44 protein-coding genes and 14 pseudogenes (2 of these 58 running past the window's edge) are annotated in these 56829 nt (G+C 62.9%); 35 read left to right on the top strand and 23 right to left on the bottom strand.

The features are described 5' to 3' along the window. The 6 genes from AC5WJ1_RS30000 to AC5WJ1_RS29975 form a co-directional block, all read right to left on the bottom strand. Window positions 1–1681: the 5' portion of an acyl-CoA dehydrogenase family protein gene (locus AC5WJ1_RS30000; RefSeq protein ID WP_494477102.1), read on the bottom strand. Its footprint begins 674 nt before the window's first position; 1681 of the gene's 2355 nt are visible here — the first part of the coding sequence; the start codon lies at window positions 1679–1681; the stop codon falls past the left edge of the window. A gap of 186 nt (window positions 1682–1867) precedes the next feature. Further along, window positions 1868–3523 (bottom strand): acyl-CoA dehydrogenase family protein, encoded by a 1656-nt coding sequence (locus tag AC5WJ1_RS29995; RefSeq protein ID WP_494477101.1) that lies wholly within the window; start codon window positions 3521–3523, stop codon window positions 1868–1870. A gap of 43 nt (window positions 3524–3566) precedes the next feature. Then, entirely contained in the window at window positions 3567–4790 is a 1224-nt protein-coding gene (locus tag AC5WJ1_RS29990; RefSeq protein ID WP_494477100.1) for a CoA transferase, read from the bottom strand. 19 nt (window positions 4791–4809) lie between these two features. Then, window positions 4810–6024: an acetyl-CoA C-acetyltransferase gene (locus AC5WJ1_RS29985; RefSeq protein ID WP_494477099.1), complete on the bottom strand. Its 1215-nt coding sequence runs from the start codon at window positions 6022–6024 to the stop codon at window positions 4810–4812. 203 nt (window positions 6025–6227) lie between these two features. Continuing rightward, a complete protein-coding gene (locus AC5WJ1_RS29980) occupies window positions 6228–6368 on the bottom strand; it encodes a hypothetical protein (RefSeq protein WP_494477098.1) in 141 nt (46 codons plus the stop codon). Window positions 6369–6645: 277 nt separating this feature from the next. Then, window positions 6646–7392: an IclR family transcriptional regulator gene (locus tag AC5WJ1_RS29975; protein ID WP_494477097.1), complete on the bottom strand. Its 747-nt coding sequence runs from the start codon at window positions 7390–7392 to the stop codon at window positions 6646–6648. A 159-nt stretch (window positions 7393–7551) separates the two neighbouring features. On the opposite strand from AC5WJ1_RS29975, the gene AC5WJ1_RS29970 reads away from it, so the two are divergent. The 6 genes from AC5WJ1_RS29970 to AC5WJ1_RS29945 are packed head-to-tail and all read left to right on the top strand — an operon-like array spanning window position 7552 to window position 16151. Continuing rightward, the gene (locus AC5WJ1_RS29970) at window positions 7552–9171 is read left to right on the top strand and encodes an acyl-CoA carboxylase subunit beta (protein ID WP_494477096.1); all 1620 of its coding nucleotides are present in this window, start codon (window positions 7552–7554) and stop codon (window positions 9169–9171) included. Window positions 9172–9224: 53 nt separating this feature from the next. Continuing rightward, window positions 9225–10385, top strand: coding sequence for an acyl-CoA dehydrogenase family protein (locus AC5WJ1_RS29965; protein WP_494477095.1), 1161 nt, complete (start codon window positions 9225–9227; stop codon window positions 10383–10385). Window positions 10386–10419: 34 nt separating this feature from the next. Next, window positions 10420–11265 carry an enoyl-CoA hydratase/isomerase family protein gene (locus tag AC5WJ1_RS29960; protein ID WP_494477094.1) on the top strand — a complete coding sequence of 282 codons (846 nt, stop codon included), beginning with the start codon at window positions 10420–10422 and terminating at the stop codon, window positions 11263–11265. Window positions 11266–11305: 40 nt separating this feature from the next. Continuing rightward, entirely contained in the window at window positions 11306–13309 is a 2004-nt protein-coding gene (locus AC5WJ1_RS29955) for an acetyl/propionyl/methylcrotonyl-CoA carboxylase subunit alpha (RefSeq protein ID WP_494477093.1), read from the top strand. Continuing rightward, window positions 13306–15099 (top strand): acyclic terpene utilization AtuA family protein, encoded by a 1794-nt coding sequence (locus AC5WJ1_RS29950; RefSeq protein WP_494477092.1) that lies wholly within the window; start codon window positions 13306–13308, stop codon window positions 15097–15099. The genes AC5WJ1_RS29955 and AC5WJ1_RS29950 overlap by 4 nt, the downstream gene beginning before the upstream one ends. 56 nt (window positions 15100–15155) lie before the next feature. Then, window positions 15156–16151 carry a tripartite tricarboxylate transporter substrate binding protein gene (locus AC5WJ1_RS29945; RefSeq protein WP_494477091.1) on the top strand — a complete coding sequence of 332 codons (996 nt, stop codon included), beginning with the start codon at window positions 15156–15158 and terminating at the stop codon, window positions 16149–16151. Window positions 16152–16359: 208 nt separating this feature from the next. Here the strand turns inward: AC5WJ1_RS29945 and AC5WJ1_RS29940 are convergent, their stop codons facing one another. Then, entirely contained in the window at window positions 16360–17577 is a 1218-nt protein-coding gene (locus tag AC5WJ1_RS29940) for a CaiB/BaiF CoA transferase family protein (protein WP_494477090.1), read from the bottom strand. A 525-nt stretch (window positions 17578–18102) separates the two neighbouring features. Here AC5WJ1_RS29940 and AC5WJ1_RS29935 point away from each other — a divergent pair. The 4 genes from AC5WJ1_RS29935 (at window position 18103) to AC5WJ1_RS29920 (ending at window position 21731) form a co-directional block, all read left to right on the top strand. Further along, on the top strand, window positions 18103–18315 hold the full coding sequence (locus AC5WJ1_RS29935; RefSeq protein ID WP_494477089.1) for a hypothetical protein: 213 nt from the start codon (window positions 18103–18105) through the stop codon (window positions 18313–18315). Window positions 18316–18335: 20 nt separating this feature from the next. Further along, the gene (locus AC5WJ1_RS29930; RefSeq protein ID WP_494477088.1) at window positions 18336–18776 is read left to right on the top strand and encodes a PaaI family thioesterase; all 441 of its coding nucleotides are present in this window, start codon (window positions 18336–18338) and stop codon (window positions 18774–18776) included. 297 nt (window positions 18777–19073) lie between these two features. Next, window positions 19074–20399 (top strand): MFS transporter, encoded by a 1326-nt coding sequence (locus tag AC5WJ1_RS29925; RefSeq protein WP_494477087.1) that lies wholly within the window; start codon window positions 19074–19076, stop codon window positions 20397–20399. Between the two features lie 153 nt (window positions 20400–20552). Then, window positions 20553–21731 (top strand): acetyl-CoA C-acyltransferase, encoded by a 1179-nt coding sequence (locus AC5WJ1_RS29920; RefSeq protein WP_494477086.1) that lies wholly within the window; start codon window positions 20553–20555, stop codon window positions 21729–21731. A 206-nt stretch (window positions 21732–21937) separates the two neighbouring features. Here the strand turns inward: AC5WJ1_RS29920 and AC5WJ1_RS29915 are convergent. Beyond that, window positions 21938–22244 (bottom strand): annotated as a pseudogene (locus AC5WJ1_RS29915) (IS5/IS1182 family transposase); the annotation flags it as partial. 124 nt (window positions 22245–22368) lie between these two features. On the opposite strand from AC5WJ1_RS29915, the gene AC5WJ1_RS29910 reads away from it, so the two are divergent. After that, window positions 22369–22527, top strand: coding sequence for a hypothetical protein (locus tag AC5WJ1_RS29910; RefSeq protein ID WP_494477085.1), 159 nt, complete (start codon window positions 22369–22371; stop codon window positions 22525–22527). A gap of 153 nt (window positions 22528–22680) precedes the next feature. Here AC5WJ1_RS29910 and AC5WJ1_RS29905 read toward each other — a convergent pair whose 3' ends face one another. After that, the gene (locus AC5WJ1_RS29905; protein ID WP_494477084.1) at window positions 22681–23667 is read right to left on the bottom strand and encodes an IS5 family transposase; all 987 of its coding nucleotides are present in this window, start codon (window positions 23665–23667) and stop codon (window positions 22681–22683) included. 213 nt (window positions 23668–23880) lie between these two features. Between AC5WJ1_RS29905 and AC5WJ1_RS29900 the strand changes: the two genes are divergently transcribed. After that, complete coding sequence (locus tag AC5WJ1_RS29900; protein ID WP_494477083.1) at window positions 23881–24891, top strand: IS110 family RNA-guided transposase; 1011 nt, start codon at window positions 23881–23883, stop codon at window positions 24889–24891. 281 nt (window positions 24892–25172) lie between these two features. Here the strand turns inward: AC5WJ1_RS29900 and AC5WJ1_RS29895 are convergent. The 4 genes and pseudogenes from AC5WJ1_RS29895 to bioF form a co-directional block, all read right to left on the bottom strand. Then, a pseudogene (locus tag AC5WJ1_RS29895) lies at window positions 25173–25268 on the bottom strand (IS6 family transposase); the annotation flags it as partial. 29 nt (window positions 25269–25297) lie between these two features. Further along, a pseudogene (locus tag AC5WJ1_RS29890) lies at window positions 25298–26124 on the bottom strand (tyrosine-type recombinase/integrase); the annotation flags it as partial. 2 nt (window positions 26125–26126) lie between these two features. Further along, window positions 26127–27485 carry a cytochrome P450 gene (locus AC5WJ1_RS29885; RefSeq protein WP_494477082.1) on the bottom strand — a complete coding sequence of 453 codons (1359 nt, stop codon included), beginning with the start codon at window positions 27483–27485 and terminating at the stop codon, window positions 26127–26129. An 85-nt stretch (window positions 27486–27570) separates the two neighbouring features. Next, the gene (gene bioF / locus AC5WJ1_RS29880) at window positions 27571–28794 is read right to left on the bottom strand and encodes an 8-amino-7-oxononanoate synthase (RefSeq protein WP_494477081.1); all 1224 of its coding nucleotides are present in this window, start codon (window positions 28792–28794) and stop codon (window positions 27571–27573) included. A gap of 1024 nt (window positions 28795–29818) precedes the next feature. On the opposite strand from bioF, the gene AC5WJ1_RS29875 reads away from it, so the two are divergent. Both AC5WJ1_RS29875 and AC5WJ1_RS29870 read left to right on the top strand, forming a co-directional pair. Continuing rightward, window positions 29819–30832 (top strand): IS110 family RNA-guided transposase, encoded by a 1014-nt coding sequence (locus AC5WJ1_RS29875; protein WP_435385428.1) that lies wholly within the window; start codon window positions 29819–29821, stop codon window positions 30830–30832. 605 nt (window positions 30833–31437) lie between these two features. Then, a pseudogene (locus tag AC5WJ1_RS29870) lies at window positions 31438–31595 on the top strand (transposase domain-containing protein); the annotation flags it as partial. Between the two features lie 105 nt (window positions 31596–31700). On the opposite strand, the gene panP reads toward AC5WJ1_RS29870, so the two are convergent. Further along, window positions 31701–33353 carry a pyridoxal-dependent aspartate 1-decarboxylase PanP gene (gene panP / locus AC5WJ1_RS29865; protein ID WP_494477080.1) on the bottom strand — a complete coding sequence of 551 codons (1653 nt, stop codon included), beginning with the start codon at window positions 33351–33353 and terminating at the stop codon, window positions 31701–31703. Between the two features lie 199 nt (window positions 33354–33552). Between panP and AC5WJ1_RS29860 the strand changes: the two genes are divergently transcribed. Together AC5WJ1_RS29860 and AC5WJ1_RS29855 are read left to right on the top strand one after the other, a co-directional pair. Continuing rightward, entirely contained in the window at window positions 33553–34209 is a 657-nt protein-coding gene (locus tag AC5WJ1_RS29860) for a hypothetical protein (RefSeq protein ID WP_494477079.1), read from the top strand. A 24-nt stretch (window positions 34210–34233) separates the two neighbouring features. Next, window positions 34234–35369, top strand: a protein-coding gene (locus tag AC5WJ1_RS29855; RefSeq protein ID WP_494477078.1) for an IS3 family transposase whose coding sequence is annotated in 2 segments (ribosomal slippage) — window positions 34234–34498 and window positions 34498–35369 — 1137 coding nt in all. Because the reading frame shifts where the segments join, the coding sequence is not laid out codon by codon here. A gap of 61 nt (window positions 35370–35430) precedes the next feature. Here the strand turns inward: AC5WJ1_RS29855 and AC5WJ1_RS29850 are convergent. The 4 genes and pseudogenes from AC5WJ1_RS29850 to AC5WJ1_RS29835 all read right to left on the bottom strand — a co-directional run. Then, window positions 35431–35818: pseudogene (locus tag AC5WJ1_RS29850) on the bottom strand (transposase family protein); the annotation flags it as partial. Between the two features lie 473 nt (window positions 35819–36291). Continuing rightward, window positions 36292–37305 (bottom strand): IS110 family RNA-guided transposase, encoded by a 1014-nt coding sequence (locus AC5WJ1_RS29845; protein ID WP_435385428.1) that lies wholly within the window; start codon window positions 37303–37305, stop codon window positions 36292–36294. 313 nt (window positions 37306–37618) lie between these two features. Then, window positions 37619–38596, bottom strand: coding sequence for a Bug family tripartite tricarboxylate transporter substrate binding protein (locus AC5WJ1_RS29840; protein ID WP_494477077.1), 978 nt, complete (start codon window positions 38594–38596; stop codon window positions 37619–37621). A 122-nt stretch (window positions 38597–38718) separates the two neighbouring features. Beyond that, on the bottom strand, window positions 38719–39966 hold the full coding sequence (locus tag AC5WJ1_RS29835; protein ID WP_494477076.1) for a CaiB/BaiF CoA transferase family protein: 1248 nt from the start codon (window positions 39964–39966) through the stop codon (window positions 38719–38721). A 423-nt stretch (window positions 39967–40389) separates the two neighbouring features. Between AC5WJ1_RS29835 and AC5WJ1_RS29830 the strand changes: the two are divergent. From AC5WJ1_RS29830 to AC5WJ1_RS29820, 3 genes and pseudogenes are all read left to right on the top strand, one after another. Then, window positions 40390–40782: pseudogene (locus tag AC5WJ1_RS29830) on the top strand (IS6 family transposase); the annotation flags it as partial. A 37-nt stretch (window positions 40783–40819) separates the two neighbouring features. After that, window positions 40820–41552: pseudogene (locus tag AC5WJ1_RS29825) on the top strand (IS6 family transposase). A gap of 73 nt (window positions 41553–41625) precedes the next feature. Then, a complete protein-coding gene (locus AC5WJ1_RS29820; RefSeq protein ID WP_494477075.1) occupies window positions 41626–42357 on the top strand; it encodes an IS6 family transposase in 732 nt (243 codons plus the stop codon). On the opposite strand, the gene AC5WJ1_RS29815 is transcribed toward AC5WJ1_RS29820, so the two are convergent. Then, a complete protein-coding gene (locus tag AC5WJ1_RS29815; protein ID WP_494477074.1) occupies window positions 42276–42722 on the bottom strand; it encodes a DUF7696 family protein in 447 nt (148 codons plus the stop codon). The two genes, AC5WJ1_RS29820 and AC5WJ1_RS29815, sit on opposite strands and share 82 nt — an antisense overlap. A 102-nt stretch (window positions 42723–42824) precedes the next feature. Here AC5WJ1_RS29815 and AC5WJ1_RS29810 point away from each other — a divergent pair. The 9 genes and pseudogenes from AC5WJ1_RS29810 to AC5WJ1_RS29770 all read left to right on the top strand — a co-directional run. Further along, window positions 42825–43523: pseudogene (locus AC5WJ1_RS29810) on the top strand (ISAs1 family transposase); the annotation flags it as partial. 77 nt (window positions 43524–43600) lie between these two features. Further along, entirely contained in the window at window positions 43601–43882 is a 282-nt protein-coding gene (locus tag AC5WJ1_RS29805; RefSeq protein WP_494477073.1) for an ISAs1 family transposase, read from the top strand. Window positions 43883–44273: 391 nt separating this feature from the next. After that, window positions 44274–44645, top strand: a complete 372-nt coding sequence (gene bamE, locus AC5WJ1_RS29800) for an outer membrane protein assembly factor BamE domain-containing protein (RefSeq protein ID WP_494477072.1) — start codon at window positions 44274–44276, stop codon at window positions 44643–44645. Window positions 44646–45108: 463 nt separating this feature from the next. Next, window positions 45109–45549: pseudogene (locus AC5WJ1_RS29795) on the top strand (IS6 family transposase); the annotation flags it as partial. A 316-nt stretch (window positions 45550–45865) separates the two neighbouring features. Next, window positions 45866–46954 carry an alginate lyase family protein gene (locus AC5WJ1_RS29790; protein WP_494477071.1) on the top strand — a complete coding sequence of 363 codons (1089 nt, stop codon included), beginning with the start codon at window positions 45866–45868 and terminating at the stop codon, window positions 46952–46954. Window positions 46955–47640: 686 nt separating this feature from the next. Next, window positions 47641–48078, top strand: a complete 438-nt coding sequence (locus AC5WJ1_RS29785) for a hypothetical protein (protein WP_494477398.1) — start codon at window positions 47641–47643, stop codon at window positions 48076–48078. A gap of 98 nt (window positions 48079–48176) precedes the next feature. Further along, window positions 48177–48569 (top strand): hypothetical protein, encoded by a 393-nt coding sequence (locus AC5WJ1_RS29780; RefSeq protein ID WP_494477070.1) that lies wholly within the window; start codon window positions 48177–48179, stop codon window positions 48567–48569. Window positions 48570–48710: 141 nt separating this feature from the next. Further along, on the top strand, window positions 48711–49187 hold the full coding sequence (locus AC5WJ1_RS29775; protein ID WP_494477069.1) for a hypothetical protein: 477 nt from the start codon (window positions 48711–48713) through the stop codon (window positions 49185–49187). Between the two features lie 125 nt (window positions 49188–49312). Continuing rightward, window positions 49313–49465, top strand: a pseudogene (locus AC5WJ1_RS29770) (IS110 family RNA-guided transposase); the annotation flags it as partial. 45 nt (window positions 49466–49510) lie between these two features. On the opposite strand, the pseudogene AC5WJ1_RS29765 reads toward AC5WJ1_RS29770, so the two are convergent. Beyond that, window positions 49511–49757, bottom strand: a pseudogene (locus AC5WJ1_RS29765) (transposase); the annotation flags it as partial. 77 nt (window positions 49758–49834) lie between these two features. Between AC5WJ1_RS29765 and AC5WJ1_RS29760 the strand changes: the two are divergent. The 4 genes and pseudogenes from AC5WJ1_RS29760 to AC5WJ1_RS29745 all read left to right on the top strand — a co-directional run. Next, window positions 49835–50077 (top strand): annotated as a pseudogene (locus AC5WJ1_RS29760) (IS6 family transposase); the annotation flags it as partial. Between the two features lie 37 nt (window positions 50078–50114). Then, window positions 50115–50308: pseudogene (locus AC5WJ1_RS29755) on the top strand (IS110 family transposase); the annotation flags it as partial. A gap of 84 nt (window positions 50309–50392) precedes the next feature. Further along, window positions 50393–51406, top strand: a complete 1014-nt coding sequence (locus AC5WJ1_RS29750; RefSeq protein WP_435385428.1) for an IS110 family RNA-guided transposase — start codon at window positions 50393–50395, stop codon at window positions 51404–51406. A 473-nt stretch (window positions 51407–51879) separates the two neighbouring features. Beyond that, window positions 51880–52617 (top strand): IS6 family transposase, encoded by a 738-nt coding sequence (locus AC5WJ1_RS29745; RefSeq protein WP_494477068.1) that lies wholly within the window; start codon window positions 51880–51882, stop codon window positions 52615–52617. A 28-nt stretch (window positions 52618–52645) separates the two neighbouring features. Here the strand turns inward: AC5WJ1_RS29745 and AC5WJ1_RS29740 are convergent, their stop codons facing one another. The 3 genes from AC5WJ1_RS29740 to AC5WJ1_RS29730 form a co-directional block, all read right to left on the bottom strand. Beyond that, window positions 52646–53485, bottom strand: a complete 840-nt coding sequence (locus AC5WJ1_RS29740; protein WP_494477397.1) for an IS5 family transposase — start codon at window positions 53483–53485, stop codon at window positions 52646–52648. A 236-nt stretch (window positions 53486–53721) separates the two neighbouring features. Then, window positions 53722–54591, bottom strand: coding sequence for a hypothetical protein (locus tag AC5WJ1_RS29735; RefSeq protein WP_494477067.1), 870 nt, complete (start codon window positions 54589–54591; stop codon window positions 53722–53724). Window positions 54592–54714: 123 nt separating this feature from the next. Continuing rightward, entirely contained in the window at window positions 54715–55407 is a 693-nt protein-coding gene (locus AC5WJ1_RS29730) for an IS6 family transposase (RefSeq protein WP_494477066.1), read from the bottom strand. 68 nt (window positions 55408–55475) lie between these two features. Between AC5WJ1_RS29730 and AC5WJ1_RS29725 the strand changes: the two are divergent. The 3 genes and pseudogenes from AC5WJ1_RS29725 to AC5WJ1_RS29715 all read left to right on the top strand — a co-directional run. Beyond that, window positions 55476–55868 (top strand): annotated as a pseudogene (locus AC5WJ1_RS29725) (IS6 family transposase); the annotation flags it as partial. A 184-nt stretch (window positions 55869–56052) separates the two neighbouring features. Then, entirely contained in the window at window positions 56053–56541 is a 489-nt protein-coding gene (locus tag AC5WJ1_RS29720; protein WP_494477065.1) for a MarR family winged helix-turn-helix transcriptional regulator, read from the top strand. Then, a protein-coding gene (locus AC5WJ1_RS29715; protein ID WP_494477064.1) for an MFS transporter crosses the window boundary here: on the top strand, window positions 56538–56829 show its beginning. 1292 nt of this gene lie beyond the right edge of the window; the window shows 292 of its 1584 coding nt (coding positions 1–292); the start codon lies at window positions 56538–56540; the stop codon falls past the right edge of the window. Before AC5WJ1_RS29720 ends, AC5WJ1_RS29715 begins: the two co-directional genes overlap by 4 nt.

The raw sequence follows: 56829 nt of genomic DNA, 5'->3' as shown, positions 1-56829 counted from the left end.
GCGTGGTCCAGATCTTCTGGCCATTGACGACAAAATGATCGCCATCCAGCGTGGCCTCGGTGCGCAAGCTGGCAAGGTCCGAGCCCGCATTCGGCTCAGAATAGCCCTGGCACCAGATGTTCTCGCCACTGAGGATGCGCGGCAGGAACTTGTGCTGTTGCGCGGGCGTGCCGTAGTGCATCAGGATTGGCCCGACCATCAGAATGCCCTGGTCTGGCGCACGCGCCACGCCGTACGACTCGAACTCCTCGAACCACGCGATCAACTTGGCCGGAGGCAGCCCCATCCCGCCATGCGCGACCGGCCATGCCGGGGCGATCCAGCCCTGCCGGGACAGGCAGTGGTACCAGTCGCCGATCTCGTCCCAATGGACGCGCCGCGGCATGTGGCGCAGATGATCGGGGTAATGGTGAACCAGGAAGGCCCGTAGCATCGCACGGAACTGGTCGTCCGGCATCGCCTCCCAGTCGGCTGCGCTTGGGAACTCGCCAGTCCAGTCCGCCACCGTGCTGTCCTCAGTGGTGGCACCTGCCAGTTCGAGCCAGCGCTCCTGCAGGGCACGTTCGGTTCCGAAGCGCGGCATCAGCGCGAGAATCCGCTTTAAGTACAGGCCGACGTCGCACTCGTCGGTAATGCCCATGGCACCATGCAGATGCACCGCGGCGAGCGCCGCATCCATCGCGGCGCGACAAGCGCGCAGCTTGGCTCGCAACGCTCCCGCCTCGAGCAGGCTGGTCTTGCCATCCTCGGCTTGCGGCGACACGGCCTCCTCAAGGCACGCGCGCGCAAGCTCGACTTGCGTGCGCACGTCGACGCAGCGGTGTTGCAACACCTGGAAGCTGCCGATGGCCCGCCCGAACTGCCGCCGCTGCGTCAGATGCTCCAGCGTCAGTTCCTGCAAGCGCTCCGCAGCGCCCACCAGCTCCGCCGCATACAGGATGCGCCCAACCTGCACCGCGTGGGTGAGCAACGCTTGCACGTTCTCACCCTCTGCCATCACGGCCTGATCCTGCACCGTACCGCCGCTGAAGCTCAGGCGCGCGCGACAGCGGCCGTCCGCTTCGAGCTTCGGCTCGATTGCAAGATTTTCATCTTCGGCGCTTACGTGCAGCAGCACCGGCTGGCGTTGTTCGTTGACGGCCGCGATAAGCCAGCCGTCCGCGGGAGCGGCCGGCACCACATAGGGAGCGGTGCCGGACAGGCGCCGAGTACCATCGGCGCCGCGCTCAATCCTGCAACAGTCAGCGCCGCCGTCGATCCCTTCCTGCAGGTCCAGTGCCATGCCGATGATGTGCTCTCCGGACAAGACGGAAGCGAGCAGTGCTTGCGCTGCCGCAGTCTGCGCATTGGCAAGCAGCGTCGGCACCACGCCCGCAGTCGAAGTGAACGGCTCCGGTGCCAGCCAGCGGCCAACCTTGCGCGCCACCGCCGCGGCCGCGCGAAGCCCGAGGCCTAGCCCATCCTGTGCGGCAGGAACGAGTATTGCTGGCCATCCCAGTTCGGCGAATGCCTGCCAATCGTCTCTGCCGAACTCCGCTTGAGGCAGCGAGTCTTGCTCAGAGGCGCGCCTATGCCGGGGTACGGCCAGTCCGCCCCGATCCTTGAAAAACTTTTCGGCTGAGTCTTCGATCGCTGCAAGCAGTTCCTCAAGTTCAGCCCGGGAGTCTTGTGTGGTTTCCATCGAATGTGACGCGCACGGTGCGCTCTGCGTAGTTGTGATTTCTGCACGGCTGCGCCGTCTTGCGGTGCTGCCATTCTCAGGAGTCTGCGGCCTCCGGTGTTCGAAGCCAGGCAACTGATTGCGATCAAGGTGACCAGGTAAATGACCCTGTCTCCTTGATCGATAGATCGCACTGCCCGGCGCCGATTATCGGACGCCTTCTTCCCGCGCCAGCAGTCCACGGCCGATGACCTGGGCCTGGATTTCCGCCGCGCCTTCGAAGATATTCAGGATGCGCGCATCGCACAGGATGCGGCTCATCTCGAATTCAAGCGCATAGCCGTTGCCGCCGTGGATCTGCACGCCGGCATCGGCATTGCTCCACGCCACGCGGGCTGCCAGCAGCTTGGCCATGCCGGCTTCGATGTCGCAGCGGTGTCCCTTGTCCTTCTCGGATGCAGCGAAGTAAGTGATCTGGCGCGCTATTGCGGTCTCGGCGATCATCATGGCGAGCTTGTCGCCGACGCGGGGGAACTCCACGATGGGCTTGCGAAACTGCTTGCGGTCGCTGGCGTAGCGCCAGGCGAGCTCGAACGCGCGCCACGCGACACCGACCGCACGCGCCGCCGTCTGGATGCGTGCGCCCTCGAAGGTTTGCATCAGCTGGCGGAAACCCTGACCCCGCTTGCCGCCCAGCAACCCGCCTTCGGGCACGCGGAAGCCGTCAAAGCCGATTTCGTACTCCTTCATGCCGCGGTAGCCGAGCACGTGAATTTCACCGCCAACCATGCCGGCTGCCGGAAACGGCTGCTGGTCGTTGCCGCGCGGCTTTGGCGCGAGGAACATGCTGAGGCCCGCATGGCCCTCCACGTCCGGCTCGGACCGCGCCAGCACTGTCATCAGGTCGCTGCGCGATGCGTGCGTGATCCACGTCTTGTTGCCGTCGATGCGCCAGCCATCATCGCAAGGCGACGCCCGGGTACGCAACGATGCAAGATCCGAGCCGGCATCGGGCTCGGTAAAGACCGCGGTCGGCAACACCTCGCCCGAGGCGATTTTGGGCAACCAATCATCCTTCTGCGCGGGCGTGCCGGCGCTGGAGATCAGTTCACCTGCGATCTCCGAGCGCGTGCCCAGCGAACCGGCCGCAATCCAGCCCCGGCTCAGCTCCTCGGTGACGATGCACATGGCCAGCTTGCCCAGGCCCATGCCACCGAACTCCGGGTCGATACAAACGCCAAATGCGCCAAGGTTGCCCAGTTGGGCCACCAATGCATCCGGGATCAGTTCATCGGCCAGATGCCAGGCGTGCGCATGCGGCACGATCTCGTTCTCGGTGAAGCGGCGGAACTGGTCGCGGATGACGTCCATATCGTCGTCGAACACCGTATCGGAAATCACCGAGCCTTGCCGGTACTCCTCAATGAGTGCCGCCCGCGCATCCGGGCCACCGTGGGCGACGAACCAGCGCACGCTGTCGTGCGCGGCCAGTTGCGCGGCCTGCGCCTCAAGTCCCAGCTCATGGGGCCGGAAGATCTCGCTTTGCGACATCGGGATGCCGCCTGCAAGCTGGTTCAGGTATTCAGCGACGCCGACGCATACCGCCAGTTCGTCGGCCCGCCCAAGCGTGTCCTGCTCCGCCAGGCGTAGCGCCCAGTGCGCAGCCCGGACCACTGCCTCAGCCGTGGTTGCCATCCACGCCAGACCGTGGACAGCGCGTTGGTGGCGTTCCAGCAGGCCGGCATCGACACGGCCATCGGTCTTGCAGAGCTGGGCCACCTCACCCGAGACGGCGGCAGCGTAGGTCCGCACCGCCGGCGCAATGGCCTGGGCGTGTGCAGCGAAATCAGAGTGTATTGGCATGATGTTCAGAAGGGCAGCCGGGACAGCGCCGCGAAAGAGTTGACTACCGTGCAGGGCCGGAGATGACGCCAGCGTCATGCAGCTCACCGATCCGCGCAGAGGACAGCGACAGCACCTCGGCCAGCACCTCGTCGGTGTGCTCGCCCAGGTAGGGCGCGCGCGGCACCGCGTGGCGGGGAATTCCCTGGAAGCTTGCCATGGCGCCTGGTGCCGGATAGCGATGTCCGCTTGGATGGTCGAGCGTGGTGAAGAGCTCGCTGTCGGTGGAAAAGTGCGGGTCCTCGGACAGGGCGCTGCGCAGCGTCCGGTACGGCGCCCAGCACACGGCATTGGCTTCGAAGATCGCTTTCACGGCGGCCAATGGACGGGCAGCGATGGCCTGCTCAAACAGCGGGAACAGTGCGTTGCGATGCTGGAAGCGCTCGCCTTCATCCCTGGCGAATGACACGCCAAGCGAGGCCTCCAGCGCCGCAACTGTATCGCCCAGCTGCAGCGCCGCCACCAGCCCGGACCATTGTCGTGCCGTAATGGCTACCACCATCACGCGCTGCCCGTCGGCCGTGGTGAAATCCCGGCCGAAGGCACCGAACAGGTCGTTGCCCTGGCGGGGGCGATCTCCGTCAGTGAGCACCTCGGCGATCTGGCCCATGTGGCCAACCGATGCCAGGGCGACATCCGACAGGGGCACCAGTACTTCCTGGCCTTGGCCGGTCTCGCGCCGGAACCGCTCCGCGGCCAGCAGCGCAAACGCCGCATAAGAGCCGGTGAGCAGATCCCACGCGGGCAGGACATGGTTGACCGGATCGGCGCCATTGGCCGCGGAGCCGGTCATATAGGGGAGTCCAAGGGCCGCATTGACCGTGTAGTCCAGCGCTTGCGATCCGTCATTCCAGCCCATGACGCGTACGGTTATCAGGTCGGCACGGCGCTGGCGCAGGGCTTCATGAGACAGGAAGCCGTCCTTCGGGAAATTGGTGACGAACAGGCCCGATCCGGCTCCTTGCGCGGTAATGATATCGACCGCCAGGCTACGGCCCTGTGGCCGGGACAGATCGATGGCGATTGATTTCTTCCCCTTGTTCAGTCCTTCCCAATAGAAGCTGTCGCCACGGTCCGACACTGGCCAGCGGCGGAAGTCAGGCCCGCCGCCGACGGGATCGATGCGCACGACTTCCGCCCCGAGTTGCAGCAGGTGCAAGGCGCTGGAAGGTGCGGCAATGAAGGATGCGCATTCCACCACGCGCATGCCGTTCAGGATCTGGTACATATGCCGTGCCCCCGCCGCGTCAGCCGACTCGCTCGAACACCGCGGCAAGCCCCTGGCCGCCGCCGATACACATAGTTTCCAGGCCATATCGCGCCTGGCGCCGGCGCAACTCACGCAGCATGGTGGTCAGGATGCGAACGCCGGTGGCGCCGACCGGGTGGCCGAGCGAAATGCCGGAGCCGTTCACGTTCAGGCGATCGAAGTCGGACTGCTTGAGATCCCAGGCCGTGGTGCAGGCCAGCACCTGCGCGGCGAATGCCTCGTTGACCTCCAGCAGGTCGATGTCCTTGAGCCCAAGGCCGGCGCGGCGCAGCGCCAGGTCGGTGGCGGGCACCGGGCCGATGCCCATGCGCTCCGGCTCCACACCCGCCACAGCCCAACTCACCAGCCGTCCGAATGGACGCAGTCCGAGCGCTTCGGCTTTGTCGGGTGTGGTCACGATGCATGCTGCCGCGCCATCGTTCTGCCCGCTGGCATTGCCTGCCGTCACGGTAGATTCCGGATCGACCTTCAGCCGTACTGCTCGCAGGGCGGCCAGGCTTTCTCTGGTCACATCAGCGCGCGGGTGCTCGTCCTGGTCGACGACCTTGGCACCGCCCTTTGCCTTGACCGAAACCGGCACGATCTCTTCCTGGAAGCGCCCGGATTGCTGGGCCGCGATCGCGTTCGCGTGCGACTTCACGGCTAGTTCGTCCTGGGCTTCGCGGCTGATGCCGTGCTCGCGGCGCAGGTTTTCCGCGGTCTCCAGCATGCCGCCTTCCACCGGGTGGTGCCTGCCGCCGGAGGTGATGCGGCCGCGCGCAATGCGGTCCCACAGCGGCGACGAGTCGCCACGCAGGCCGCCCCAACGGGCCCCCAGCACGTAGTGCTCGGCCTGGCTCATGCTCTCCGCACCGCCGGCGATCACCAGGTCGGCCGCACCGGTCTGCACCCGCATGGCGGCGTCGATGACCGCCTGCAGGCCGGAGCCGCAACGCCGGTCCAGTTGAAGGCCCGGCACGCGAATGCCCAGGCCGGCATCGAGGCCGGCCACCCGCCCGATCGCAGGCGCCTCACCGTTGGGATAGCACTGGCCGAAGATCACGTCGTCGATATGCGCAGGATCCAGCGCCGTACGGCGCACCAGTTCGCGGATCACGGTCTCGGCCAGATCAGCGGCAGGAATATCGCGGAACACGCCACCGTAGCGGCCCACTGGCGTGCGCAACGGCTCACAGATCACTGCTTCTCTCATGACAACCTCATTTCATTTTGGTGGGAATGGAACGGATGGCCGTGCCTGTCGTCAGGACTTTGCCTCTGTTCAGGGTTCTTCCAGCTATCGAACTCCGCGGTGGCCCTGACGGAACGCGGCCAGACAGGCGAAGTGGGTCGGGTCGGCCGCCTGCACAGCACCGAACTGCGCGAATGCCGGGAGGTAGATGGCCTGCTTGCTGGCTAGCACGCCAGGTGACGCAGCGCCACACCGCCGATACGGCTGGTATCGCGCGAGGCGCCGACAATGGCCATCGAGGCGGATTCAAGCAGCTGCGACAGGGCGGCGCGCGTCGGGGCGCTCGCCGTAGCGGAACGGGTCATCGTCGTCTCCATGCTTCCGGTACCGGAAGCATGGAGCCATTCAAGCCCATCGCGAGGGCAGTGACAAGCGTGCAAGCCTCAGCTGTGCACATTGTGCAGTTCGACCTCGGGTAGCCGATGCGGGCCGCATGAAGATTGCGCCGGAGGTGACGGACCGGTCGCCCGGCCGACGCCCGGATGCGTGTTAAGCGCAATCCTGCCATCGCCGCAGCCTTGCGGCAGCGGACAGCAGGCTTAGAACCCATTTCATAATGAAATGGGTTCTTAAGGCGGTGGATCAGGTTTCACGAAAAAACATCGCGCCCAAGATGCCACCTATCTCGTGCCGACGTGCCACCGACATCCTGGACGTGGTGGAGACAATGCTGATGGCCGCTTCCGCACCCATCGCCAGCGGTAACGCATAACCCACGCCGGCTATCCCCTCGGCGCCCGCCAGGGAGTAACCGAGCTTGCGGCAGCGCTCGACCCCGCGCATCAGCCTCAGCAGGCTCAGGCCGCCGGCCTCGTATTCGGCGCGGTGCCGTGCATAGTGCGCGCGCACCGCCTCGTTGTCGAACTTCGCCAGCAGGGCCATGCTGGCGGTGCCCTGGCCTAGCAGGCGGGACGTGCCGGGCAGCGTGTGGAAGGACTTGATGCGGTGGCCACCTTCTTCTGCATGCAGGCAATGCCCGTGGTCGCCGAGGCGTACGATTAGGAAGGTGGTATCGCCGGTGAGCCGCGCCAGCGCCTTCATCTTGGTAATCAGCCCGCTGTTGCGCGGCGCTTCATTCATTGCACGCAGACCCAGCGCCATGGCGGCGGTGCCCAGGCGATAGCGCTTACTGGCGGATTCGCGCTCGATATATTCTGCGGACTCGAGAAAGCGCGCCATGCGGTGCGCGGTGGTCCGGTCGATGTCTGCCTTTGCGGCAAGCTCTGGCAGGGTCAACCCGACGTCCTGGTGCTCGGCCACCAGCTGGAGGAGAGTGAAGGCGCGGGACAGGCTCTGTACGCCGAAGGGGGCGGCGGGCTTGGTGGGCATGGAAAGGGGCGTCGGGACAACTTCGGAATCCGGGACGGGTCACATCGTTCCCCGGGAGGGCATTGGCTGTTCACATTGTGCACGAACTGCACGATTGCAATTGTCCCGCGCGGCGCCATGGTTTGCAATACGTCCATCACGGAACCCCGAGCATGCGCTATGACTCCCATCGATTCCCGTATTGACCTGTCCTCCGATGCCTTTGCCAGCCAGCGCGCCGGCATGCAGGCCCTGATCGACCGCCTGCATGGCCTGGAGCAGCGCGCGGCGGCCGCCTCCGAGCGCGCACGGCCTTCTTTTGCCAAACGCGGGGCATTGCTGCCGCGCGAGCGCATCGGCCGCTTGCTGGATCCGGGCGCGCCATTCCTGCCGATTGCGACGCTCGCAGGCTTCGGCATGGACGACCCGGACCATGAGACCTCGATTCCCGGCGGTTCGCTGGTGGCCGGCATCGGCTTCGTCTGCGGCGTGCGCTGCATGGTGCTGGCCACCGATTCCGGCATCGACGCCGGCGCCATGACCGAAGCCGGCAACATGAAGCTGGTGCGCTGCCAGGAGATCGCGCTGGAGAACCGGCTGCCGTTCATCCACCTGGTGGAATCGGCCGGCTCCAACCTGCGCAAGTACCGCGTCGACAAGTTCGTGCGCGGCGGCGCGCTGTTCTACAACTTGGCACGCCTGTCCGCGGCCGGGCTGCCGGTGATCACCGTGGTGCACGGCTCGTCCACTGCGGGCGGCGCCTACATGCCCGGCCTGTCCGATTACGTGGTGATGGTACGCAATCGCGCACGCGCCTTCCTGGCCGGCCCGCCGTTGCTGAAGGCTGCCACCGGCGAAATCGCCACGGATGAGGAACTCGGCGGCGCCGACTTGCACGCCACCACCAGCGGGCTGGCCGAGTACCTGGCCGAAGACGATGAACACGCCATTGCCACCGCGCGCGACATTGTCGCCAGCCTGGACTGGCCCAAAGTGGCGCCGCCGCCGGCGCAGCCGGCGCGCCCGCCGCGGCTGGATCCGTCTGAACTGGACGGCGTGATGACGCTGGACATGAAGCGCCCGGTCGACATGCGCGAGGTTATCGCCCGCATCGTTGACGACTCCGCCTGGCTGCCGTTCAAGCCCGACTACGGCCCTGGCACCGTGTGCGGCCACGCGCGCATTGAAGGCAACACGGTCGCCTTCATTACCAACAACGGCCCGATCGATCCCGCCGGCGCCACCAAGGCCGCGCAGTTCATCCAGTTGTGCAACCAGTCGGACACGCCGATCGTGTTCCTGCAGAACACCACCGGCTTTATCGTCGGGCGCGCTTCGGAAGAGGCCGGCATGATCAAGCACGGTTCGAAGTTGATCCAGGCGCTGTCGAACTCGAAAGTACCTCGGATCACCCTTTATTGCGGTTCCTCATTCGGGGCGGGGAATTTCGGCATGTGCGGAAGAGGATTCCGACCGCGCTTCTGCTTCTCTTGGCCGAACGCGCGTACCGCCGTGATGGGCGGCGAGCAGGCCGCCATGACGCTTGAGATCGTGGCGCGCCAGCAGGCCGCACGCAAGGGCGTACCGGTTGACGAGGCACAGCTCAAGGACCAGACCGCCGAGATCGTTGCCAACTTCGAGCGCCAGGCCAGCGCTTTCGTCACCAGCGGACTGCTGCTGGATGACGGTGTGATCGACCCGCGCGATACCCGTGCCGTGCTGGCCTTTGTGCTGGCCACCGCGCGAGAGGCCAGCCTGCGCGAGACAAATCCGATCCAGTTCGGCGTGGGCCGCTTCTAAGCGGCACGCCATCCAGACCAAGTCCTAAGCGAAAAGAACCTCAGGAGACCACCATGCTCTACACCGAAGACCACCGCAACATCATGGAAAGCATTCGCCGCTTCGTTGCGGCGGAGATCGATCCCTTCGTGGACAAGTGGGAAGCCGCCGAGATCTTTCCGGCGCACGAGCTGTTCAAGAAAATGGGCGACCTCGGCTTCCTGGGCATCACCAAGCCGGTGGAATACGGCGGCCTGGGCCTCAATTTCTCCTATGCCGTCGCCGCCGCCGAGGCGCTGGGCTATGCGCGTGCCCAGGGCATCGGCATGGGCGTGGGCGTGCAGACCGACATGGCCACGCCGGCGCTGACCGCCTTCGGCTCGGACGAACTCAAGCGCAATTACCTGGCCCCGGCCATCGCCGGCGACATGGTGTGTTCGATTGGCGTGTCCGAAGCCGGCGCCGGCTCCGACGTGGCTTCGCTCAAGACCCGCGCCGTGCGCGATGGCGACGACTACGTCATCACCGGCTCAAAGATGTGGATCACCAACGGCACGCAGTCCGACTGGATCTGCCTGCTGTGCAACACCTCCGATGGGCCGGTGCACAAGAACAAGTCGCTGATCATCGTGCCGCTCAAGGAAGGCGGCAAGCGCGTACGCGGGGTGGAGGTGCAGAAGATCAAGAAGTTCGGCATGTGGTGCTCCGACACTGCGCAGATCTTCTTCGACGAAGTGCGCGTGCCGGTGCGCAACCGCATCGGTGAGGAAGGCATGGGCTTCATCTACCAGATGAAGCAGTTCCAGGAAGAGCGCCTGAACGGCGCCGCGCGCCGGCTGGCCTGCACAGCGCTGATCGAAGAGACCGCCGACTACCTGCGCCAGCGCATTGCCTTCGGCAAGCCGCTGCTGGACAACCAGTTCATCCAGTTCAAGCTCGCCGAGCTGAAGACCGAGATGGAAGCGCTGCGCGCGCTGGTCTATATGGCTACGCAGACCTATATCGAGGGCGGCGATGTGATTGAGCTGGCTTCGATGGCCAAGCTCAAGGCCGGGCGCCTGTCGCGCGAGGTGGCGGACTGGTGCATGCAGTTCCAGGGTGGCATGGGCTACACCTGGGACAACCACGCTTCGCGCGCGTACCGCGACTTCCGCCTCGGTTCGATCGGCGGCGGGGCTGACGAAGTGATGATGCAGGTCATTGCCAAGCAGATGGGCCTGATGTCGCGCGGCTGACGTGATGGTGAAGCAATCAACTGCCAGGACTGACATGCCCGACAACTCCCTCACCGATACGGTGATCGTGCGCCGCGCCAGCGGCGTGCTGTTCGCCACACTCAATATCCCTGCCACGCGCAATGCGCTGGCACCCGAAATCGTGGCCGCGCTGGCGGCCGCGGTAGAGCAGGCCGAAGCGGACCCCGAGGTTCGCGCGCTGGTGCTGCGGGGCGCCGGCGGCATCTTCAGCGCCGGCGGCAACGTGGGCAACTTCAAGGCCCGCCTTGATGCCGACGCCAGCGAGGAAGACCCGGTCGCCACGCGCAACCGCCAGTTCGGTTACTTCATGCAGCGTCTGAGCATGCTGCCGGTGCCGGTGATTGCCGCCGTGGACGGCGCCGCGATGGGCGGCGGCATGGGCCTGGCGTGCGCCGCCGACATCGTGCTGGCCACGCGCGACGCGCGCTTTGCGCTGTCGGAAACCACGCTGGGCATTATTGCCGCGCAGATCGCGCCATTCGTGGTGCAGCGGCTTGGCGCCACCGCCACGCGCCGCCTGGGCCTGACCGGTGAGCGCGTCAGCGGCGATGCCGCCGTGGCCATCGGGCTGGTCGACCAGCTGGCGGCCGACAGCGCTGAACTGGATGCCCTTATCGCCGAGTGGTTGACGCGTATCGGCCGCTGCGGCCCGAACGCCAACCGCGTGTTCAAGACGCTGGTGGGCCGCTGCGGGCAGGAGCCGGCCGGCTCGCTGCTGGATGACGCCTCGCACCTGTTCGCGCAGTGCATGCGGCGCGAGGGCAACGAAGGCGTCGCCGCGTTCCGTGAGAAGCGGGACGCGAACTGGACCGTCCGCTTCGATGTCGGGGCCGTGCGCGCCGCGCAGGCGGTCGCCTGACCTTCCCGCCAGCCCCTTCCAGGAAATTCACAGGATTCCCATGTCTGCAACCAGCCGACCCTTCCATACGTTGCTCGTCGCCAACCGCGGAGAGATCGCAGTGCGCATCATGCACACCGCGCGCCGCCTCGGGCTGGCCACCGTGGCCGTCTATTCCGAGGCCGACCGCCACAGCCCGCACGTGGCCTTTGCCGACCGCGCGGTCTGCATCGGCGCTGCCGCGCCACGCGAGTCGTACCTGAACGTCCCCGCCATCATTGAAGCGGCCCGCGCCAGCGGCGCCGACGCGATCCATCCTGGCTACGGCTTCCTGGCCGAGAATGCCGCATTTGCCGAGGCCGTCACCGCGGCCGGCCTGGTTTTCGTCGGCCCGCCGGCTGAGGCGATCCGCGCCATGGGCAACAAGGCGGAGGCCAAGCGCCTGATGCTGGCTGCCGACATGCCCTGCGTGCCCGGCTACCAGGGCGCGACACATGATGACGCCACGCTGCTGGCGCAGTCCGCGTCCATCGGCTTCCCGCTGATGGTCAAGGCAGCTGCGGGCGGCGGCGGACGCGGCATGCGGCTGGTGCGCGATGCGGCGGCGCTGCCGGCGGCGCTGACCAGCGCGCGTTCCGAGGCGGCCGCCGCGTTCGGCTCCGACGAGCTGATTCTCGAACGCGCCGTAATCGCGCCGCGCCACGTGGAGATCCAGGTCTTTGCCGACACCCGCGGCAATGTGATCCACCTCGGTGAGCGTGACTGCTCGGTGCAGCGCCGCCACCAGAAGGTCATTGAAGAAGCGCCGTCGCCCGCCGTCGGCCCAGAGCTGCGTGCACGCATGGGCGAAGCCGCCGTGCGCGCGGCAAAGGCGATCGGCTACGTCGGCGCCGGCACCATGGAGTTCCTGCTCGATGCCGACGGCAACTTCTACTTCATGGAGATGAACACCCGCCTGCAGGTCGAGCACGCAGTGACCGAGGCCATCACCGGCTTTGACCTTGTCGAATGGCAACTGCGCGTGGCGGCAGGCGAGCCGCTGCCGGTCAATCAGGACCAGGTCCGGCTCAACGGCCATGCCATCGAAGTCCGCCTCACCGCCGAGGACGTACCGGCTGGATTCCTGCCGCAAGGTGGTCCGCTGCTGCGCTGGCGCCCGCCTGCCGCCGGCCGCGACGTGCGCGTGGACCATGCGCTGGAAGAGGGCGGTGCCATCCCCACCCACTATGACTCGATGGTCGCCAAGCTGGTTGCGCACGGCGCCGACCGCGAAGAGGCACGCCGCAAGCTGCTGCGCGCGGTGGAAGACTGCGTGCTGCTGGGCGTGCCGACCAATCAGGGATTCCTGGCCGCTTGTCTCGCCCACCAGGCGTTCGCAGGCAATGATGTGCACACGGGCTTTGTCGATGCCCATATGCAGGCCGCGCTCCAGGTCGCCGTGCCGCCGCAGCATGTGACGGCGACCGCAGCCCTGGCGGCATTGGGCATGCTCGGCAGCAACCGCAAGCCAGCCTCGCTGGCGCGTGCCGCCTCGAGCGTTGTGCTGAACTCGGCAGGCAAGGCATGGCAGGCAACGCTGCGGGTGACCGCCGACGGCTGGCGCGCCAGCCTGCACGAGCGCGGTGAGGACCAGCCGCCGGTTGAATGCGTGCTGCGCGTGCTGCGTGCCGACGGCACCAACGGCACGGCGCTGGTCGAATGCGACGGCGTGGTCTATCCGCTGGTGTTCGCCGCCGACAAGCATGCCCTGCACCTGTTCCAGTCCGGCCATGCCTGGCAGTTCCAGCTCCACGATCCGCGCCGCCGCCGTGATGCCGGCAACGCCGACGGCGCGCTGCAGGCGCCGCTGACGGCCCGCATCGTCGCGGTCAACGTGGCCGAGGGCGAGCGCGTGGAAGCGGGCCAGGCCCTGGTCGTGCTGGAGGCCATGAAGATGGAGCACACCATCGTCGCGCCGTTTGCCGGCGTGGTGGCGGAACTGCCCGCCCGCGCCGGCGGACAGGCCAGCGCGGGTTCGCTGCTGGCGCGCGTCGAGGCCGATGCGGCCGCGAAGGAAGAGGCATGAGCGAATCCGTGAAAACCGCAAAGACCGTGCGCATTGGCGGCGCCTCCGGTTTCTGGGGCGATTCCGCCATCGCCACGCCGCAATTGCTGGGGGTGCCCGGCCTGCAATACCTCGTCTACGACTACCTGGCCGAAACCACCATGTCGATCCTGGCGCGTGCCCGCGCCAAGGATGCGGCGCTGGGCTACGCCACGGATTTCGTGCATGCGGCGATCGGGCCGAATCTTGGTGAGATCCTGCGTCGAGGCATCCGGGTGATCGCCAATGCCGGAGGCCTCAATCCGCAGGCGTGCCGTGACGCGCTGCTGAAAGTCGCTGAACAGCAGGGGTTGTCACCGCGCATCGCCGTGGTCAGTGGCGATGACGTGCAGCCGCAGTTTGAGCAATGGTGTGCAAACGGGTTGACCGACCTCGCCGGCAATCCGGTGGCGACCACCAAACCGTGGTCGGCCAATGCTTACACCGGCGCGCAGGGCATCGCCCGCGCGCTGGCGCTGGGCGCTGAAATCGTCATTGCCGGCCGCTGCGTAGACAGCGCGGTGGTGGTGGGCGCGCTCGCCCACGAATTCGGCTGGAGCTGGACGGACTGGGACCGCCTGGCCGCGGGCACGCTGGCTGGCCATGTGATCGAGTGTGGCGCCCAGGCCACGGGCGGACTGTTCACCGACTGGGAGCGTGTACCCGGCTGGGATCGCATGGGCTATCCGGTGATCGATTGCGCGCACGACGGTAGCTTCGTGTTGAGCAAGCCTGAGGACACGGGCGGCTTGATCGAGCCGGCGGCGGTTGCGGAACAAGTGCTGTACGAGGTAGGCGATCCCGCCAACTACCTGATGCCGGACGTGACGTGCGATTTCCGCACGGTGCGCACCGAACTGGTCGAGCCAGGGCGCGTCCGCGTGCACGGTGCGCGTGGCCGCGCACCCGGCACCCACTACAAGGGCAATGCGACCTGGCAGGACGGCTACCAGATCAGCCTGATGATGGCGATCCGCGGCATCGATGCCCCCGCCAAGGCGCGCCGCACCGCCGACGCGCTGTTGGCGCGCACCCGCGCCATGCTGGCCGAGCGCCAGATGCCGGACTACACCGAGACCATTGTCGAGCTGCTCGGCTGCGAATCGCAGTACGGCCAGCATGCACGTGCATTGCCGACGCGTGAAGTGGTGCTGCGCATCGCCGCGCGCCATCCGCTCGCGAAAGGTCTGAGCTTTCTGCAGCGTGAATGCTCCTCGGCGGGAACCTCCATGGCAGCCGGCACGCGCTCGTCGTTTGCGGGGCGCGTTGACATCCAGCCGGTGGTGAAGGTGTTCTCCTTCCTGGTGCCGAAGGCGGACGTGCCGATGCGCGTGGAGTTCGAGGGCGCCGTGCTCCTGCTGCCCGAAGCCGCAGTCAGCGCGGCGCAGGAGCCACCGGTCGGGGTCGACGTCCCGGCCCTGCCGGCGGTGCCCGATGAGCCGCGGGTGGAGCGGCCGCTGGTTACGCTCGCCTATGCGCGCAGTGGCGACAAGGGCGATGACGAGAACATCGGCGTGATCGCGCGCAAGCCTGAGTACCTGACGCTGCTGCGCGAGCAGCTCACCCCGCAAGCGGTGCGCGCGTACTTCGCCCATCTGGTGGAGGGCGAGGTCGAACGCTTCGATGTGCCTGGTCTGCATGCGCTGAACTTCCTAATGCACGGCGCGCTGGCCGGCGGCGGCGTGGCGAGCCTGCGCTCGGATCCGCTAGGCAAGAGCTATGCGCAGATGCTGCTGGACTTTCCGCTTTCCGTACCCCGGAGCTGGGCATAGGCCTGGCTCGCAGACTCAGTGCGCCGACACAGGCGCCCATTCGACAAGGAGGAGACATGACCCGACTCAAGCGCAGGGCGCGCATCAGACGCCTGCTCAGCCTGAGCCTCTTGGCAGGCCTCGCTGGTGCATTGCCAGCGATGGCGCAGGGCGACGCCTATCCCAATCGCCCGATCCGCGTGGTGGTGCCCTACACGCCGGGCGGCGTCTCCGACACAGTGACCCGGCTGGTGATGCACAAGCTCGCCGAGCGCATCGGCCAGCCTGTGGTGGTGGAAAACCGCCCCGGCGCCAACGGCATGATCGGCTCGGACAACGTTGCCAAGTCCGCGCCGGACGGCTACTCGCTGCTCGTCGTCGTTGCCGCGCACGCCATCAATCCCAGCCTGTATCCCAAGATGAGCTTTGACCCGCTCAAGGACCTCACCGGGGTCAGCATGATCGGGCGGATTCCCTTGCTGCTGGTCTCCAGCGCGCAACTGCCACCCACCAATGTGAAGGAATTGGTGGCATGGGGCAGGGCCAATCCCGAGAAGATGGCGTTTGCCTCCAGCGGCAACGGTTCGGGTGCGCACCTGGCGGGCGAGTTGTTCTCGCAAGCAGCGGGCGTGAAGATGATGCATGTGCCGTACAAGGGCATTTCGCCGGCACTGCCTGACCTGTTCGCGGGGCAGGTCGCCATCATCTTCGATTCGGTGCAGACCATGATGCCGCTGGTGAAGGCGGGCAAGGTGCGGGCGCTGGCTATCTGCAACCCGACACGGTGGCCGGCCGCGCCGAATGTGCCGACCATGGCCGAGGCCGGATATCCGGCGGTGACGGCAGGTAGCTGGATCGGGCTGATTGCGCCGGCAAAGACCCCGCCGGCGGTGCTGGCGAAGCTGTCGACGGAGATGGATGCCGTGCTGCGGCAGGCTGATGTCCGAGCCAAGCTGATCGACTATGGGATCGATCCGGTGGGCGGCAAGCCGGAGCAGTTCCAGGCGTTCATCAAGAACGAAGCGGTGCGATGGGGAGAGGTGGTGAAGAAGGGCGGGGTGAGGCTGGAGTAGATGAGGGCGGCGTGTTTGTCGGGCGGATGCCCGCCCGACTTGCGCGCGTCCGCTGCTGACATTCAGTGAAAAAGGGAGGCGCTTTGCCTCCCTTTTTCACATGTGCTGCGTGTCGCCCACATTCGTGCTCGCGGCCAGCAGATCCAAGGGGCAGACAGGCCGCAGGCGAGGTGGCGGAGGAGGGCCACGCCCTCCGGACCCGGGTTGTTTACAACACGCCACGCTCGCGATACGCGCGGACCTCCGCTTCCGTCATGCCCAGCACTTCACGCATTGCCTGCTCGGTGTGTTCGCCCAGTTGCGGCGGCGCGCGCATCTCTACCGGCGTGGCGGAAAAGCGCAGCGGGCTCCGTAGCGACGGCGCATCCACGCCGCTTGAATGCGGGAGCTTCACCAGGAGTTCGCGGTGCTTCACTTGGGGGTCCGCAAAGACTTCGTCCATGCTGTTGATCGGCCCGCACGGCACACCCACTTGCTCCAGGGTGGTCAGCAGGTCGGCGGACTTCCACGTGCCAATGCGCGTACCGATCAACTCGCGCAGCAGCGGGCGGTTATTGACGCGCGCCATGTTCTGGCCAAAGCGTTCGTCCGTGATGAGTTCCGCGCAGCCCAGCACCTTGCACAGCGCCGCGAACTGGCCGTTGTTGCCGGCGGCGATGATCAGGTGTCCGTCGGCGCAGCGGAACACCTCTGATGGCGATGCGACCGGATTGGTGTTGCCGGCACGCTGCGGGACTTTGCCGGACATGTGATAGCCCAACGCGAGGTGTCCGTTGGCCGCAACTGAGGCGTCGAGCATGGCGGCATCGATGTACTGGCCCTCACCGGTGGCCTGGCGATGGTAGAGCGCGCCCATCAATGCCACGGAAGCATAGAGGCCAGTCAGGATGTCGGTCAGCGGAATTGCCGTGCGCATCGGCGCGGCCCCGGGGCTGCCGTCAGGCTGGCCGCAGGTGCTCATCAGGCCCGCCATCCCTTGCAGGATGAAGTCGTAGGCGGGGCGCGCGGCATAGGGGCCGTCGGGGCCGAAGCCGGTCACGGAGCAATAGATGATGTCGGCGCGCAGCGCGCGGATCGAGTCGTAATCCAAACCGTATTTCTTCAGGCTGCCGGCCTTGTAGTTTTCCACCACCACGTCGCATTGCGCGGCGAGGCGGCGCACCAGTTCCGCGCCCTCCGGCTGCGAGATGTCGACGGTGACGGACTGCTTACCCCGGTTGCAGCACAGGAAGAAGGCCGAGTCGTTGGTCTGCTGGCCGTTGGCGTTGGTCAGGAATGGCCCCATCTTGCGGGTATCGTCGCCATCGCCTGGTTTCTCGATCTTGTAGACGGTGGCACCCATGTCGGCCAGGTTCTGTGTGGCCCACGGGCCGGCGACAACCCGGGTCAGGTCGAGGACTTTGATGCCTTGGAGGATTGCGCTCATGTCGTGCGTGCAAGGGTTGCAATGATAGAAATAGGTCCAGCGGGCATGATCGTTTGAATCCACGCCCCGCGCAATTTGCGAGTACAAAAGTCAGGGTTATTGCCAGCCGCGCAGCGCTGCGAGGACGGCGTTGGCTGCGCTTTGGTCCGCCTGCGCCGCGGGTGCCGCTCATGTTCGGAGGTGTTGCCTGGTCGTCCGAGATGCAAGCGGGACGGCGACCCCGGCATCATATGCACGACATGCACCATGTGCGCGTTTGAGGCATCGAGGCTTGTCGCTACCCTCGCGGTAAGGTTGAATGGCGCTGCCTCCTGCATGGGGAGGATGGAGACGACGATGACCATCGCGGCTATGGCGAGCGCTCCTAGGCGCCGGGCTATGCCGACTGCTTGATCCCGCCTCCATCGCTATTGTCGGCGCCTCGCGCGATACCAGCCGCATAGCAATGTGGCGCTGGATCGGTGCAGCCTCTCGGGGTTCAGGACGCGGCCCCGGCATTCGCGCGGCAGACTGCGAAGGATAATCATGAAGACACCCATTACCGCGCACATGGCGGCAAACGAGCGCGGCAAGGCGGCGCCGAAGGCGGGCGAAACCAACTGCGGCGCCATCAGCGTTGGCCACTGCGTCAGGCTGATCGGTGGGTTACAGAACTGCGTGGAGCTGTTCGTGCGTAAGGTACGAAAGGTGCGGCGAGCAAGCTGCGGCCGCTTACCGCTACTTCGGGTGGCACCATGACAGAAGGCGGGATCTCAGTCATGGAAGACCTCCTGGCCGGCGTGCCGGTATCGCATGTCGGCGTGCCGGCGGGCTTTGTCGCCTTGCGCAAGCTCGGCGGGTATTTGGCCAACTTCGGGCAGCTCTACATCCATGCGGAGCGCCGCACGCTGGGGGTGCGTATCGACGAAAGCCACCTTAACACCCTCGGCATTCCCCACGGCGGCATGCTCGCGACGCTCGCTGATACGGCGATTGGCGTCATGATGTCGCTGGAAACGGGGCGATCGAAGGGCGCAGTCACTGTGAACCTGAGCCTGGACTATCTGGATTCAGCCCGGCTTGGCGACTGGGTCGAAGCGCGCGTGGAGTTTGACAAGCTCGGCTCGCGCCTGCGCTATGGGACGTGTCGGCTGGTCAGCGACGGGCGTTGCCTGCTTCGGGCCACCGCAATCTTCGCGGTGTTGGGGCCGCGGGTATAGCCCAAGCCGCTTCGTTGCCGAGGTGAAACGGGCATGCCAGATCGGGGCCTGCCGCGCTGGCGGCATCTTGGCACGATCCCCTGGCCTGTTATGAGCCTGTCCCGGTTGCGCCCAGGAATCTGTGGCGGCTACTTTGAACCGAGCAAGAGCTTCCGGCGCTGCCGCGCACTGGCGGAGGCGGCGCCGGGCATCCCTGCGTCAAAAAGGGATTCAGCACGTTCAATCGGCGCGAGTCGCCGTCTGAAGAAGTGAATTCGCCGCATGTCCGCAGGCGATTCGCGCCAAGAGGAGATATGCATGGAAGCAACTGCGAACGTTGGCCTGACGCCTGCACGGAATGAGATCGACCAGCTTTATAAGAAAATCACGCTGCGGCTGCTGCCGTTTCTTTTCATGTGCTACGTGATCAACTACATTGATCGCGCGAACATAGGTTTTGCAAAGCTGCAGTTTACACAGGATCTCGGCTTTTCCGATGCTGTCTACGGCCTCGGCGCGGGGGTGTTCTACATCGGCTATGTGCTGTTCGAGATTCCGAGCAACATGTTCCTCCAGCGGATGGGTGCGCGCGCCACGTTGCTGCGTATTCTGGTCCTGTGGGGCATAGTGTCCGCGGCGCAAGGCCTGGTGAAGACGCCTGAGCAGTTGTATCTGGCGCGTTTTCTGTTGGGCGTGGCTGAAGCTGGCTTCTTTCCTGGTGTGATTCTGTACCTGACGTATTGGTTTCCAGCGGCTCGGCGGGCGCGTGTCACGTCCACCCTTGTGACGGCGCTGGTTGTTGCAGGCATGGCGGGTGGCTTGGTGTCTGGCTGGATCATGAAGGAAGCGGCCGGCCTGTGGGGCATGAAGGGCTGGCAAGCGCTGTTCGTGTTGGAGGCGATTCCGGCCGTGGTGATGGGTCTGCTGGTGTACTGGGTGCTGGATGACCGACCCGAAGCCGCCCATTGGCTCTCCGAGCGTGAGAAGGCCCTGATCCGCCAGGAGTTGCAGGCCGACGCGCAGGGCAAAACGGTGGTCGCAAAGCATCAGGGGTCGTACGCGGCCTTCAAGGATGCGCGCGTCTATGTCGCTGCCCTTGTGTACAGCGCCATTGGAGCGGCGTCCGCCGTGATCTCGCTTTGGATGCCGACGCTCATCAAGAGCGCCAACGTGAGCAATCTGCAAACGGTCGGTTATCTGACCATGATTCCATACCTGTGTGCCGCCATTGGTATGTTCCTGGTCGGGCGCAGTTCCGATCGGTTCCTGGAGCGTCGTTGGCATGTGGCTGGTGCGACAGTGGTTGGCGCCGCGGCATTCCTGGCACTTGGCGTTCCCGGCCTGAATTTGGTCGCCATCATGGTACTCCTGGGCTTGGCTGCAGCAGGCACATTTGGAGCGATCGCGGTCTTCTGGACAATTCCGCCTGCGTATCTGAAAGGTCCATCCGCTGCTGCCGGCATTGCACTCATTAGCAGCGTCGGTGCCGGCTTGGGTGGATTTGGCGGCGCAGCATTGGTGGGGGCGATCAAGCAAGCATCGGGCAGCCTCTACCTTGGAATCGCGGCGGTCGCTGGTGCCATGATCGTTGCGGCAGTAGTGCTGCTGACTGCATTTCCCGCGACATTACTTAAAGAGCAGTGATTGCCGGAAGCCCCTTTCGGCAGGCGCACAAACTGGCAGTCGGGCCATTGCCGCAATCTCATCTAAGGATTGGGGAATCGAATCCTGTTCAAATGAAACGGCGCCATTTCTTGCCAACGCAGCGCGCCACCACCAAGTAAAAGGAGCAACACCGTGACCGAAGCAGTCATCGTTTCCACCGCACGCACCGGGCTGGCCAAGAGCTGGAAGGGCGCCTTCAACATGACACATGGCGCTACCCTGGGCGGTCACGCGGTCAGGCACGCCATCGAGCGCGCCAAGATCGAGCCGGGCGAAGTGGAAGACGTGCTGATGGGCTGCGCCAACCCAGAGGGCGCGACCGGCGGCAACATCTCCCGCCAGATCGCCCTGCGCGCCGGCTGCCCGGTGACCGTGCCGGGTGCGACCGTCAACCGCTTCTGCTCGTCGGGCCTGCAGACCATCGTCATGGCCGCGCAGCGAGTGATTGCCGATGAAGGCGACATTTTCGTGGCCGGCGGCGTGGAATCTGTCTCGTGCGTGCAGCAGGAGGCGAACCGCCACATGCTGCAGGAAGACTGGCTAAGCAAGAACAAGCCCGAAATCTACTGGAACATGCTCTTGACCGCCGAGAACGTCGCCAAGCGTTACCACATCAGCAAGGAGCGCCAGGACGAATACGGCGTGCAGAGCCAGCAGCGCGCCGCCGCAGCGGCCGCCGCCGGCAAGTTCAACGACGAGATCGCGCCGATGACCACGGTGATGGGCGTGACTGATGCGGACACAGGTCAGCGGACGACGCGCGAAGTCACCATCTCCGCTGACGAAGGCATCCGCACCGGTACCACGCTGGAAGGCGTGTCGAAAATCCGCACCGCGATGCCCGACGGCGTGATCACCGCAGGCAACGCCAGCCAGTTCTCCGACGGCGCCTCGGCTGCCGTGGTAATGAACGCCAAGGTGGCGGCAGCCAAGGGCCTGCAACCGCTGGGCGTGTTCCGCGGTTTTGCCGTGGCCGGCTGCGAACCGGATGAAATGGGCATCGGCCCCGTGTTTGCCGTGCCCAAGCTGCTCAAGAAGACCGGCCTGAAGGTCGAGGACATCGGCCTGTGGGAATTGAATGAAGCGTTTGCTGTGCAGGTCCTGTACTGCGCGGACAAACTCGGCATCCCGATGGACCGCCTGAATGTCAACGGCGGCGCGATCGCCGTTGGCCACCCGTACGGCGTGTCGGGCGCGCGCTTGGTCGGCCATGCTCTGATTGAAGGCAAGCGCCGCGGCGTCAAATACGTGGCGGTAACCATGTGCATCGGCGGTGGCCAAGGGGCGGCGGGCCTGTTTGAGGTGCTCTGAAAGACGGTGTTGAATTGGGAGGAGTTCTATCGCGTATGATGAAGTGAAGGTGCCGACCGCGGGCTGAAGCGGCGGGCGGGCGGGTGACGAGAAGCTTCGCGATAAGGCATCTTGTCTGCATCATTCGGCTGCATGCCCTTCGAACTGCGATGCACAAGGGGCCTTAGAGGGCGGCGGGTTGCTGCAATGACCGGGAAACGGCCTGCGGCTTTGACTCGTTCGAGTTCATCGCGCAGCTTGCCCACCGTTGCCTCCTTGTCCAAAGCTCGGCGCTTGCCCGGGCGCATTGCAACATGCCAGTTGACCGCGATGTCGTGCGCCTCACTGCCCCTTTCAACGCCTTGGTATCTGGCGTCACTGAACACATTTACTCTCCTCGCCATGCAGCAGCGCATAAGCTTGCGTGACCTCGTTGAGGTTGGCGGCCGTGCCCACGACGGTGTGTACCACCGATTCGGTGTCAGCGCCGATGTCGGGTAGCAGTGGCGCATTGCTGCGCCACTGCATACCCCGCATCCGGCTCAAGCCACTCCACGGCGGAACCGGGCAATCAATCGGAAACGTCAGCGGCGCGACGGCGTGCGAAGTACGACGACCATCGAGGATCGACGGCGTTTGCTATGCCAGGTATCTTGACATGCCGGACGATGGGCATCGTCGCGGCTCGGAAGAGCCGAAGGCGCTGGACGCGGCCATCGATTTCGATCTTGGCGGAAAGCACGCCGTGTGTGCGGCGAGTACTTCAGCAGCCTGCTTCTATGATGAGTCGGAAGGCAAGAATTTTTACGCAAATTGATCCAATTTCCTAATCTAGGGAATCGCTGATCAATGAGGTTTGCGCTTGATGTTGCACAAGCCAAGGACTTCAGCTTTCGCAATGCGGGAGAGATAGGACGATTCAAGCCGTCTTTCTCGCGTTTCGCACCTTTCCTGGCCGCGCTTTGCGCGCTCAGGACGGATTGCTCCCCTCTGAGGCCATCAACAGCCTCCTGGCGAACACCAGATTCGCCAAATCAAACAGGCTGAACAACTGCGCCGTGTTCTTGACCAGGCCCTTGTAGCGAACCTTGCGATGGCCAAACAGATTCTTGATGACGTGGAACGGATGCTCGACCCGCGCCCGAATCTGGGCCTTGGCCCGCTCGACGGCGATCAGCAAGTCCTTGATCGCTCCGTCGCGCATCGCCTTGATCTTGCCGCGCTTGACGGCCACCTGCCACTTCACGGTCTTGCCTTGCAGTTCCTCGCGCTTGTCCACGCCCGTGTAGCCTGCGTCGCCAAACGCATGGTCTTCGTGGCCATGCAGCAAGGCGTGTGCCTGCGACACGTCGGACTTGTTGGCCGCTGTGCCCACCACGCTATGTACCAGCCCAGAGGCTGCATCCACACCGACATGGGCTTTCATCCCAAAGTGCCAAGCATTGCCTTTCTTTGCCTGGTGCATCTCCGGGTCGCGGCTCTTCTTTTTGTTCTTGGTCGACGGTGGCGCCTCGATGAGGGTGGCATCCACAATCGTGCCTTCCTTCATCATCAGTCCCCGCTCGCACAGCATGATGCCGATCTCGTCGAACAGCTTTCGCGTCAGTTCATGCTCGACGAGCAGGCGGCGAAACTTCAGCAGCGTGGTCGCGTCTGGCACCGCCTCGATTGCCAGGTCGATCCCGGCAAACGCCCGCATCGCCATGCTGTCGTACAGCGCGTCTTCCAGTGCCTCGTCCGACAGCCCGTACCACTGCTGGAGGAAGTAAATGCGCAGCATCCGCTCAAGGCCGATCGGCGGCCGGCCACGTTTGCCCTTGGGGTAGTACGGCTCGACCGCCGCAATCAGGCGCGCCCACGGCACCACGCTTTCCATCTCCGTCAGGAAGCGCTGGCGGCGCGTCACATGCTTCTTGCCGTGGCTTTCCGCTTCCGCAAAACTGATCTGTCGCTTCATCACAGGACCTGAATCATGGACACGCTTATGACAACGCGCTCACCCAATGCCTCGATGACTCGCGCACTGATTTAATCAGATGGTATGGACGCCTCCCCCCCGGCAACGGGGCGCTTACCTGGCAAGAGGAACTGTAAGGATCCTCGCCGTGATGGTACCCCTGTGCCAAAGTGGAGATGTCGAGTGCAACGACCCTGAGCGGGAGGATCCAAAATGAAGCTTACCGTCATCGGCATGGATATTGCCAAGCACGTCTTCCAACTTCATGCGGTGAATGCCAGCACCGGTGAGATCGAGCGCATCAAGTTGAAGCGGAGCCAGGTCACAAACTTCTTCACTAAGCGGGAGCGTTCACTGATCGCCATCGAGGCTTGCGGCAGTGCCCACCATTGGGCACGAGAACTGCAGAAGCTCGGCCACGAAGTGAAGCTCATCTCAGCGCGATCGGTTCGTCCCTTTGTACTACGCAACAAGACCGATGCCGCCGACGCACGGGCGATCTGGACTGCAATCCAGCAGCCCGAGGCTCGACTGGTTGCGGTCAAGAGTGAGAGCCAACAGGCCATTCTGGCGTTGCACCGCATCCGTGCCCAACTGATGAAGTTCCGGATTATGCAGACGAATGCATTACGCGGCTTACTCTACGAGTTTGGTGAAGCGCTGCCGGAGGGCTATCGGGCATTTGCCACAGAGATTCCTGCGGTGCTCGCCAAGGTCGCTGATCGCTTGCCGGCCATGCTGATCGACAGTCTACGAGAGCAATGCGCACGAGTGCAGGCAACCGACAAAGAAATCGCTGCGCTGGAGCGGCGGCTCAAGATTGCCCTTCGAGACAATCAAGAATGCCAAAAGATCGCTGAAATTCCTGGCGTGGGCTTGCTAACCGCAACGGCCGCGGTGGCTGCCATCGGCGATGCCAAAACCTTTCGATCCGCTCGTGAGTTTGCCGCCTGGCTAGGCTTGGTGCCCAAACAAACGGGCACCGGAGGCCAGGTTCGTCAACTCGGGATAAGTAAGCGTGGTGACACTTATCTCCGCACCTTGCTCATACACGGCGCCAGAACAGTAGTCGTCAAAGGCGCACGAACCGCCTGGCTCGACGGATTGCTCTTGCGACGTCCCTTCAATGTCGTGGTGGCTGCAGTAGCCAACAAACTCGCCCGGACCATCTGGTCGGTACTGGCAAGGGATACGAGATACACGGCACCCGCCATGGCTTTATAGCCTGGCGCGTGCCCCGACAATAGCCTGAACTAAGTCTTCTCAAGGAGCGCAAGCAATGATCGCATGATGGCTAACAGGTTGGACCGGGGCGAGGAAAACCCGATAGGGAACGTGAGCGACCAAGCTCGATAATCAGATGGGGACCTCGCCAGCGAATTCCATATGGGCCAGCAGGCCTGAACGGCCTGCACCAACGGGCCGGACATAAGCGTGCTGCCTTCACCTGTCGACCACCATGTCAATCGGCTTGCAATCCGGGAGGCGTCCACATAAGCGATTCCCTAGGTAGCGAATCTCGCAGCGAGGTGTTTGCGATAGAGCGAAGCGCGCAGCAAATGACGCTTGAGCGCGAAGTGCTGCCGGATCGGTGACCGCGATAGAGCGATTTCTTCTTCATCGCGCCATCTTACGCGACCTCGCCAACGTGACAGTGCCGGTGCCGCTCCTGGGTGGCCTCATGCCGCGCATCCTCTTCGCTGTGTAGGTATCCGCTCGTTGTCGACAGAGAGCTGTGCCCGAAGTTGTCGCGCACAAAGCGCAGGTCGACCTGCTGATCCGTCATATGCGAGCCGGCGGTATGACATAGCCAATGGGCCGAGGCGCTGGCGAGCACGGCTGCCTGCGCTTCCCATTCGGGCCCGCGCGCTGGCAGGCGCTCCGCGGCCATACCGAACACCTCTTTCAGAATCAGGTGCAGCGCCCCGCGCGACAGGGCTTTCTCGCGGCCCTGCTCGCGACCCGTCTCGCGGCCGATGACCGGCAGCACCAGCGGGCGTGTCTCCCCGGGCTGCGGCGTGGTCGGCAGTCCGTGCGCGCGGCGATAGCGCGCCAGTTCGGCGATCAGCTCGTCGGTGGCCGGTACCAGCCGGGTTTGGTTGCCCTTGCCGGTCACCTCGAGCCACCAGCGCTCAGTGCCCTGGGCATCGCGCCGGCAGAAGAATGCCCCCATGGCCGTGCCGGTGACCTCCGACGCCCGCAGCCGTGAAGATAGAGCACGGTCAGCACCCAGCGGCAGCGCGCCGCATACAGCCTTTCCCGGGCCGTCTCAGCCGGCATCGCTGCGATGGCGTCTTTGACCGTTTCCCACATGTCGTGGCTCAGATAGCGTGTGATGCGCGCCTGGGTGGGGGCGCGCGGGCGGCGGGCGAGGGCGAGCGGGTTGCCGGCCAGGTAGCCCGCCTCGGCCAGCCACGCGAACAGCGCGTTCAGGATCACCATCGCCCGGCGCACGCTGCTTACGTCTGTTGGGCAGACTGGCTCCGCTTTTGTACCGTAAGTCTGGCTAAACCCCGGTAGACCGGGTTGCCGTTCCAGTGCGGTTCGGCGTCTATGAGCGAAAGCGCGGGCCAATGGCGCAGAATCGCCCGGAATACGATCTCCGCCTCCATCAGTGTCAGCGCGGCGCCGATGCAGACATGTGGGCCATGCCCGAACGAAAGGTGGGAGCCTTCGCGTCGAGTGATGTCCAACTCGTCCGGGTTGCGGAAGCGCGCCGGGTCGCGATTGGCGGCGCCGATCAGGGCAACGACCAGATCGCCGCGCCGCAGCTGCCGCCCGTGCAGCATCATGTCTGTGGCGACCCGACGTCCCGTGTACTGGACCGGGCTCTCGTAGCGCAGCAACTCGCGCAGGGCATTGGGCAGCAGTTCCGGGGTCTGCTGCAGGCGCTGCCATTGCTCGGGATGGCTCAGCAGCGCGTGCAGTCCGTTGCCAAGCAGATTGCGCGTCGTTTCATGACCGGCAAACAGCAGCATCGCGCATTGCGCCAGTAATTCGGCACCTGCCTCGATTTTGCCTTCGGCCTTGGCGTACAGCAGATGCCCGATCAGGTCCCGCTGTTGTGGCTGCGATAGATCCGTGTCCTGTGCCTTGCGCCGTGCCAGCATCGATTCAAATGCTGCCGCCATTTTGAGCAGGCTGACCTGGGCGCGTCGTTTCAGCGCGGCGTCCGGATCCGGTGCGCCGATGAAGGCCGCCAGGTCTTCGGACCAGGCAAGGAAGTCCGGCTGGTTCTCGGCGTCCATGCCGAGCAGCCTCGCAATGACCATCGCTGGCAGCGGCTTGGCGATCGATTTCATGAAATCGAACGCCTCCAACCCTGCCAGCCGCTCTACCATCCCGGCGGTCATTTGCTCGATGGTGCCGGCGAAAGCGCGCAGGGCAGCTGGACGGAAGCCGGCATTGAGCACCTGTCGCAGCCTCGTATGATCGGGCGCGTCCAGGAACAGCATGGCCCGGCTGAACAAGCGCTGGAAGGGGCAAAGCTCCTGGCGCTCGCCTTCGCTGCCACGCATCACCCAGCCTCCCGTGCGCCGCGCCGAATACCGGGGGTCGCGCAGCACGGCTTCCACATCTTCGTGCCGGGTCAGTAGCCAGGCACCACCGAAAAACTCTTCACTCCAATGGATAGGGCCAAGCGCGCGCAGCGCGTGGTAGGTCGGGTAGGGGTTACGCAGGAAGGCACCGTCAACCAGGCGGTCGCAGGTGATCAGCGCTCCGGCCTTCGATGGCTGGCTGTGGGGTCGGTGTGGAAGCCTGGAGGTGAGAGTGGTGGTCGGGTTGGTAGCAGTCGTGCGGTCGGCAATGCTTGTCATTGTGGGATCTTGTTTTGGCAGCCTGACACTGCCGGGTTTCGGCCTGGCACGGTTCGGAAACGACGGCAATGAGGTGAGAGATTCTTCATGCATCTCCCCACCGGGCCATGATGGCGGACAGGCTGTCCAGCAAGCGTGTTACGTCGGCTGCGGTATGCGACGCCGACAGTGTGATCCGCAGGCGCGACGTACCGTTGGGCACGGTGGGCGGGCGGATCGCGGTAACTCGGATGTCGTCGTTCTCAAGCGCTTGGGACAGCGACAGCGCGGCCTCGTTGTCGCCGACGATCAGGGGCTGGATGGGTGTACTGCTGTCGGCGAGCTGCCAGCCAGCATGCGGATGCCGGACCTGCAGGGTTTGAAGGCCATTGCGCAACTGCCCGATCAATTGCATCAGGTGGTCGCGGCGCTCGCGTCCTTCATGGCCTGCGATCAGCGCCAGGCTGCTCAGAAGTGCATGGACGATGGCCGGCGGCGCAGCCGGGCTGTGGATGTAAGGACGGGCCACGTTTGCCAGATGCTCCACAATCGTCCGGTGCGCAGCGACAAAAGCTCCCGCCACGCCCGCTGCCTTGCCCAGCGTGCCGATATAGATCAGGCGCTCGGAGGTCAGCCCCAGGTGCTCCAGTGCACCGCGGCCTCGCTCCCCGAGCACGCCAAAGCCGTGGGCATCGTCCACCACGATCCAGGCGTCATGGTGCTCGGCCAATGCCAGCATTTCGGCGAGCGGTGCCATGTCGCCATCCATGCTGAACACGCTGTCGGTCACGATCAGCTTTAGCGGGCTGTTGCAGGCAGCAAGCTGCCTGGCGAGCGCGGTGACGTCGCAGTGTGGGTACCTTTTCATCGTAGCGCGAGCCAGCAGTGCGCCATCGATCAACGAGGCATGGATGAGCTTGTCGCAAAACAGGGTGGCGTCGACCGTTCCCAGCGCGCTCAACACCGCCAGGTTGGCCATGTATCCGGTGCAGAAGTAGAGCGCCTGCACTTTGGGAATATTTGGCGCGAACCACCGGGCCAGCTCGCTTTCCAGTTGGTGGTGGGCGAGCGAATGCTCATTGACGAGGGGGGAAGCGCCGCTACCCGCGCCGTAGCGCTGGGCCCCCTCCGCTAAAGCCGCGATCACCGCCGGGTGGCTTGCCAGCCCGAGGTAGTCGTTGCTGCAAAAGCTCAGCAGAGGACGTGCTTCACCGTCTTTGACGCTAACCGTCTGGTGAGGTGCGCAACCGGTGTGCGCAGTGCGGCGGTTGCGCGTCAATGCACCTGCGGCGCGTTCGGCCGCGGCCTGGTTCAGTTGGTCAATTAGCAATTCCCGGACTCCTGCGCTACGGGCTGCTCCGTGGGTTGCACAGCCAGCGCATCGCGGCATTTCAGCATGCTGGCACTCAGGCTCCAAGTGGATGCATTTCCCACGTCACCTCCTGTTTCGGTCATCCTTGGCTCGGTCGTCTCACGGGAAGGCCGAGCACTGGCATGAATAGGAGAGTGGATATTAATAAGGTCTCCTCATGTCCCGCAAATTGGTGCACTAGAGCAAGTTGACGGTGGGATGCGGACAAAAGCGCGACAAAGTGGGAGAATTGATCATCAATGCGGTAATTGGGCTTTATGCAGCACCGTAGAATTCCTTGAGCCATGGCTCCGGAGTCGCTTCAAATCGAGGTGGTAGTTGCCAAACTGCTTGCCCCGGTCGCGCCATACGGGCTCAAATATTTAAATGCAATTAATCGCCATGACCACAAATCAACATCCCTGTGGCGTTAGCAATGGGGGCGCGGCTAGTGGAGTGCTTGCCAGTGCACGCCCGCCCTGCCTGCGGGCGACCATCAACACACCTGGTATAGTTTCACGAACATGAAATTACATGGCGAGCAGCAGCCGAGCGGCTGTTCCCGCCATCCCCCCATGCCGCGACCCCTACCTGATCCGACGCCTCCTTCGCGCGCGACGATTCGCACCATTCCCCAACTCGGCGACCGCATTCGCACCACCCGGGCAGAAGACGGGCTGCCTATTGACCAGGCGGCAAGGCATTGCGGGGTCTCCATCGGCATGTTGTCCAAGCTCGCAAGGGCGTCAATCTCGCGCACGCCCTGCGGGTGCTGGAGGGACTGGGTTTGACCATGTTGGTCGTTCCCAAGGCGCATGCGCCCTGGCTCGAGCAGGCAGCGGCCCATGCGGTTGAGGTTGGCAAGGACGAGGTGTGGGAACCGCATGCCTAGTCGTAGCGCAGAATAAATTTGATAATCATATAGCCGGTCGTGGCCTCGCCCTGAGAAGTGGTGAGGTTAGAGTCAAGGTGGGACGTGCACTTTGACCTGACGGAGGCCGACATGAAGTACTGCGGAATAGACCTGCACTCGAATAACAGTGTGGTGGTGGTCAGCGATGTGGAGGATCGTATCGTGCTACAACGGCGTCTGCCCAATGATCTGGAGCAGATCCTGTCGGCCCTTGCTGCCCACCAGGATGAGCTGGTTGGCGTCGTGGTGGAATCGACCTACAACTGGTACTGGCTAGTGGATGGGTTAATGGATGCCGGCTACCAGGTTCATCTGGCGCACGTCGCAGCGATCAAGCGGTACGAAGGATTGAAGCATAGCGGAGACGCGGCCGATGCCGCCTATCTGGCGCAGTTGCTACGTCTGGGGCTATTGCCTGAAGGTTACATCTATCCACGCGAGCAGCGGGCTGCACGCGACCTGGCTCGCAAGCGGATCCAGCTAGTCCGGTGCCGAACCGCCCAGATTCTGGCGATCGAGAACCTCTTCGCGCGCCATACGGGCAAGTCAATGAGCAGTCGCACGGTCAAGCGCATGACCACCGAGCAAGTGGACGCGATCGGCCTGCCGGCGGACGTCGCACTCGCGGTCAAGGCAAATCTTGCGATCAGCGACGCGTTGCAACAACAGATTGCCATCCTCGAGAAGCGGCTAACCGAATGCGTCAAACTACGAGCCGAGTATCTTCTGCTGAAGACCGTGCCCGGGATCGGTGAAACGCTGGCCACCACCATCATGCTGGAGACCGGAACGCCAACGCGGTTTGCGGAGGTCGGCAAATTCAGTTCGTATTGCCGCTGCGTGGACAGCGCACGGCAAAGTAATGGCAAGAAGAAAGGCGAAGGCAACACCCGCAACGGCAATGCGTATCTCGCGTGGGCCTTCGTCGAGGCGGCCAATTTCACCTTGCGCCAATGCTTACCGGCGCGGCGCTTCTATGAACGCAAGCTTCGCGCCACGAACCGGTTTGTCGCGCTCAAGGCCGTGGCCCACAAACTAGCGCGCGCCTGTTACTACATGCTGCGCGAGCAGCAGCCATTCGATGTGAACCGATGCTTTGTTTGATGGTTCGGCGCAAGCTGGCGAGCCAGTAACGTGACTGGCCTGCAACCAGGGCTTTGATTGGACGCTCCCCCTGCGCCGACCGACTGTTTGCGGATGATTGAATCGCCCAGGCCGTGAGCCACCTAAAGACTGGCGTCGCGTGCGATAGCCAAGGCATTGTAAACACGCCTTTGGACCGGTCTGGCACCGATGGTTTTCTGGGGCGGTCAGCGCCGCCAGGGCGGCTGCGGATATTGGCGCAGCCAGCTTGATCCCGATGGGTGTCTGGCGCGATTCAGTTCGCAGCCAGCCAAACGAAAACATGGGCGCGATTTCGCTCCAAGAGCAGCAGGGTAGTGATTGCCGAATGTTTCGTTGGGTGCAGGGGTGATGTACTGCTGCATCACCCCTGCACCCAACGACGGGGTAGTGTTGTCCCTTGACTCCGGTCGGCTAATGGGTGTCACGTTGGCAGGCTGCGACGACAGAGTTATCACTGTGGCACATGCGACATCAGAGCTTGGAAAGCTGCGTCGCAGGCCAGGTGGGCGCTCTGCCGAGGCGAGAGGCGACCATTCCCTCTACACTTCACGCTTTAAGCTGGGGGGAGCGTGGTCATGATGGTCATGTACACGGTCATTGGTACGGCAACACTCAACAGGCTCAACCCAGAAAGCTACTTCTGGTGCGAATCGCCGTTCACCCCATCAACCGGATCAACGAACTACTGCCTTGGCCGGTCGCTACAGAACTGCAGCCGCCCATTGACACTGCATTCGCCTAACGACCGAAGAGCGCACCGGATCTACGAGTCAGTCAATGACGGTACTCGGCGGACCGTTACCAGCGACACACGGTCGACGAATGGAGCCCACCAGCTGCAAATGCCTCACGCGGCGTCCGGCGCCCCCATCAGCGCCATCAGCGGCGCCATGCATGGGCTGGCCGCCGCCAGCGCGCGCTGTTCGTCGAGGATGTCCTGCAGGATGACATGCGTCGTATCCGGGTTGGCCAGCACCACGCGGAACACGGCAATCGGGCGGCCACCCCACTGTGTCGACGTCAACTGCGTGCGCGATACGAACGAGCGGCCGGCATCGCGCTGCATTTCCTGAGTGCTGATGGTCAGCGCATCGAGCGCGTCCAGGATCTTCTCGCGCCGGTCGGCCGAAGCCGTTGCCAGCGCGGCACGCACGGTCTCGGGCACATGGCGATAGGTCAGGATGCAAAGCTGCGGGTGGCTGTCGAGCTCGAAATCCGGCTGCTGCGCAATCAGGGATGCAAAGTAGTGGGCGTTATCGATGCTACGCTCGATCAACTGCGCCAACCCCTTGCGACCGAGCAGATGAAGGTTTGCATAGAGCATGACTGCCGCCGCGCCGCGCGATCCTTCAAGCGTATGGCGCCCCAGGTCGACCGAGCCCTTGCGCACGATGTAGTTCGCTTGCTGGATGATTTCCTGCGTCCACGTTGGGCTCCGGAACAGCACCATGCCGGCACCCATCGGCACGTAGAACTGTTTGTGCGCATCGATGACGACGGAATCGGCACGCTCGATGCCCGCGAAGCGCCAGCGCTCGCGCTCCGACAGCAGGGTTGCGCCGCCCCATGCGGCATCCACGTGGAAATGGCAGCCGGCCTCCTGCGCAACGTCCGCAATCGCGTCGAGCGGATCGACTGCGCCCGTCTCCGTCGTCCCCGCTATGCCGACGATCGCCATCGGCCGGATGTTGCGCTGCTGCAGGTCACGCATGGTGTCGCGCAGCAGGTCGATGCGCATGCGACCGTCTGCATCGACCCCGACCGGCACGAGATTGTCACGCCCGATCCCAAGGACATCGGCTGCCTTTCGCAACGAGTAGTGCCCGCGCTCCGAGACGACGATTGCAAGCCCGTCATGGCCGTAATGACGTAGCGCAGCCACCAGTCCGGCGCGATGGATGCCGGCGAAGCCATCACGCGCGCCCAGCAAGTTGTTGCGGCTCGCCCATAGCGCGGTGAGGTTGGCGACCGTGCCGCCAGAACAGATCGCGCCGAGCGCGTGGTCGGCATCGTGCAGCCATCTCGCATAGAACGCGCTGTCCTGCGCAAACACCAGCTTGTGCAGCATGCCGACGACCTGGCGCTCGAGCCCTGTCAGCGCGCCCGACGTCTCGAGCTTCACGACGTTCTGGTTGAGCGCTGCCACCACCTTGGCCAGCGAGGGCATGAACGACGGCAGCGACGACGTCATGTGTCCGACGAAAGTAGGCGATGCCACGGGCATCACGTGCCGAAACACGTCGTTGAGCAGATGATCGGCATGCGCTTGCGGCGATGTCGGAGTCTCGGGCAACTCAACCGACGCGAACACCGCCTCGCGTGTGGCGCACGCGCCAATCGGATCAAAACGCGCGCCCGCAAAGAAATCCGCCGGGTGCTCGGCGATCAATCGCTCGAGCGATTCGAATGCACCCAGATCCGCATCGAACCAGCGCAAGGGGCAGTCGTCGCCCCCGTCCGTGCTTTGTGAGGTCTCTTCGCGAGAGATGTCCGGCTTCATTTGCATTACCCAGTTCAATCCAGAGCGCCATGGTGCGCCGGGCATTATGACGGATCGGACGGATGCGGATTGGCCGAGGGCCCCGACCCGCACCTTTGACGACGTCGCCGCTGCCCGATGACGGCCATCAATCGCCTTCTCTATTGGGCGCCCTGCGGAGCGGTCAGCACCAGCACCAAATACCAGAGGGTGTCTGAAGATGATCGCCCGCCTGAAGGGGGTGAGTACCATTGATGGATGCAGGGCGCGCCGCGCCGTCACTCCGATTACTAGGGTACACGATGGCGTGGAAGCCGTGAAGCACCGCTGGGTGCGCCCGGCCGATGTCCCTGATCCCGCCAGCAACATCACACTGGTCGATGCCACGCGCAAGATCTTGCAATCGATCGCACATTTCGAGAGCGTGCAGGCCTGCTTCAACTTCGCGCAGCAGCAGGGCAACATAGCACCGGTCATGCCCCGACTGGCCGGCGGCACGAAGGGCCAGCGCCCGGTGATGCCGCGAGAAGCGCCCTATGCGGAAATAGCGCGCATCGATCCTGATGGCGCCGGCCATGCACGCTACTCGCTGGAGCCAGGTCGCGCGGAAAAGACCCTCTTCACGGGTGACCACGTGATGCAGGGCTCGACCTTCGTCATCAATCCGCCAGACGGCGACATGCGCGCCAATCTGGCATCGCACCGGGGACTGCTGGACGATGACATCGAGGACATCGAGTGGATCGCGCCAGGACACGGGTTCCTGATGAGCCAGCCCCATGACGCGATCCGCTTGCTGATCCGGCATAGGCAGAGGTGGCGCCGGAAATTCGGACAGTCGGGTAAGTGGAAAAGCTGGGGCCTGAGCCGGCCATAATGGCGGGCAGAAAGGACCCAGAAGATGACTAAACGAAGCAGACGGACCCACTCGGCAACCTTCAAGGCCAAGGTGGCCATGGCCGCGCTCAAGGGCGACAAGACACTTGCGGAGCTGGCCCAGCAGTATGACGTGCATCCGAGCCAGATCACGGACTGGAAGCAGCAACAGGTCGAGCACGTCGCCGACCTGTTCGGGGGCGGCAAAGAGAGCGCGAGCGAGCCGCCGGTGGACCTGAAGGCGCTGCACGCCAAGATTGGCCAACTGACGCTGGAGAACGATTTTTTGGAAGGTGCGCTCAGCAAAGCGGGCTTGCTGAGCGGAAAGCGATGATCGACCGCACGCACGCGTTGCCGGTGAGCCGGCAGGTCAAGCTGGTCGGTATTGCCCGGTCCAGCGCGTATTATCAGCCGCGGCCGGTCAGCGAGGCGGATCTGAAGCTGATGCGCCGAGTCGATGAGCTGCACCTTGAGCATCCGTTCGCCGGAGCGCGCATGCTGGCTCGCCTGTTGCGACGGGAAGGCGTCCAGGTCGGCCGCCGGCACGTGGGCACGCTGATGAAGCGCATGGGCATCGAGGCGCTGTACCGCCGGCCGAACACGAGCCGCAAGCACGCAGCGCACAAGATCTGGCCATACCTGCTGCGCGAGCGCAAGATCGATCGGGCCAACCAGGTATGGGCACTGGATACGACCTACATCCCAATGGCACGCGGCTTTGTGTACCTGACGGCGGAGGTGGATTGGGCCAGCCGCCGGGTGCTGGCGCACCGGGTGGCGATCACGCTGGAGAGCTGCCACGCGGTCGAGGCGCTGGAGGAGGCCTTTGCGAAATACGGCACGCCGGAGATCGTCAACACCGACCAGGGCAGCCAGTTTACCGCGGCCGACTTCACCGACGCCGTGCTCAGCCGCGGCATCGATCTGTCGATGGACGGCAAGGGCAGTTGGCGCGACAACGTGTTCGTCGAGCGCCTGTGGCGCAGCGTCAAGTACGAGGAGGTCTACCTGAAAGCCTATGACTCGGTCAGCCACGCGCGCCGCTCTATCGCTAACTACCTGACCTGGTACAACCAACGACGGCCCCATTCCAGTCTGGCGGACCAGACCCCAGATGAGGCATACTTCGCGACCCTGCCAGCGATCAAATCGGCAGCCTGACTGCCCCAGCGCTTCCACTTAAAAACTCCGGATCCCTGTCCGAACAAGCGAGGCCACCTCTGTTCACGCGAGCGGCAGCCTTCACGAATACCTGTTTGACGCCGGCCAGCTCCGGGATGTCGGCCTTTGTGGCCGGGTAGCTGCGCAGCTGGTCGGTACATCTGGCGCGGCGCCGGGCAGGAACGCAGCACGCGCAGAAAGAAGCGTTTGGCCGCAAGGTGCCAGGTGGTGCCCGGCTTGCGCCGCGCAGCCTTGACGCGATGAGCGAAGCCAGCGCCGAATTTGTCGCACCAGCGGCGGATGGTTTCGTAGCTGACGACCACGCCACGCTCGAACAGCAATTCCTCAATGTTGCGCAGGCTGAGGTTGAAGCGGAAATACCAACGCACCGCACAGCCGATGACGACGACGGGGAAACGGTGACCGTGATAGCGCGACTTCTTCTTCATCGCGCCATCTTACGCGACCTCGCCAACGTGACACCCATTAGCCGACCGGAGTCAAGGGACAACACTACCCCGTCGTTGGGTGCAGGGGTGATGCAGCAGTACATCACCCCTGCACCCAACGAAACATTCGGCAATCACTACCCTGCTGCTCTTGGAGCGAAATCGCGCCCATGTTTTCGTTTGGCTGGCTGCGAACTGAATCGCGCCAGACACCCATCGGGATCAAGCTGGCTGCGCCAATATCCGCAGCCGCCCTGGCGGCGCTGACCGCCCCAGAAAACCATCGGTGCCAGACCGTGTCCAAAGGCGTATTTACAATGCCTTGGCTATCGCACGCGACGCCAGTCTTTAGGTGGCTCACGGCCTGGGCGATTCAATCATCCGCAAACAGTCGGTCGGCGCAGGGGAGCGTCCAATCAAAGCCCTGGTTGCAGGCCAGTCACGTTACTGGCTCGCCAGCTTGCGCCGAACCATCAAACAAAGCATCGGTTCACATCGAATGGCTGCTGCTCGCGCAGCATGTAGTAACAGGCGCGCGCTAGTTTGTGGGCCACGGCCTTGAGCGCGACAAACCGGTTCGTGGCGCGAAGCTTGCGTTCATAGAAGCGCCGCGCCGGTAAGCATTGGCGCAAGGTGAAATTGGCCGCCTCGACGAAGGCCCACGCGAGATACGCATTGCCGTTGCGGGTGTTGCCTTCGCCTTTCTTCTTGCCATTACTTTGCCGTGCGCTGTCCACGCAGCGGCAATACGAACTGAATTTGCCGACCTCCGCAAACCGCGTTGGCGTTCCGGTCTCCAGCATGATGGTGGTGGCCAGCGTTTCACCGATCCCGGGCACGGTCTTCAGCAGAAGATACTCGGCTCGTAGTTTGACGCATTCGGTTAGCCGCTTCTCGAGGATGGCAATCTGTTGTTGCAACGCGTCGCTGATCGCAAGATTTGCCTTGACCGCGAGTGCGACGTCCGCCGGCAGGCCGATCGCGTCCACTTGCTCGGTGGTCATGCGCTTGACCGTGCGACTGCTCATTGACTTGCCCGTATGGCGCGCGAAGAGGTTCTCGATCGCCAGAATCTGGGCGGTTCGGCACCGGACTAGCTGGATCCGCTTGCGAGCCAAGTCGCGTGCAGCCCGCTGCTCGCGTGGATAGATGTAACCTTCAGGCAATAGCCCCAGACGTAGCAACTGCGCCAGATAGGCGGCATCGGCCGCGTCTCCGCTATGCTTCAATCCTTCGTACCGCTTGATCGCTGCGACGTGCGCCAGATGAACCTGGTAGCCGGCATCCATTAACCCATCCACCAGCCAGTACCAGTTGTAGGTCGATTCCACCACGACGCCAACCAGCTCATCCTGGTGGGCAGCAAGGGCCGACAGGATCTGCTCCAGATCATTGGGCAGACGCCGTTGTAGCACGATACGATCCTCCACATCGCTGACCACCACCACACTGTTATTCGAGTGCAGGTCTATTCCGCAGTACTTCATGTCGGCCTCCGTCAGGTCAAAGTGCACGTCCCACCTTGACTCTAACCTCACCACTTCTCAGGGCGAGGCCACGACCGGCTATATGATTATCAAAGCCATCGCAGGAGCATGCTGGGGCACCATCTTTGTCGGATTGACCTTTTCTGAGTGGTCCGGACCAACACAGAGCAGCGGATGGTGGCTATTTGCCGACTAGCCTATGCCATCGCGCGAGCTTCGCTGGGAAGAAACGAATTCGCCTATGCCGGTCGCTGACCGCCCCGGATTGCGTTGCTGTGGGCACGCCGTTGCAGCGTGCCCGCCCTGCTGGCGCTTACTCGACCGCGATGCCTTTGTCGCGGATCACCTTGCCCCACTTGGCATAGTCCTGCTGGATGCGCTGGCTCATCTGCGCCGGCGCCTGGTAGTTGGCAATGGCACCGGCCTTCAGCAGCTTGTCCTGGACATCCTTGTCGGCCAGGATCTTGCCGACCTCACCGGCGACGCGGTCCACCACCTCTTTGGGCGTGCCCGGCGGCGCCAGCAGGCCGCCCCAGGAAACGGCGTCGTAGCCCTTGAAGCCTTGCTCGGCAATGGTCTTGACGTCGGGCAGCATGCTCACGCGCTGCGGCGAGCCGACCGCGATGGCACGCAGCTTGCCCGCCTGGATGTGCGGCAGCGCGGCGACGAGGTCGGCGTACATGATCGGGACCTGGCCACCGAGGGTGTCGCTGATCGCGGGCACGCCGCCCTTGTAGGGCACGTGCTGCATCTCGAAGCCGCCCATCTGCTTGAGCAGTTCCATGCTCAGGTGGCCGAAGCTGCCCGCGCCGGAGCTGGTGTAGTTGAGCTTGCCCGGCTGTGCCTTGGCCTGTGCGATCAGCTTGGGCAGGTCCGTCACGTTGGGCAGCAGCGTCGGGTTGACCACCACCACGATCGGCAGGTCATAGACGGTGGCGACGGGCGTGAAGTCCCTGGTCGTGTCGTAGCCCGCCTTCTTGTACAGGTGCGGCGCCAGCAGCGTGGGCGTGGCCAGCATCATCAGCGTGTAGCCGTCGGGCGCGCTCTTCGCCACCTGGGCGGCAGCGATGGAACCCGATGCACCGGCGCGGTTCTCCACCACCACCGGCTGCTTGAGGCGCTCGGCCAGCTTCTGGCCGACGATGCGCGACGCCGTATCCGTGGGCCCGCCCGGCGGGAACGGCACGACGAGCTTGATCGGCTTGCTCGGCCAGGATTGCGCGAAAGCGCTGCCGACCAGCAGCGGCACTGCGGCCAGGGCCAGGATGGCACGACGCCGGGAGTGGACCATACGGGTGAATTTTCGAGTACGCACGATTGTTGTTCCAGGTTGAATCAGTGCAAGGGAACTCAAGCCCCCCTTGCCGGGCGGGGTCGCGCGGACGTTCATGTGCATCCGCGCGGCGCGAATGGTCAGGCCTGCTGTGGTGCCTCGGGCAGCGTCAGCACGCCGCGGGCCTGCAGTGCCTGCAGCTGGTCATCGCTCATCTGCAGCAGGCTCTGCAGGACCGCCCGCGTGCCCTCGCCCAGCGTCGGCGGTGCGTTGCGGATCGGCAGGCGCTGGCCATCCAGGCGGTAAGGGGGCGCGAACACGTGCGTGCTGCCTGCTACGGGATGGGGCATCTCGCGCAGCAGGCCGCCCTCGCGGGTCCGCTCGCTGGTCAATGCCTCGTGCAGTCCCGCCACCTTGCCGCAGGGAATGCCGCAGGCCGTCATGCGCTCCAGCAGCAGGTCGCGCGCAAAGCTGCGGATCAGGCCCGTAATCATGGGGGTCAAGGTCTCGCGGTTTTTGGCGCGCTCCACATTGGTGGCATAGCGCGGGTCCTCGACGATGTCCGGACGCTCGATGACCTGGTGGCAGAACTTGTCGAACTGGCTGTTGTTGCCCACGGCGATGATCAGCGGGCCATCGGCGGACTCGAACATGCCATAGGGCACGATGGACGGATGGGCATTGCCATAGCGTGCGGGGTCGCGCCCGAGCAGCATGGCGTCCAGGCCGTAATAGCCGGTAACCATCAGCCCGCAGTCGTACAGCGCCATCTCGATCAGCTGGCCCTTGCCCTTGCGCTCGCGGCGGAACAAGGCCGCCAGCACCGCCTGCGCGGCATACATGCCGGTCATCAGGTCCACCACGGCTACGCCGAACTTCAGCGGCGGCGTGTCGGCTTCGCCGTTGAGCGCCATGAGCCCGGCCTCACCCTGGATCACCAGGTCGTAACCGGGACGCTTGGCCTCGGGGCCGCTGGTGTTGTAGCCGGAAACCGCGCAGTAGATCAGCTCGGGCTTGATGGCCTTGAGCTGTTCGTAGCCGAGGCCCAGCTTCTCGGCCCCGCCGGTCTTGAAATTGTGGATGACCACGTCGAACTGCGGCAGCAGGTCGTAGACAATCTGCACGCCTTCCTTGCTCTGCAGATCCAGCGTGATGGACCGCTTGTTGCGGTTCATGCTGTTGTAGTAGGTGGTCTCGGTCTTGCCGATGCGCATGCCCCAGTCGCGCGTGTCGTCGCCACGGCCGGGGTGCTCCACCTTGACCACCTCAGCGCCGAAATCGGCCAGGACCTGGCCACACAGCGGTCCCGCAAACACACGCGACAGGTCGAGTACGCGCACGCCCTCAAGCGGGAACTCGATGCCTTGCGATTGGTCGGGCGTCTGCATTGTTTGTCTCCATGGGGTGTTTCGAGGGCACGAACCGTCCTTGAAAATCGTAGCCTACGTCCGGCTGGCAGCACGCGATGGCGGTAGGGCTGCCGCAGCGCAGCACCCTGGATGCGGCGTGCCGGACTCACGACGGTCGGCAGCGGTGATGAAGACCGCATTGCACCGCCGCCGAGGGTGCACCCGAAGGAAGCGGGAGACTCCTCGGCCGAGGTATGGTCCCCATCGCGGTCAGCCTAGCATTCTTGCTTGGATAAATGGGTTATACAATCCCCATTCACATTGACAAAATGTTCAATGGAACTTGACGATGATCCCCCTGGTCTGGTCCCGTGCGGCTGGCCGGCGCGCTGCACGGCTTTGTCGCAATAAGCCTCCGGTAGAATGAGCCGGTATCGAACTCAGGCAAGGTTGGCAGTGGTGATGAACGCGGCGATTGCGAAGGTATTGAAGCGCCTGCACTACCCACTGGAGGTGATGCTGACCTGCGTGCGCTGGTATGTCGCCTATCCGCTGAGCCTGCGCCATCTCGAAGAGATGATGGCCGAGCGTGGCATCTCGGTGGACCATTCGACCGTGCACCGCTGGGCGCTCAAACTGCTGCCAGCGTTGAACAAGATCTTCCGCCGGCACAAGCGACCGGTGGGCAAGAGCTGGCGCATGGACGAGACCTACATCCTGGTACGCGGCCAGTGGAAGTATCTGTACCGGGCGGTCGACAAGGCGGGCCATACCATCGACTTCCTGCTGCGCGCCCAGCGTGACAAGGCCGCAGCACGGCGGTTTTTCGAGAAGGCCATCGCGCAGCACGGCCAGGCACTGTCACGTTGGCGAGGTCGCGTAAGATGGCGCGATGAAGAAGAAATCGCTCTATCGCGGCCACCGTTTCCCCGCCGTCATCATCAGCTGCGCGGTGCGCTGGTATTTCAGGTTCAACCTGAGCCTGCGCGATATCGAGGAACTGCTGTTCGAGCGCGGTGTCGTCGTGACCTACGAGACAATTCGCCGCTGGTGCGATAAATTCGGCGCGGGGTTCGCGCATCGTGTGAAAGCCGCACGGCGCAAGCCGGGGACCACCTGGCATCTCGACGAGATGTTCGTGACGCTGCGCGGCGGAACCCTACCTGCTATGGCGGGCGGTCGACGAGCATGGCGCCGAACTCGACATCCTGCTGCAGAAGCGGCGCGACAAGGCCGCGGCCAAACGCTTCTTCCTACGCGTGCTGCGTTCCTGCCCAGCGCCGCGCAAGATTGTCACGGATCAACTGCGCAGCTATCCGGCCGCAAAGGCCGACATCCCGGCGCTGGCCAGCGTCAAGCACGTGTTCGTGAAGGCTGCCGCTCGCGTGAACAATCGCGCCGAGAACAGCCACCAGCCGACCCGTGAACGCGAGCGGCGCATGCGTGGATTCCGCGACCCGAAGCGCACGCAGGCCTTCCTGTCGAACTTCGGCCCGATCCGGCAGCACTTCGCGCTCAAGCGTCATTTGCTGCGCGCTTCGCTCTATCGCAAACACCTCGCTGCGAGATTCGCTACCTGGCACGAATTCACCGAAGTGGCCAAAAATCCGTCAACCGCTTCCTGAGCAATAGGCCCGCCGTCACGGCCTTGCCTCCCTATGGCACTGTCACGTTGGCGAGGTCGCGTAAGATGTCGCGATGAAGAAGAAATCGCTCTATCGCGGTCACCGTTTCCCCGCCGTCATCATCAGCTGCGCGGTGCGCTGGTATTTCAGGTTCAACCTGAGCCTGCGCGATATCGAGGAACTGCTGTTCGAGCGCGGTGTCGTCGTGACCTACGAGACCATTCGCCGCTGGTGCGATAAATTCGGCGCGGGGTTCGCGCATCGCGTCAAGGCCGCACGGCGCAAGCCGGGGACCACCTGGCATCTCGACGAGATGTTCGTGACGCTGCGCGGCGAACCCTACCTGCTATGGCGGGCGGTCGACGAGCATGGCGCCGAACTCGACATCCTGCTGCAGAAGCGGCGCGACAAGGCCGCGGCCAAACGCTTCTTCCTGCGCGTGCTGCGTTCCTGCCCAGCGCCGCGCCAGATTGTCACGGATCAACTGCGCAGCTATCCGGCCGCAAAGGCCGACATCCCGGCGCTGGCCAGCGTCAAGCACGTGTTCGTGAAGGCTGCCGCTCGCGTGAACAATCGCGCCGAGAACAGCCACCACCCGACCCGTGAACGCGAGCGGCGCATGCGTGGATTCCGCGACCCGAAGCGCACGCAGGCCTTCCTGTCGAACTTCGGCCCGATCCGACAGCACTTCGCGCTCAAGCGTCATTTGCTGCGCGCTTCGCTCTATCGCAAACACCTCGCTGCGAGATTCGCTACCTGGCACGAATTCACCGAAGTGGCCAAAAATCCGTCAACCGCTTCCTGAGCAATAGGCCCGCCGTCACGGCCTTGCCTCCCTATCGGCAAGTTGACAGTGCCGTTGGTTGAAGTCGGTGTAGCCAATGGCTCGTTGCATGATGCGTTGCTCCTACGTTGTTCAAGATCCTGAACGACGGCGACGCGGATGGACGCAGCATGCTCCCGAAGGCGCAGGGCTATGTCGGCCCCGCGCTGGGTCGTTACTTCGGAAAGGAACGCCGCTCGGGCGGGTTCCGCTAGACCGGCCACATGGGCCGCTTCACACAAATTGAGCCACGCATTCGGTTGTCCGACGTAGTCGGGCCGGCGGCGGGCGAGCGTGGCCGCGATCGCGGCACGAATCTCGGAATTCTGATCGATGGCAGACAGCATGGCTGTGTTCCTGTTCGAGGGTTCCTACAAACAAAAATGCCCTCCATCTGGGGAGGGCACTGTCAACTTGCCTCCCTATCGGCAAGTTGACAGTGCCCGGAGATGCTGGCGGTCGCGCTCTGCGCGATTCTGGCGGGTGCGGATAGCTGGGTCGGGATCGAGTTGTGGGAGAACGCTAAGCTTGATTGGCTGCGCCGCCACATCCCCCTGACCAATAGCATTCCCTCCCACGATACCTTCGGGCGGGTGTTCGCAGCGCTCAATCCCACGCAGTTTGAGACCTGCTTTATCCGGTGGACTCAGCACCTGTTTCCCACCCTGGCTGACCAGGTGGTGGCGATCGATGGCAAGGCCGTGCGCGGCTCACATCAGCGCGGTCAGCGCGCGATTCACCTGGTTTCGGCCTATGGGGCTGGTCTGGGCATGGTGCTAGGACAGGTGCGCACAGCCGGGAAGAGCAATGAGAGCACGGCGATTCCAGAGTTGCTCTACGCCCTGCTGCTCAAGGGCGCAATCGTCACCATCGATGCGATGGGTTGCCAGCAGGCGATTGCCCGACAGATTGTGACCGCCGGCGCGGACTATGTGCTAGCCGTCAAGGCAAACCAGCCCACGCCGCTGGCGCTCATCCACAATGCGCTTGCGGCGATCGAGCATCTCCCGGCCGACAGGCGCAATCAAGTGGTACGCGAGCATCGCGACATTGACAAGGAGCACGGGCGCATCGAAACACGCCACTGTACGGTGATCGACTGGGCCAAGCTGCGCCAAAGCACAGCGAATGTCGGCTTCGCCCCATGGCCTCACGCACGCTCGGCAGCCATCATAGAGTCCACGAGGGAAATCGGGGACAGCGTTGCAAAGGAACGAGTTACTAAGTGTCCAGCTTGCCGCCGGACCCCGCGCGAATCGCCCACGCAATCCGATCACACTGGGCCATCGAGAACGGCATGCATTGGGCCCTGGACTTGGCCTTCGACGAAGACCGGTGCCGAGTGCGTGTCCAGAATGCAGCGCAGAACTTCGCCATCCTCAGACGCATTGCTATGAACCTGCTACGACAGGATCGCACCACCAAAGCCGGTTTGAAGAACCGCCGCATGCTGGCCTGCGCTAATGACTGCTATCTGGCTCAATTGCTTGGCCGGAACGACGTTTAGAAATCCGTCACATTTCATGCGATGCCCCTGCGAGAATCTTCTGGTTGTTGCAATTGTTGAGATTTCCGCGCGCCGCAAGCCGGTAGCATTCCCCCACTCAGATCTGAGTGGGGGCGCTTCCGATCTGCGAAGTCTCTATTTGCTCCCACCCTTTTCCGGTGGGAGCATTTTCATTGTCGATACCTCGCCGCACTCTCTTATGTTTGCGTTGTGGCTGCCCCTTTCATGGCAGTAGTGTTAATCCCCAAGCTGCATACCGTGGCCTCGCCGCGAGTGCGGCTGCATGTGGAGTACCTTGCGGCTTTCAGTGCACTACGCTTCTGCGTTCCAGGCGCCGCCTTCCTACTGCTGCGCCAATCCTGCGCCCCCTCATCCAGACAGAGGTTCGGCCATGGCCCTGACAGCAGTTGCCGGCATCGTTGGTGTCGCATTTGGCGTTCTCGCGGTAGCCGACTTCATGCATCGCGATGCACCCGCCGTGGCTATTGAAGCCAAACCGGCCCCCGGCCTCGCACAGGCCGAGCAGGCTATCGCATCGGGCTGGACGCGGGAGCAAGTGCGGGAATTCCTGGGACCACCGGCGTCGGTAATGATGGCAAACGGCAGAAGCTGCTACCACTACCGCCTGTCCAAGGCGAACCGCAGCGCTGACTACGCTGTGTATTTTGCCGATATGGAAGTCGTGGATCGCACCGAACCGGCCGAATGCTCTATTACCTATTTCCTACCCAAGCCATCGCCTGCGTCGACGATGCCCGGCTAGCGTATAACTTGCATGGAAGATCAGGTACGAAACGCCTTGCAGCGTTGGTGGTGGTGTCCACGCCGTCGGCGTTGGTGCGGCCGAAATAGACTGGCCACTTGTGCTGCCACCACCGGCGCAACAGCCAGGCCGGTATTACCTGCGAGCTGGCTGCGCCTGTGCAGGCGGCAAAACGCGGTATCAAAAGACTTGAGGCTGATGTCTGGGATGTGGGCTTGCAAGATTTCGACAACGGTCGTCCGACAAACTCCTCGACGGATGGCCTGCTCGATCATGAACAGGTGCTTACGCAGGCGAGCGGGTTGGGAGCGATGCGGACATCAGCAACGGAAATCCCTATCGCACAATTCGCAAGGACCACTTGCCAAATGACCAAGTTCCGCCCCATCGGAAAACGGTTTTGTCGCAGTAAGCTCGGGGTAGAATTTCCCGGAGTCGAACTCGGCCAGTGTGGGCAGCGGTGATGAATCCGGAAATTGCGAAGGTATTGAAGCGCCTGCACTACCCACTGGAGGTGATGCTGACCTGCGTGCGCTGGTATGTGGCCTATCCGCTGAGCCTGCGCCATCTCGAGGAGATGATGGCCGAGCGTGGCATCTCGGTGGACCATTCGACCGTGCACCGCTGGGCGCTCAAATTGCGGGCAGCGCTAAACAGAATCTTTCGCCGCTCCAAGCGCCCAGTGGGGAAAAGCTGGCGCATGGACGAGACCTACATCCTGGTACGCGGCCAGTGGAAGTATTTGTACCGGGCGGTCGACAAGGCGGGCCATACCATCGACTTCCTGCTGCGCGCCCAGCGTGACAAGGCTGCGGCGCGGCGGTTTTTCGAGAAGGCCATCGCGCAGCACGGCCAGCCTGACACGGTGACCATCGACGGCAGCGCATCCAACCTGGTGGCCCTGTGTTTTCCCCTCAGGAGTCTCTCGTCTTCGCTCCCTTACAGCGACAGAGCCCGATGACGAACATCGCAGAGAGCTAGAGCAGCGCGGGCAGCTTCGCCTTGACTCAGGCGCGGTTAGCGCAGATCTCCCGCAAAGCCATACCGGAGCTAGAGGAAGGTCTAATTTTTCAGACCCAAAGGTCTAAAATCTGAGACCTTTTTGGGGCGTTAATGGAATGGACGCCCATCGCTATGCAAACCTCTTCGGATTGCCCGCATACCCAAACGTCTCAACTTCCAATCCGTTTGCACGGAGCACTTAAGCAAGGAGAGCAACAATGGCAGCATCAAAGATTCTTTATAAATATGCGAAAAAATTACTGATCCCCATATCAGTAACGCTAGCTCTGAACTCCCATGCCATCGCGGAAAATTCCAGGGGCACTCCTTTATTGCTTATTACTGATGCGCAATTTGAAAAATTGCGAGAGAATCCAGCTCCATGGAAAAATGAAATCAATAACTGCGACAAAAATATAAATTACACAGCCACGCCGACTGCGGAGTTGAAGGAGCCTCCTCACTACACCGCAACTGGGGTAAACACCGCATCAAAACAAGTTTCAGGCACCTTGCGGAAAGATAGTGAGCAAGTGCTGGCTCAAGCACTCTGCTATCAAATAACCAAGGATCCAAAATATGCTGCTGTCGCACAACGGGTGATTGATAGTTGGAGCAATACACTAACAAAAGTTAGTTCGCACCAGTCTGGGCAGAATGTCAACTTCACGCTGTACAAAATGGTCATTCCTGCGAGCTGGATCGCTGGTGCTAATCATTGGGATGATAAAAATTTTCGAACCTGGCTTCGGCAAATAATTTTGCCGGTTACTGATACCATAAAAAAGGACAAGGGCAATACTGGAATGTGGGAAATTTTGCTCAAAGCTAGTATTTATGGGTATTTGAGCGACCTTGGCAATCTAAAGGCGACAGAGTTAGAGTGGCAGGAATGGCTTGAGGGGGCGGTGGCACCGGATGGTACATTGTGGAAAGAGATCGATCGCAGTAATACCAACAATTATCACGGCGGACCAACAAAGGGCATAAGAGGAATAGCCTATACTCATTGGGCGTTGCTACCAGCATCAATGGCTGGTCAGGTTTTCGTGTCTTTTGGGAAAAATCAATTTAATAAGCAGCCGGCCAGTCATTTGCTCGCGATTGCTTATGCAAAATCAGCATCTTTTGTAATGAATCCACAGAGTTTTCCGTATTATGAATCAAACAATGGAAAGCTGGAGGATGTGTACAACATAGATTACTACAACATATTAAGGCAATACTATACAGACCGCAATGCGGAGCAGGCACTTAATCAGCACGGGCATCGAACATTATTTAATAAAGTTTTTAATGGAAATTAAACCGCGCCGGTATGCTTGATTGAAGGTGACCTTAATAGGCTCGGCGGGCGTGCTCAACATGAAAAACCAACGTGCGGACTGCACGCCAGCGCTTTCTGGCGATGGGCCTGTGTTGCATCAGCAACGGAGTGTGAGTAGCGACGTTCTCATCAATACTGGCAAAAACAAGGGGTATTGAATGTCATGACCAAGCCACCAGACCCCTACCGCTGATGACAATTGTTCAGCTTTTCCGCGATCAGGTTCCCTACACTACCTGCCTGATCGTTCCCTCGTTTCGGTAAGGCCCTGCATTTAGGCTTTCCAAGCCTGCACTGCCCGTCCCGACTTTCCGCTGCGCCAGCATCCGGCTGGGCAGGTAGAAGCTCATGCACAGGATACCAAGGGGCAGATGCGATGCCTCATTGGGGCAAATCCGCCCGCTGCAGAGCAATTCTGTTCGCTGGCAGCATAAGGCCGTACGAGCCAAGGAGCTTTCACATCCTAGCTCGCTTATTGCGAAAGAGCCTCCAGGCGAATATTCTCGGACCAGGGATATGATGATCGTTTTGCAGCAGCGCGAGAATTGGGTCGGGTCCGTGTACAGCTTGATTGGTGAACCCTTGTCGACAAGATTTTCCGTGCGCTGCGCCTGTGTTGCGGCCTTATCGGCCAGCGTCATAACGCTCACGGGGTGCAGTTCCCTGATGGGAGAGGGTACCGCAGCGGTGGCAGGCATGGGAGGCGCCGCCATTGCCGGCGCAGTGACTGACAATGCCGCCATCGCCACCGGCATTGGCCTTGGCGTGCAAGCCGGCGCGAAGGCCGCCCTCCAATACAGCCAGCGTAAGATCCACGGCGCCGCCCAGGATCAGATCGCGCAGGCCGCGGGCAAGCTCAGTGTCGGCGCCGTCAACAACTGGCAGACGGCGCACACGGTGCCGCTGGAGCCAGACGAGAAAGGCCGCGTCACGGTGACCCGCCTGCTTGGCGACAAGCAGCTTAACTGCAAGGAGATCATCTTCTCCGTGGACGATGTGGCCAAGGGCAACGCGTTCTACGTCGCCGTGGTTTGCCAGGATGGTCCGAACTGGAAATGGGCCTCCGCAGAACCCGCCACCGAACGCTGGGGCGCACTGCAATGAGGGCGGTCGTACTCGCTCTGGCGGCAGGAGCCGCCCTCTCTGCCTGCAGTTCGGTCGGCGACCTCACGGGGGCGGTCGCAGGCGTCGCCACCGGCGCCATGACGGCCAACCCCATCGTCGGCTACAGCGTCGCCATAGGCGTGAGCGCCGCGGCTGACGCCACCAGCAAGTACGTCTTCCGCAACTGGCAGCGGGACGAACAAGACAGCATCGCCGCCATGATCGGCGTTACGCCGGTTGGTGCCGAGCAACGCTGGGAATTCCGCCACACGATCCCCTACGGCAACCAGCAAGGCTCGCTGCGCGTGGTGCGCGCCATCGACAGCCCGCTCGCGCAGTGCAAGGAAGCGCTGTTCTCGGTCGAGGACGCGGGCAAGGACGAAAAGGCGCCGTCGCCAAACTGGTTCTTCACCACCGCCTGCCAGCAACAGGGCCAATGGAAGTGGGCTGTTGCCGAGCCCGCAGTCGCACGCTGGGGCAATCTGCAGTAGGCCAGCGATGCCGCCCCTTTATTCCCAAGGGCCAACCTGACAGTGCCGTCTCGCCCGGCACTGATGACTTTGGGCATTCCAAATGCGACTGATCTGGCGAGCACGTGCTTGCGTCATGCTTGTAGATGATGAGGTAGATAGATGGGCAAGACAAAGAAGCCGCGCAAGCCATACCGGCCGCGCAGCGCGGCGTCGCAGGGCTCTCTGCGGCTGCAACCGTGGAAGCTCAATGCGTCATTTGCGCCCCTAGAACGGTTGCTGAACGAAATTGAGCGTGGTGAGGCACTCGACGTTTCCGAAGCCGGAGAGGTAATCTACTACGCAGCTGATGTCGGCAAGACCTATTACGTGGTCGATAGCGTGAGGGGCTTAGCGGAAACCTACGACATCGCGCACATGCGTGACTCCGGCTGCCCCGGCACGCAAGCCTTGCACCTGCTCGCAGACAAGGTCGAGCGTGATGAGGTCCTGACCCTCGATGACATCCAGGCATGCCGGTCATGCGTGGCTGACCTTCGGTGCTACACGGCCCAGATGCCGATTGCCCAGATGACGGACCTAGTGCAAACGGCGGTGATGAAGTTCTCCTTGGATGAACTGAAGATCGACAAGCGATAGGCGGCAGTGGGTTTTGTCGCAATAAGCGGCTCTGATAATCATATAGCCGGCCTCCCCTCCGTTCGTGTCGAACGGCTGACGTAGAGTCGAGTTGCGAACACCGACGTGACGCACAGGAGGCCAGCATGAACAAGTTTAGTGGAATCGACCTGCACTCGAACAACAGTGTGGTTGTGGTCAGCGATGAAGCTGATCGGGTTATCTACCAGCGGCGGTTACCAAACGATCCGGTCCAGATCCGGACGGCCCTGGCGCCGCATCGTGACGAGCTGGTGGGAAGTAAGAGGTATTGTCAAATTTGGCTCTTTTGAAAAATGAGTGGGTTATGCGGCATGCGGGTTAATCGCGGAGAAGTCGAGCTTTCCGGCGATCAGGAAGATCACGGTGCGCATGGTTTTGAAACTCACATAACCGCGGGCCTTGCGCTCGGCTTGGAACAGGCCGTTGAGCGCCTCCAGGAAGCCATTGCTCTGGCGCGTCTGGGACCCATGCAACGATGCCGTCGAAATGCTTGCGGATCATGCACGCGACCTCCTTCATTGGCTCGACCTTGGATCGCATGACGTTCGTGGACTGAATCGGGTTTTGTCGCAGTAAGCTCGGGGTAGAATTTCCGGAGTCGAACTCGGCCAGTGTGGGCAGCGGTGATGAATCCGGAAATTGCGAAGGTATTGAAGCGCCTGCACTACCCACTGGAGGTGATGCTGACCTGCGTGCGCTGGTATGTGGCCTATCCGCTGAGCCTGCGCCATCTCGAAGAGATGATGGCCGAGCGTGGCATCTCGGTGGACCATTCGACCGTGCACCGCTGGGCGCTCAAATTGCTGCCAGCGTTGAACAAGATCTTCCGCCGGCACAAGCGACCGGTGGGCAAGAGCTGGCGCATGGACGTGATGGTAGCTAACCACCACCTGGAGAAAGATACAAGGTTCACAACACTGGGCACGGCAACTCACAAAACTAGGGCACGGGGTGAAGTTGATGCCGGCCGAATTCGTCAAGGCGTTTAACATCCGCAACAAGAGCGATGCAGCGGACGCCCGGGCGATCTGGCTGGCCGTGCAGCAGCCCGGCAAGGCGTGGCAGTAAAAACCGAAGCACAGCAGGCGGCTTTGATAATCATATAGCCGGTCGTGGCCTCGCCCTGAGAAGTGGTGAGGTTAGAGTCAAGGTGGGACGTGCACTTTGACCTGACGGAGGCCGACATGAAGTACTGCGGAATAGACCTGCACTCGAATAACAGTGTGGTGGTGGTCAGCGATGTGGAGGATCGTATCGTGCTACAACGGCGTCTGCCCAATGATCTGGAGCAGATCCTGTCGGCCCTTGCTGCCCACCAGGATGAGCTGGTTGGCGTCGTGGTGGAATCGACCTACAACTGGTACTGGCTGGTGGATGGGTTAATGGATGCCGGCTACCAGGTTCATCTGGCGCACGTCGCAGCGATCAAGCGGTACGAAGGATTGAAGCATAGCGGAGACGCGGCCGATGCCGCCTATCTGGCGCAGTTGCTACGTCTGGGGCTATTGCCTGAAGGTTACATCTATCCACGCGAGCAGCGGGCTGCACGCGACTTGGCTCGCAAGCGGATCCAGCTAGTCCGGTGCCGAACCGCCCAGATTCTGGCGATCGAGAACCTCTTCGCGCGCCATACGGGCAAGTCAATGAGCAGTCGCACGGTCAAGCGCATGACCACCGAGCAAGTGGACGCGATCGGCCTGCCGGCGGACGTCGCACTCGCGGTCAAGGCAAATCTTGCGATCAGCGACGCGTTGCAACAACAGATTGCCATCCTCGAGAAACGGCTAACCGAATGCGTCAAACTACGAGCCGAGTATCTTCTGCTGAAGACCGTGCCCGGGATCGGTGAAACGCTGGCCACCACCATCATGCTGGAGACCGGAACGCCAACGCGGTTTGCGGAGGTCGGCAAATTCAGTTCGTATTGCCGCTGCGTGGACAGCGCACGGCAAAGTAATGGCAAGAAGAAAGGCGAAGGCAACACCCGCAACGGCAATGCGTATCTCGCGTGGGCCTTCGTCGAGGCGGCCAATTTCACCTTGCGCCAATGCTTACCGGCGCGGCGCTTCTATGAACGCAAGCTTCGCGCCACGAACCGGTTTGTCGCGCTCAAGGCCGTGGCCCACAAACTAGCGCGCGCCTGTTACTACATGCTGCGCGAGCAGCAGCCATTCGATGTGAACCGATGCTTTGTTTGATGGTTCGGCGCAAGTTGGCGAGCCAGTAACGTGACTGGCCTGCAACCAGGGCTTTGATTGGACGCTCCCCTGCGCCGACCGACTGTTTGCGGATGATTGAATCGCCCAGGCCGTGAGCCACCTAAAGACTGGCGTCGCGTGCGATAGCCAAGGCATTGTAAATACGCCTTTGGACACGGTCTGGCACCGATGGTTTTCTGGGGCGGTCAGCGCCGCCAGGGCGGCTGCGGATATTGGCGCAGCCAGCTTGATCCCGATGGGTGTCTGGCGCGATTCAGTTCGCAGCCAGCCAAACGAAAACATGGGCGCGATTTCGCTCCAAGAGCAGCACGGTAGTGATTGCCGAATGTTTCGTTGGGTGCAGGGGTGATGTACTGCTGCATCACCCCTGCACCCAACGACGGGGTAGTGTTGTCCCTTGACTCGGGTCGGCTAATGGGTGTCACGTTGGCGAGGTCGCGTAAGATGGCGCGATGAAGAAGAAGTCGCGCTATCACGGTCACCGTTTCCCTGCCGTCGTCATCAGCTGTGCGGTGCGTTGGTATTTCCGTTTCAATCTCAGTCTGCGCGACATTGAGGAATTGCTGTTCGAGCGTGGCGTGGTCGTCAGCTACGATACGATCCGCCGCTGGTGCGACAAATTCGGCGCTGGCTTCGCGCATCGCGTCAAGGCTGCGCGGCGCAAGCCGGGCACCACCTGGCACCTCGACGAGATGTTCGTGTCGCTGCGCGGCGAGCCCTACCTGCTGTGGCGGGCGGTCGACGAACATGGCGCTGAACTCGACATCCTGCTACAGAAGCGGCGCGACAAGGCTGCGGCCAAACGCTTCTTCCTACGCGTGCTGCGTTCCTGCCCGGCGCCGCACCAGATCGTCACCGACCAGCTGCGCAGCTACCCGGCCGCAAAGGCCGACATCCCGGAGCTGGCCGGCGTCAAACATGTATTCGTGAAGGCTGCCGCTCGCGTGAACAATCGCGCCGAGAACAGCCACCAGCCGACCCGTGAACGCGAGCGGCGCATGCGTGGATTCCGCGACCCGAAGCGCACCCAGGCGTTCCTGTCGAACTTCGGCCCGATCCGGCAGCACTTCGCGCTGAAACGGCATCTGTTGCGTGCTTCGCTCTATCGCAAGCTTGCCGCGAGGTTTGCCGCCTGGCATGAATTCACTGAAGTGGCCCAAAATCGGTGTTGTTGCACAAATCGAATTTGAAGACGGAGCAACCCCTGAGAGGCGAAATTCAGGCAATACGGACGGACTGCGGGCGAGCAAGCTCATTCATGTGGTTGAGCACGTCCGCGCGGATTGCCACCTCGCGTCTGCTGCTCGTTGCAATGGTGTCGATGGCCGCATTGCGCCATGCCGCACCGGGCGTGGTTTCAGGCCACGGCATCGCGCCCTCGCGCGGCGGAATCGACGGTTGCGCGTCTGTGGCGGCAATCACTGCATGGCACGACTTGGTGTCGTACGCGCCATCGCCGCCAACGATGTCCACGGGCGTGTCGGGCGGCAACTGGTCGAGCAAATCAGGCAACACGTCGGCATCGCCGACGTCCTGATGGGTCATCAACGCCGCGCATATCTGTCCGCTGTTGGCGTCCATCGCCAGATGGACTTTGCGCCACGTGCGACGCTTGGAATAGCCGTGCTTGCGCACCTTCCATTCGCCTTCACCGAACACCTTCAGGCCGGTGCTGTCGACCACCAGATGCAGCGTTTGCCCCGCGCGCAGCGCGGGCAGAACGACCTCCAAGTCCTGTGCGCGACGGCTCAGGGTCGAGTAGTTCGGCGCCGGCAGGTCCGCGAAGGCAAGCTTGCGCAGGCTCATGGCAAAGCCTTGCAGCGCGCGCAACGGCAGGCGGAACACTTGCTTGAGCCCAAGCAGCATCTGAATGACAGCATCCGAATAGACGCACGGGCGGCCGCGCTTGGATACACCCACGCCGGGCGACGCCAACACGCTTTGGTCTATCCACATCGTGACGTCTCCCCTTGCAATCAGACCGGCGTTGTATTGCGCCCAGTTCTTGACGCGATAGATGCCCTTGGGCTCGGCTTGCTTCTGTGTGTCCCTGCGCAACTTCCCGGCAAAAGACGAGAATCTACGCACCCGGCCCGATTGTTTACAGCGCTATCTGCTCAGACCGTTGCGCGTAAACGTCAACTCGCCGTGCGCCGGGCGGATTTGTGCAACAACGCCCCCAAAATCCGTCAACCGCTTCCTGATCACCGGGCTCGCTCGCCACTGCCTTGTCTTGCTAGCGGCAAGTTGACAGTGCCCCGCTAGGGTCTGACCCCTATATCCTCGAACGGGAATCAGGGTGCCTCGCCGACTGGCACGATTGCCGTCGTATCGATCCGCTGGACCTTGCCATGCTCTTGTACTTCCGTACGCAGCACGAAGCCTTCGCTTGGGCAATACCAATCTGTAACCTGCATGACGGAAGGCGTCGACATAATCAGCTCATCGATGAGCTGCGTCGGCCCAAGCGAGGAGCGTTTTTCGTAGGTGATCGGAATGCATTCTTTGCGACCCATTGCAGTTTCAATCATGCGCCGCCGTCCAACGTGGCGCGAGCTGATGGTAATCGTGGCGTGTGGCACTCGCAGTTCGCCCAGTTCTTCATCCATTCCTCGCGCATAGATCTTGAGCGTAACACTGGAGCTGACGGTCTCTCCGCCAAGTGTCGCGCCCTCGCGCAAATCGGCTCCCTGATAGTTGAGCACACCCTCACCTATGCTTGTCGATACGCCATAGAGCCTGGTATAGCGCGATCTCGCATTGATCTCTGAATGGCCTTCAATGCGAACCTCCGGCGGCGAGGCGAGCGATGACACAGTGACCAGATTGCGCTGATCTGTAATAACAGGCGGCCCCATTAGCGCTGCAAGCGCGGTCCTCGAGTGGATATTAATGATCGCCTGGCATCCCGCATGTGTATGGCCGAGCGGATCCTGGACCGTCGTAATAGACATCGGCATGATACCGTCTGCTTCCATCTGCACTTTCGCATCGGGGCGAGACCAAAGCGTTGTCCAGCAGTTCGCCCTGACTACCGGCGGAGGCGCTTCAGTCGATAGCGGTGTTTCGGACAAAATCGTCGCGTCAGTCGTCGCCCACACCAACCGATTGGCAAATAGTGCGGCGACGATGGCGATAGCAGCAAGATCGCGCTTAGGGCACACGTTTTTCCCCAGTTGGAAAATTCTAATTTTACTGCCAAAGGCCGGACCGTCTACCAGATGCCACCTCGGGTTATGTCGCAGTAAGCCAGTGAGGACGTGAAGAGCTCGCCGGGTTGATTGGGTTTATATTGCCAGCGAATAGAACTGCTCTGCAGCGGACGGACTGCTCCCTTCGGTGCATTGCATCTGGCCCTTGGAAATCATGTGCATCAGTTCGATGCCGCCCAGCAAGATGCGGGCGCAGCGGAAGTCCTTGAAGCCAAGCATGGGTCGAGTCTGGCGCTTGATGGCCCGATGGTCCTGCTCGACGGCGTTGTTCAGGTACTTGACCTGGCGAATGGCGATGGGTGTTTCCCGTTCGGCGTTGAGGTCGTGCAGTGCCGCCAGGTTGGCCGGGCTGCCGTCGATGGTCACCGTGTCAGGCTGGCCGTGCTGCGCGATGGCCTTCTCGAAAAACCGCCGTGCTGCGGCCTTGTCACGCTGGGCGCGCAGCAGGAAGTCGATGGTATGGCCCGCCTTGTCGACCGCCCGGTACAGATACTTCCACTGGCCGCGTACCAGGATGTAGGTCTCGTCCATGCGCCAGCTCTTGCCCACCGGTCGCTTGTGCCGGCGGAAGATCTTGTTCAACGCTGGCAGCAGTTTGAGCGCCCAGCGGTGCACGGTCGAATGGTCCACCGAGATGCCACGCTCGGCCATCATCTCTTCGAGATGGCGCAGGCTCAGCGGATAGGCGACATACCAGCGCACGCAGGTCAGCATCACCTCCAGTGGGTAGTGCAGGCGCTTCAATACCTTCGCAACTTCCGGATTCATCACCGCTGCCCACACTGGCTGAGTTCGACTCCGGAAATTCTACCCCGAGCTTACTGCGACAAAACCAGGCGGGCCATACCATCGACTTCCTGCTGCGCGCCCAGCGTGACAAGGCCGCAGCACGGCGGTTTTTCGAGAAGGCCATCGCGCAGCACGGCCAGCCTGACACGGTGACCATCGACGGCAGCCCGGCCAACCTGGCGGCACTGCACGACCTCAACGCCGAACGGGAAACGCCCATCGCCATTCGCCAGGTCAAGTACCTGAACAACGTCGTCGAGCAGGACCATCGGGCCATCAAGCGCCAGACTCGACCCATGCTTGGCTTCAAGGACTTCCGCTGCGCCCGCATCTTGCTGGGCGGCATCGAACTGATGCACATGATTTCCAAGGGCCAGATGCAATGCACCGAAGGGAGCAGTCCGTCCGCTGCAGAGCAGTTCTATTCGCTGGCAATATAAACCCAATCAACCCGGCGAGCTCTTCACGTCCTCACTGGCTTACTGCGACATAACCCCCGTGACACCCATTAGCCGACCTCTCGCATTGGGCGAAAGTAGTTTCATCTGGTATAATCGCATTGTAAACTACATGTTGACGTTGATCGATCCACGGCTCACGCCGTAGATTGGAACGCCTCCCACTATGTCCTTCGAACAACGCATCGACCGCTTCTGCGCCAGCCATCCCGAAGCCCCGCGCGACCTGATCCTGGCCTCCAGGCTGCTGCTGCGCACCGCGCGCCTGCTGCGCGGCCATATCGACCAGGCGCTGTCCCCGTTCGAACTGGACATGAGCCAGTACCTGCTCCTGAGCATGCTTGCCGTCGACGACGGCAAGCCCAGCATGCCGTCCGAGCTGGGCGCCACGCTCGACGCCACGCGCACGCAGATGACGCGGCTGCTGGATGGACTGGAAGCGCGCGGCCTGCTGCGCCGGCATGCCTCGGCCAGCGACCGCCGCAGCCTGGAGCTGACCCTGACCCCGGCCGGCCGCCGGCTGCTGGAACGCGCCGCGCCGGCAGTGCATGCCGCCTACGGCGAGGCCTGGGCGCCGCTCGGCGCGAGCGGCCTGGCCGGCGCCACGCGCGCGCTGACCCAGCTGCACCAGACCCTGGAAGGGCTGCAGCCATGATTCCCGGTTCGCCCTGGCAACCGCTATGGAAATTGCGCGCCGGCATGCGGTGGCTGCGCTGGCTGACCCGCCGGCAGCGCCAGACCCTGCTGATGATGCTGCTAGCACTGGCCACCGGCGTGGAGTTCCTCGAGAACATCATGTTCGTCTTTGCCTCCAGCCACATCGTCGGCGGCCTCGACGCCGACCCGCGCAGCTTTGCGCTGGTGCAGGCGGCCTACGCGGTGGGCAGCATGCTGATGATCCTGAAGCAGCAATGGCTGTCGCGCCGGTTCGGCTACCGCTACT

It is taken from the genome of Cupriavidus sp. MEYA8 (genome assembly GCF_059278825.1).
This window is presented reverse-complemented; position numbering and strand designations above follow the sequence as displayed.

What these genes read in the sequence shown, in the direction of transcription:
- AC5WJ1_RS29995 (WP_494477101.1), bottom strand. Translation starts at nt 3,523, where the DNA reads ATGCCAATACACTCTGATTTCGCTGCACACGCCCAGGCCATTGCGCCG.
- AC5WJ1_RS29990 (WP_494477100.1), bottom strand. Translation starts at nt 4,790, where the DNA reads ATGTACCAGATCCTGAACGGCATGCGCGTGGTGGAATGCGCATCCTTC.
- AC5WJ1_RS29985 (WP_494477099.1), bottom strand. Translation starts at nt 6,024, where the DNA reads ATGAGAGAAGCAGTGATCTGTGAGCCGTTGCGCACGCCAGTGGGCCGC.
- AC5WJ1_RS29980 (WP_494477098.1), bottom strand. Translation starts at nt 6,368, where the DNA reads ATGACCCGTTCCGCTACGGCGAGCGCCCCGACGCGCGCCGCCCTGTCG.
- AC5WJ1_RS29975 (WP_494477097.1), bottom strand. Translation starts at nt 7,392, where the DNA reads ATGCCCACCAAGCCCGCCGCCCCCTTCGGCGTACAGAGCCTGTCCCGC.
- AC5WJ1_RS29970 (WP_494477096.1), top strand. Translation starts at nt 7,552, where the DNA reads ATGACTCCCATCGATTCCCGTATTGACCTGTCCTCCGATGCCTTTGCC.
- AC5WJ1_RS29965 (WP_494477095.1), top strand. Translation starts at nt 9,225, where the DNA reads ATGCTCTACACCGAAGACCACCGCAACATCATGGAAAGCATTCGCCGC.
- AC5WJ1_RS29960 (WP_494477094.1), top strand. Translation starts at nt 10,420, where the DNA reads ATGCCCGACAACTCCCTCACCGATACGGTGATCGTGCGCCGCGCCAGC.
- AC5WJ1_RS29955 (WP_494477093.1), top strand. Translation starts at nt 11,306, where the DNA reads ATGTCTGCAACCAGCCGACCCTTCCATACGTTGCTCGTCGCCAACCGC.
- AC5WJ1_RS29950 (WP_494477092.1), top strand. Translation starts at nt 13,306, where the DNA reads ATGAGCGAATCCGTGAAAACCGCAAAGACCGTGCGCATTGGCGGCGCC.
- AC5WJ1_RS29945 (WP_494477091.1), top strand. Translation starts at nt 15,156, where the DNA reads ATGACCCGACTCAAGCGCAGGGCGCGCATCAGACGCCTGCTCAGCCTG.
- AC5WJ1_RS29940 (WP_494477090.1), bottom strand. Translation starts at nt 17,577, where the DNA reads ATGAGCGCAATCCTCCAAGGCATCAAAGTCCTCGACCTGACCCGGGTT.
- AC5WJ1_RS29935 (WP_494477089.1), top strand. Translation starts at nt 18,103, where the DNA reads ATGAAGACACCCATTACCGCGCACATGGCGGCAAACGAGCGCGGCAAG.
- AC5WJ1_RS29930 (WP_494477088.1), top strand. Translation starts at nt 18,336, where the DNA reads ATGGAAGACCTCCTGGCCGGCGTGCCGGTATCGCATGTCGGCGTGCCG.
- AC5WJ1_RS29925 (WP_494477087.1), top strand. Translation starts at nt 19,074, where the DNA reads ATGGAAGCAACTGCGAACGTTGGCCTGACGCCTGCACGGAATGAGATC.
- AC5WJ1_RS29910 (WP_494477085.1), top strand. Translation starts at nt 22,369, where the DNA reads ATGCCGGACGATGGGCATCGTCGCGGCTCGGAAGAGCCGAAGGCGCTG.
- AC5WJ1_RS29905 (WP_494477084.1), bottom strand. Translation starts at nt 23,667, where the DNA reads ATGAAGCGACAGATCAGTTTTGCGGAAGCGGAAAGCCACGGCAAGAAG.
- AC5WJ1_RS29900 (WP_494477083.1), top strand. Translation starts at nt 23,881, where the DNA reads ATGAAGCTTACCGTCATCGGCATGGATATTGCCAAGCACGTCTTCCAA.
- AC5WJ1_RS29885 (WP_494477082.1), bottom strand. Translation starts at nt 27,485, where the DNA reads ATGACAAGCATTGCCGACCGCACGACTGCTACCAACCCGACCACCACT.
- AC5WJ1_RS29875 (WP_435385428.1), top strand. Translation starts at nt 29,819, where the DNA reads ATGAAGTACTGCGGAATAGACCTGCACTCGAATAACAGTGTGGTGGTG.
- panP (WP_494477080.1), bottom strand. Translation starts at nt 33,353, where the DNA reads ATGAAGCCGGACATCTCTCGCGAAGAGACCTCACAAAGCACGGACGGG.
- AC5WJ1_RS29860 (WP_494477079.1), top strand. Translation starts at nt 33,553, where the DNA reads ATGATCGCCCGCCTGAAGGGGGTGAGTACCATTGATGGATGCAGGGCG.
- AC5WJ1_RS29845 (WP_435385428.1), bottom strand. Translation starts at nt 37,305, where the DNA reads ATGAAGTACTGCGGAATAGACCTGCACTCGAATAACAGTGTGGTGGTG.
- AC5WJ1_RS29840 (WP_494477077.1), bottom strand. Translation starts at nt 38,596, where the DNA reads ATGGTCCACTCCCGGCGTCGTGCCATCCTGGCCCTGGCCGCAGTGCCG.
- AC5WJ1_RS29835 (WP_494477076.1), bottom strand. Translation starts at nt 39,966, where the DNA reads ATGCAGACGCCCGACCAATCGCAAGGCATCGAGTTCCCGCTTGAGGGC.
- AC5WJ1_RS29820 (WP_494477075.1), top strand. Translation starts at nt 41,626, where the DNA reads ATGAAGAAGAAATCGCTCTATCGCGGTCACCGTTTCCCCGCCGTCATC.
- AC5WJ1_RS29815 (WP_494477074.1), bottom strand. Translation starts at nt 42,722, where the DNA reads ATGCTGTCTGCCATCGATCAGAATTCCGAGATTCGTGCCGCGATCGCG.
- bamE (WP_494477072.1), top strand. Translation starts at nt 44,274, where the DNA reads ATGGCCCTGACAGCAGTTGCCGGCATCGTTGGTGTCGCATTTGGCGTT.
- AC5WJ1_RS29790 (WP_494477071.1), top strand. Translation starts at nt 45,866, where the DNA reads ATGGCAGCATCAAAGATTCTTTATAAATATGCGAAAAAATTACTGATC.
- AC5WJ1_RS29785 (WP_494477398.1), top strand. Translation starts at nt 47,641, where the DNA reads ATGGGAGAGGGTACCGCAGCGGTGGCAGGCATGGGAGGCGCCGCCATT.
- AC5WJ1_RS29780 (WP_494477070.1), top strand. Translation starts at nt 48,177, where the DNA reads ATGACGGCCAACCCCATCGTCGGCTACAGCGTCGCCATAGGCGTGAGC.
- AC5WJ1_RS29775 (WP_494477069.1), top strand. Translation starts at nt 48,711, where the DNA reads ATGGGCAAGACAAAGAAGCCGCGCAAGCCATACCGGCCGCGCAGCGCG.
- AC5WJ1_RS29750 (WP_435385428.1), top strand. Translation starts at nt 50,393, where the DNA reads ATGAAGTACTGCGGAATAGACCTGCACTCGAATAACAGTGTGGTGGTG.
- AC5WJ1_RS29745 (WP_494477068.1), top strand. Translation starts at nt 51,880, where the DNA reads ATGAAGAAGAAGTCGCGCTATCACGGTCACCGTTTCCCTGCCGTCGTC.
- AC5WJ1_RS29730 (WP_494477066.1), bottom strand. Translation starts at nt 55,407, where the DNA reads ATGAATCCGGAAGTTGCGAAGGTATTGAAGCGCCTGCACTACCCACTG.
- AC5WJ1_RS29720 (WP_494477065.1), top strand. Translation starts at nt 56,053, where the DNA reads ATGTCCTTCGAACAACGCATCGACCGCTTCTGCGCCAGCCATCCCGAA.